The sequence below is a fragment of the Nostoc sp. genome, assembly GCF_036917975.1.
Classification (GTDB): Bacteria; Cyanobacteriota; Cyanobacteriia; order Cyanobacteriales; family Nostocaceae; genus Nostoc.
Window position 1 is genome coordinate 57,672 of sequence record NZ_JBALEJ010000059.1, and the last position, 57,671, is coordinate 115,342.

Genomic DNA, 57,671 nt, shown 5'->3' on the forward strand with positions numbered 1-57,671 from the left:
TTCTGCGCGGTGATTTCGCTAGTGCGGGGGTCTACTCGGATTAATCCTTCATAACTTCCCACCCACAAACGTCCTACTTTATCTTGGGCTAAAGCACCAATAGCAACATTTGGTAAACTAACACGAGAAATAATCTTGCCAGTTTTAGGATCAATCCGCGATAGTCCGCGCCAAGAACCTACCCAAAGATTACCTGTAAAATCTTGCAGCAAATTACCGACACGATAATCTGTTTCTGGCGAATGTTCTTGCACTCCTCGCTCATCGGGTAAGGGTTCTACTCGCGGAGGCGGTGCAGAAGGTAGATAAGCGGGGGCTACATCAGATGAATTAACGTCAGGGGTTTTTTGTGCCCATCCCATACTTGGTAAAGCTATCAACCCCAACACAATAGAAGTAATCAATAAACTAGTACGCTTGCAAAACAATACCACAATGACATTCCCTTTGGAGACAGTACCCATAGCCGTTACCGAAACTAGCTTTGGGTTAATTCCAGTGTTCCCCTAGCTGGGATTTTTTAAACATTGGGGATTGGGGCATTGGGCATTGGGGACTAGGGACTGGGGACTGGGTATTGGGGACTGGGTATTGGGTATTGGGTAATAAGAAAGTATTCCTAAGGAATAAAAATTAAATAACATACAATTTATGTCCCTGGTTTACCTCACCCTCAATCCCTCTCCTTATAAAGGCTACGGTGTACACACAAGTCGAATTACCCCCCTTAATCCTCCCGATGTATTGGGGGAAACAGGAAAATCCAGTTCCCTCCCCAATACATACGGGGAGGGTTAGGGTGGTGTAAAACTTACGCTTCAAGCTATTAGAGTGTTTCAGACTTGTGTGTACACCGTAGCCTTATAAAGGAGAGGAAAGCTAGAGACAGGATGAAGTTTTGCATCTTATTTTTTTTATCCACGTTTCTAAATATTTATTTCCTAGTCCCCAGTCCCCAGTCCCCAATCCCCAATCCCCAAATACCACTAATGACACTTTGTAAAGCATTTGTAACAAAATGTTTAAATCTTTATGTAATAACAAAATTAAATAGATAAGTTAAAAACTTTCAAAGAATAACTTATCGAATTCTTGATATATTGTGAAACAAGTTACAAATTACGTGGCGTGCAATTTTTTTATCTTTCGCTCACCACTTTGCTAAATCTCTGTCAAGTAAATTCTTTTCTGGTATCTTTTCCATCAACGGAGAAGATATGAGGAGTGTAAAGGCGGGAATGTGTGCCAGCCAGCCCAATACCCTGAATATCCCGATTTATGGGGGAATTATCTAAATAAAGCCGCAAAAAGCGGAAGTTTTGATGAAATTGAGAAGGTTTAGTTGGGTGCAATGAAGAGGTAAAAAAGAATTTTAATTTTTAGCAAGAGGGAACAGTAGAAGCGCTAGGTCGTGTATCCCGACAACGGGATAACACTGGTGAGGAGGGCTACCACCGCTACCAAAGTGTCCACCGCAAAAAAACTGCTAACCTTTGCCAAAGAAAACCCCTAAGAAAAATTTTTCCCGATCTTCCCCTCGCTCAAAAGGGGCAAGAATAGGGTGAGGGAAAGTTGCACAAAACGTGGTTTGATAATTAACAAGAGTGATTTCAGGGAAGGATAAAATTATGTCTTACGCTCAAACGAAGACTCAGAGCAAGTCTGGGTATAAAGCCGGGGTTCAAGATTACAGATTAACTTATTACACACCCGATTACACACCAAAAGATACCGATCTTCTAGCTGCGTTCCGCATGACACCTCAGCCTGGTGTTCCTCCCGAAGAAGCAGGTGCGGCTGTTGCGGCTGAATCTTCCACAGGTACCTGGACAACTGTGTGGACAGATTTGCTCACCGACCTCGATCGCTACAAAGGTCGTTGCTATGACATCGAACCAGTTGCCGGCGAAGACAACCAGTATATTGCTTACGTTGCCTATCCTTTAGATTTGTTTGAAGAAGGCTCTGTAACCAACGTATTGACCTCAATTGTTGGTAACGTATTTGGTTTCAAAGCTCTGCGCGCACTACGTCTAGAAGATATCCGCTTTCCAGTAGCTTATATCAAGACCTTCCAAGGGCCTCCTCACGGTATCCAAGTTGAGCGCGACAAGTTAAACAAATACGGTCGTCCTTTACTGGGTTGTACCATTAAGCCCAAATTGGGTCTTTCCGCGAAGAACTACGGACGCGCTGTATACGAGTGCTTACGCGGTGGTTTGGACTTCACCAAAGACGACGAAAACATCAACTCTGCACCATTCCAAAGATGGCGCGATCGCTTCTTGTTCGTTTCTGAAGCTATTGCCAAAGCTCAAGCTGAAACCGGTGAAATCAAAGGTCACTACCTCAACGTCACCGCCCCCACCTGTGAGCAAATGTTGCAACGGGCTGAGTACGCTAAAGAACTCAAGCAGCCCATCATCATGCATGACTACCTCACCGCAGGTTTCACCGCCAACACTACATTGGCTCGTTGGTGCCGCGACAACGGTATCTTGCTGCACATTCACCGTGCGATGCACGCTGTAATTGACCGTCAAAAGAACCACGGTATCCACTTCCGTGTATTGGCTAAAGCCCTACGCTTGTCTGGTGGCGATCACATCCACACTGGCACCGTAGTTGGTAAGTTGGAAGGTGAACGTGCTATCACCTTGGGCTTTGTTGACCTACTGCGTGAAAACTACATTGAGCAAGACAAGTCTCGTGGTATTTACTTTACCCAAGACTGGGCTTCTCTACCTGGAGTATTTGCAGTTGCTTCCGGTGGTATCCACGTATGGCACATGCCTGCGCTAGTAGAAATCTTTGGTGATGACTCCGTACTACAATTCGGTGGTGGTACACTGGGACATCCTTGGGGTAACGCTCCTGGTGCAACCGCCAACCGCGTCGCCTTAGAAGCCGTTATTCAAGCACGTAACGAAGGCCGCAACTTGGCTCGTGAAGGTAACGATATCATCCGCGAAGCTGCCAAGTGGTCTCCTGAACTGGCTGTTGCTTGCGAACTGTGGAAAGAAATCAAGTTCGAGTTTGAAGCAATGGATACCGTCTGATAATTTTAGATTTGCGATTTTGGATTTTAGATTAATCCAAAATCCAAAATCCACAATCTAAAATTCATTGAGGCTGGGGTCAAGCATGAATCTTAAGCAAATTGCGAAGGACACAGCCAAAACTCTCCAAAGCTATCTGACTTATCAGGCTCTAAGGACAGTATTGGCACAGCTGGGCGAAACTAATCCGCCATTAGAACTTTGGCTGCATAACTTTTCTGCTGGCAAAATTCAGGATGGTGAGTCATACATTGAGCAACTGTTGCGAGAAAAGCCAGATTTGGCATTGCGAATCATGACTGTCAGGGAACACATTGCCGAAGAAGTTATGGAATTTTTACCGGAAATGGTTCGCACTGGCATTCAGCAAGCCAACATGGAACAGCGTCGCCAGCATTTAGAACGCATCACACGAATAGACACATCTAACCCCAGTCTGCAACCAGAACAGCAACCAACTTCAGATCAGAATTTGGATAACTTATCCAATTAGTTCGGTCAAACAATTTTGGATTTTGGATTTTGGATTTTGGATTGTTACCAAAAATAAATCTAGTTAATCTATAAGTTCTAGATTTATTCCGTAGTTGAAACTGCGGTGGCTATGTAAAAAAATCTAAAATTGGCAATCTAAAATCTAAAATTGGCAAGGTCAACCCAGTAGTAAAAATCGCAACCCATTATCAAAAGCTATGCAAACTTTACCAAAAGAGCGTCGTTACGAAACCCTTTCTTATCTTCCCCCTCTGTCTGATGCTCAAATTGCCAAGCAGATCCAGTACATTTTGAATCAAGGTTACATTCCAGCGATCGAGTTTAACGAAACTTCTGAGCCAACAGAATTATATTGGACACTGTGGAAGTTGCCTTTGTTCAACGCTAGATCTACTCAAGAAGTATTGAGCGAAGTTCAAGGATGCCGTTCTCAATTCAACACCAGCTATATCCGTGTTGTAGGTTTTGACAACATCAAGCAGTGCCAAATTCTTAGCTTCCTTGTTCACAAACCCAACAAATACTAAGTCTAGTTAGTTGGAATTAATCAGGGGATAGTTCAATTAATTTCTTTATCCCTGTATAAGAGAGGTAGAATTATCTGCCTCTCTTTTTTTATAATTAGGCGTTAGGGAACATAATACCAATTCGGTATGAAGATGCGCCAAACTATATGAGGAACGTAGACGCAAAGCGGCTTGCCGCAGACTATCGCAAAGGGCGCATTCGCGCAGCGTCTCGTAAGAGTTGGACACAAAGAAGAAAGAAAATTTGGCGCAGCCTCACAAATAAATAGTATAAGCATTTATACTTCACTATTTAATACATTATCCGAAGCGTCCCGCTTGATGGGACAATAAAGACGAGAAATGATGCAAGCCTTGTGTTATCTCCAGCCCAAAGGAATCTGTATAAATGTGGAAACGAATTATATTAATTTTGTTATTGGTGTTGAGCTTCAGTCTGAGTAATTCTGATGTGGCGGCTGCGTCTGGACTCAAAAGTTTTGTAGACACTAGTGATGGCTATCAGTTTTTATATCCTAACGGCTGGCTGCCAGTTAAAGTTGCTAATGGGCCAGATGTGGTTTTCCACGATTTGATTGAGGTGTCTGAAAACGTTTCGGTTGTGATTAGCCCAGTTCCAGAAGGCAAAACCTTATCAGAATTAGGAACCCCAACAGAAGTAGGATACAAATTAGGAAAAGCGGCTCTCGCGCCTCCTGACTCTGGTCGTTCGGCTGAATTAGTCAATGCCGCGCAGCGAGAAGTAGACGGTAAAATATACTACCTTTTAGAGTATGAGGTTAAACTCCCCAATCAACAGGAACGTCACAACATTGCCAGTGTTGCTGTGAGTCGTGGTAAACTTTTTACCCTCAACGCCTCAATTCCTGAAAAACGCTGGCAGAAAGTTAAACGAATGATTGATGAGGTTGTTAATTCTTTTTCTGTTTATTAATTGGGGAGTAGGGAGTAAGAATTTTAGATTTTAAATTTTGGATTTTAGATTGAAGTTTAATCCAAAATCTAAAATTGAATTGCCCAATGCCCAATTAACAAATTTTTCTCAAATTTCATGAAAATTCCACCTTTTGTACTTGCTTCAGCTTCCCCAGCCCGACGCCGCTTGCTGCAAACTGTTGGTATTGAACCGATAGTTAGACCTAGTGACTTTGATGAGTCGCAAATTGAACTAAGTGATCCAGCAGAATTGGTCAAAACTCTTGCCGACTACAAGGCAAAAACTGTAGCCCCGCAGTTTGAATCGGCTTTGATTATGGGTTGTGATTCAGTTTTGTCCATGAATGGTGAAATTTACGGCAAACCAGCAAATACTTCTGAAGCGATCGCTCGTTGGCAGATAATGCAAGGTAACTTTGGTGATTTGTACACAGGTCATGCCTTAATTGACCATGACCAAAACCGTACTTTAGTCAAGTCTCAAGTTACAAGAGTTTACTTTGCTCAAATGAGCGATCGCGCCATTGAAGCTTATGTTGCTACAGGTGAACCCCTCAAATGTGCTGGAGCCTTTGCCATTGAGGGCTTTGGTAGTTTATTTGTGGAAAAAATTGAAGGCTGTCACAGTAATGTCATTGGACTCAGTTTACCCCTGCTGCGGCACATGCTAGGAGAATTAGGATACGATGTCACAGATTTTTGGCAATAGTCCTTTGTCCAAAGTTAATGACCAATGACCAATTCCCCATGCCCAATCCCCAATCCCCAATCCCCAATCCCCAATCCCCAATCCCCAATCCCCATTAAGTGTTTGCTTATATTGCAGACTACAACAGGTATGGCACGACTGGTTGTAGACTGGCCATAAGATCGCATTCCCAACTAGCTTATGTCATTTACTTCTATGCCCTCGCTGCGTGAGCAACAACATCCCCTAATTCGTCAGCTAGCTGATTGTATTGAGGCAGCTTGGCATCACCACCTGGATTTATCCCCCTACCATTTGCCTAATGAGTTGGGGTATGTGGAAGGTAGATTAGAAGGCGAAAAACTGACAATTGAAAACCGTTGCTATCAAACGCCCCAGTTTCGGAAAATGCACTTGGAACTGGCAAAAATCGGCAATATGCTGGATATTTTGCACTGCGTCATGTTTCCCCGTCCAGAATACAACCTGCCGATGTTTGGTTGCGATTTAGTTGGGGGTAGAGGTCAAATTAGTGCTGCGATCGCAGACCTTTCTCCTATCCAGGTAGAACGTACGTTACCAGAATCTTATACTTCTGCACTGACACAACTAACAGTACTTAACTTTTCCCAACCCCGTGAATTACCGGAATGGGGAAATATTTTTTCGGATTTTTGTATCTTTGTCCGCCCCAGTTCCCCAGAAGAAGAAGCAATGTTTCTTTCGCGGGTGCGAGAATTTTTAGATATTCATTGTACGCAAGCGATCGCCTCACGTCCTGTTTCAGTTGAACAAGTCACACAAAATCTGGCTGGACAACACAACTATTGCACCAAACAGCAGCAAAACGATAAAACCCGCCGCGTATTAGAAAAAGCCTTTGGCCCAGCTTGGGCAGAAAATTATATGACCACAGTTTTATTCGATCTCCCAACTTAATCATCCCTCCATCTCCCTTATCTGTAGGTTCTGTTACGTTTTCAGGTAACGGATAAATGTAGAATTCATTCAACGAGAGTTTAATGGAGTCCCAAAACAGCAGCAAGGAGAGTAGCAAGGTCTTTGAAGCAAATATCACAAAATGGTTTGTTGTCTTGGGAGGTACAAGCAACTAGAGACAGCTAACTCATTGACCAGAAAGTTAAGGAAACTCTAATGTTAAAAATGCTCAAGTTGACAGATATTTTTTAGTTAGTTAATCGTTGATTCACTTAAGGAAGACTAACTTTTGTAGCAAGATTGTATCCAACAAAGGCAACAGTCTATTTTGATGTTTCTTTTCAATTTTGTGACTAACTATAGCCGTAGTGAATGTAGCAGTAAAGTCAACCAATTTTGGATTTTAGATTTGCGATTTTGGATTGACCCCGACCACGAGGGTGCGGGGCTTGGGGATTTTAGATTGACGATTTTAGATTTTTCCACCCACTAGGGGTGGGGCTTGTACCCCAAAAAATCCAAAATCTAAAATCTAAAATCTAAAATTCGCAGGGTCAATAAGGTTCGGATAAGGTTTTTTAATGACACGCCGCTAATCGCAAAGACGCGATAAATCGCCGTCTTTACAATAATCAGTCCTTTGTAGAGACGGCGATTTATCGCGTCTCTTGTCTTAACCGAACCGTATTAGCAGTAAAGTACCGCATCATACCAATTTAGGATTTTGTGTAGAGACGTAATATATCGCATCTCTACATCTAGATTCATACTGCTTGTGAATTCTGCTAGTTCCCATTGCACTCATGTCTCAATCATACTCAGAGTTATTGAATAGCCAGCTATTCTAGCACTTCTGGGTTTCAATACAGACCTAAGCCCCTAACCCCCTTGCCGACACAGAAAGGGGGAAAATTCAAAGTCTTTCTCTTTTTAGGAGAGAGATTTAGAGAGAGGTCAAAGTGTACTGCATACAAATAAACACCATTTTGCAAAGCCATAGTGTTGAGCGTTCATCACACAATGGATTTTTAAACCATACCCAGCTTTAAACCACCGTTGCTTGTCCTAACGGGACTGGCTGTTGATTAAAAACCCTTTTATTTTTACTTCCATCAGCACAATTCAGGTAAATGGGTAACATACTATGTCAAGGGTGACTGAAAAGCCAAAGCCAAGTGAACAGACGCTTAATAGTGAACAACCAAAGATTTGGTGGGGTATTGCTGTAGCTGTACCAGTAGTAATCGCTGCTGGCATACTAGGCACAGCTAAAATCGAGCAGTTGAGAAAACTAACTACATCTGCACCCGTAATGCCATCTAGCAATAGCATCAGTGCTGTAGGGCGCTTGGAACCGCGAGGCGAAGTTGTTAAATTGTCCGCCCCATCATCAGGATTAGCGCCATCGTCACGAATTCAGCAGCTTTTGGTGAGAGAGGGTGAAAAGGTAAGGCAAGGTCAAATTGTGGCAATTTTGGACAACCGCGATACCCAAATAGCCGGACTACAAGAGGCAAAAGCGAAAGTGCAAGAAGCCCGGGCGAATTTAGCGCAAGTCAGGGCTGGATCTCCAAGAGATATTCAAGCTCAAAGAGCAGTTATTGCTCGTCTACAAGCGCAGTTACTTGGAGAAAGAGATGGTCAACAAGCAACGATCGCTCGGATTGCAGCCCAGTTAAGTGGAGATAAACTTGTCCAACAAGCAACAGTAAATCGCCTAGAAGCTGAACTCAGTGGGCAAAGAGAAGCCCTGAGAGCAACACTTACACGTATTAAAGCCCAACAGCGCAATGCCCAAGTTGATGCTGGACGCTATGATTTTTTATACAAAGAAGGTGCAATTTCTCAGCAAGAGCGGGATAGTAGACGCTTGAGTGCAATAACTGCTAATCAACAGGTGGCTGAAAGCCAAGCTACCCTGAAGCAAACATTGGCAACTATACGACAGCAACTTGCTGAGGCTAGAGCGAATCAAATCCAAAATTCAGCAACTTTGCAACAGCAACTCATCGAAGCCAAAGTTAACCGTGACAAAACTTTAGCAACTTTACAAAGACAAATCGATGAAGAAAAAGCCAAACTGAGCAGAATTTTAGATGTTAGTCCTACCGATGTGCAAGTAGTGCAAGCTCAAGTTAGCAATGCGATCGCAAATGTCAGAAAAGCCGAAGCAGAACTGAAATTGAGCTACGTTCAATCACCAATCGCTGGAGAGATTTTAAAGGTTTACACCAAATCGGGTGAAGCGATCGGCGCAAATGGTATTGCTGAAATTGGCCAAACCAACCAAATGTTCGTAATCGCTGAAGTCGCCGAAGACAGCATTGGTAAAGTGCGTCTTGGTCAAAACGCCGCTATCACCAGCGACAATGGGGCATTTAGCGGTGAATTAAAAGGAACTGTCACAGAAATCGGCAGAAAAATTGGTAAAAAAGATGTGCTGAATACAGATCCAGCAGCAGATGTGGATGCCAGAGTTGTAGAAGTTAAAATTGCTCTGTCTCCAGAAGATAGCCAGAAAGTTTCTGGTTTGACTTACGCTAAAGTTATTGTTGAAATTAATAACTAATTAAGTTATAGGCGAGCAGCAATACCAATTGACGATTTGATATTTTGGATTGAAATGTTCTTGATTAGGCTGTTTAATCAGTTTTAAACATTCTATGAATTCGCTACAAGCCTCACCAAAATGAATTCAAAAAAAATCTAAAATCGCTAACTGTGCTTGGATGCCTATAAAATGAATCAAAAAATCCCTCTGTCTTGGCTACAACTGACAAGAGAAAAAACTCGCCTAGCTGTGGCTTTAGCAGGAATTGCTTTTGCTGATATTTTAATGTTTATGCAACTCGGCTTCCGGGATGCTCTATATTATAGTAACGTTCGATTCCATAACAGCTTGCAAGGTGATATTGTTTTAATTAACAGTCAATCTAACGCAATATTGGCGATGAGAAGCTTCTCTCAACGACGGTTATATAAAGCTTTAGAGTTACCCGCAGTTCAATCAGTACATCCGATATATTTAGACTTTACAATTTGGAAAAATCCTGTAACAGGCCGTCCTCGTAGCATCCTGATATTTGGAATGAACCCAGAAACTAACCTAGTTAACTTACCTGGAGTTCAGGAAAATTTAGATAAACTTAAACTACCTGATGTCGTTCTATTTGACCGTTCTTCTAGGGTAGAGTATGGGCCAATTGCTGCCAATTACGATCAAGGAAAGACTGTAACAGCAGAAGTGCGGAGGCGGCGAGTTAAAGTAGAAGGACTATTTACATTAGGTGCATCATTTGGTGCAGATGGAAATTTAATTACGAGTGATATTAACTTTCTACGGATATTTAACAATCGCCAAAAAGGATTAATTGATATTGGACTAATTAGATTAAAACCGGGAGCAGATGCTAATGTTGTTGCTCAAGAATTACGAAAATATTTACCTAATGAAGTGAATGTTTTAACTAAACAAGAATTTATTGATTTTGAGCGTAATTACTGGGCAAATAGTACAGCTATTGGGTTTATTTTCACATTAGGTACTGTGATGGGTTTCATTGTCGGGACTGTGATTGTTTATCAAATTCTTTATACAGAAGTTGCAGATCATTTAGCTGAATATGCTACTTTAAAAGCAATAGGTTATACACAAAATTATTTATTGACAGTCATCCTTCAAGAAGCTTTGCTATTAGCCATTTTAGGCTATTGTCCTGGAATATTTTTTGCCTTGTTTATGTACAACAGCGCCAGAACTGCAACACTCTTACCAGTTTTTATGAGTTTTGACCGAGCGACAATGGTATTGATTTTGACTATGCTAATGTGTATTATTTCTGGTGCGATCGCAGTTAGAAAATTAAGTTCTGCCGATCCAGCAGACATATTTTAATTAATAGAAATTATTTTCTGACAGACACTAAAATTACATCTCAAAAATGCTAACTTATAGCTAACAAAATCATGATGAAACAAGAACCTGTAATTGCCATTAAAAACCTCAATCACTACTATGGCAAAGGCTCATTGAGAAAACAGATATTATTTGACATCAACCTAGAAATTTATCCAGGTGAAATTGTAATTATGACCGGGCCATCAGGTTCAGGCAAAACAACGTTACTGAGCTTAATTGGTGGTTTGCGGTCTGTACAAGAGGGAAGTTTAAAATTTTTAGGTGAAGAACTCGTTGGCGTCAGTCAAAACAAACTGGTGCAGATGCGACGCAACATTGGTTATATTTTCCAGGCTCACAATTTACTAGGGTTCTTGACAGCAAAGCAAAATGTGCAAATGGCGGTAGAATTAAACGATAATATTTCTCAAGCAGAAGCAGTGGCTAAATCAAAAGCCATGCTGGGGTCAGTTGGTCTAGAAGAACGAGTTGATTACTACCCAGACAATCTTTCTGGTGGACAAAAACAAAGAATTGCGATCGCCCGCGCCCTAGTGAATCGTCCCCCACTAGTGCTAGCAGACGAACCAACAGCTGCATTAGACAAACAATCAGGACGCGATGTCGTAGAAATAATGCAGAGTCTAGCCAAAAATCAGGGAACGACTATCTTATTAGTGACACACGACAACCGCATTTTAGACATAGCCGATCGCATCGTAGAAATGGAAGATGGTCTTTTAACCCGTAATTCCGCAAATGCAGCCATCCAGTCATGATTTTAGTCCTTAGTCCTTAGTCATTTGTCCTTTGTGAATGACCAATAACTAATGACCAATGACCAATGACCGAATTTTAGATTTTAAATTTTGGATTTTGGATTGAAGATTCAAAATCTAAAATTTAAAAAGGTTTCAAGCCCCCGAATTTAAACGCGAGAATAAATCTAAAATCTAAAATCTAAAATTAATTGACAAGCCCATGACTTTAGGCATGGGGTCAATCTAAAATCTAAAATCCAAAATCCAAAATTGTATGACCAATGACTTATTGTCTAGCCGAGCCTGATTTTTTAATTCCAGGTGACTTTGGCTGAGTTGGGGTATTTGGTTGGCGACTAGTACGGAACGTTACATTGACGCCTTCATTCGATTGTTCTAGCACCAGTAAAGGCGTAGGTTTAGCCTTTTGATCCCAATGCATAGTAGCAATTCGACCTTGAATTATTGGTTGCCAACTATCTTCATCTTCTATAGGGCTTAAGTAAGTTTCTATACAATCAATAATTTGACTAATAGTTGCAGAAGTTGCTTGCGTCGGTAACTTCATTAAGCGGACTTGAATGCGAAACAGCACTCGTTTAGCAGAATTCCCCGGACTACCAGTCTCATACTCTACATCAAAAAGTTCATCTACTTGCCGTCCCGCGCTATTAGCAATTCCGACTGAGCCTTGTTGTGCTTGATTTGGACGCAGGGCTTGAGAAATTTTCTCTTTAATCTGAATCTTCACTTGATTAAGAATTGCAAAATGAAACACCTCCTCTGACATCCGCATTCGCAGATAATCTAGGTTAAAGTCTCGTGAATTCACCAAATCGGGATTCGTTTCCATTTTGCGAATTGTTTCCAGCGCTAGCTTAAACTTTTTCTCTAGTTCTCGCGCCCGGAATTGTTCAAACTTGAGTTTTTTCTCCAGCTTATCCTTCTGGAGCTTACTATACACAATCAAAGCAATCACCGCTAAAGCCAGTCCTCCTGAAGTTACCAACAATAATGGTGGTATTTGAGGATTACTTGCTGGCACTTCCTGGGATGCCTTTTTAGTCTTTGTCCCGGAGGATTGGGCAAGAAACATCGAAGTGGGCATGGTGGGAAACTGAAAAACTTGACTCCTGATGTTTAGGATGCCCAAAAAACCAATGCCATCTTGCTGTATGATTAATATTTTTTACAGCTTTTTACAAACCGCCTATGTCCAGACATTTGAGCCTCCCTGCCCTGTCTGAGATTTCATCTACTTCCTTGAGCAAGATTCGTCTCATAGCCACAGATATGGATGGCACTCTGACTAGAGGAGGAAAATTTACTCCCGCACTGCTGCAAGCTTTAGAAGATTTAGCCGCAGCTGACATTAAAGTGCTGATTGTCACCGGACGTTCTGCTGGGTGGGTGAGTGGATTGAGTGCGATGATGCCAGTAGCAGGTGCGATCGCAGAAAATGGTGGTTTGTACTTTCCACCAGGGAACCAGAGACCAGTAATCTTAACACCCATTCCCGACTTAGCTCAACATCGCCAGCATTTGGCTACCACTTTCGAGAATTTACAAACTAAATTTCCCCAAATCCAAGAATCTACTGATAATCGCTTTCGCCTCACCGACTGGACTTTTGATGTAACTGGTTTGCGTCAAGACGAACTACAAACCCTAGATCATCTCTGTCAACAAATAGGCTGGGGATTTACCTATAGCAACGTGCAGTGTCACATTAAACCCCAAGATCAAGATAAAGCTGTGGGATTGTTACAGGTATTGCGTGAATATTTACCCCAGTACTCACCAGAACAAATTGTCACTGTTGGCGATAGCCCCAATGATGAAAGTTTATTCGATCGGCGTTATTTTCCTGTTTCTGTAGGCGTAGCTAACGTGCTGGAATATGTAAATCAGTTGAAATATCAGCCTGCTTACATTACCACTGCTGCCGAAGGAGAAGGATTTTGTGAATTATCTAGTTATATTTTGAAAAGCTTGCATATCTCAAGTTAGGAAGAACTAGTACCGCAAGGCGGAATTCAAAATGACGCTCGTTCGCTCTTAGCGTCTCCCCTTGGGAGAAGACTCGCTAACGCTGCGCTAACAAAATTCAAAATTCAAAATTAATACAGCCTAAGCGTTTCATTGATTTTGAATGGATGGTTTATTTACGCCGTGTTGTACTAGAGTTGTTCTACAATAATCTCGTAGCACTGAATCTTACAACCATAACCAAAACACATTCATGATACACAGCGACTGAATTTATTTATGGGGATTGTAATTTTGAATTTTGAATTTTGAATTTTGAATTCGGAGCGAAGCGACATGACTGCTACTTTACCTGTTAGTGTCGAATCAGAAATATTTTACCCCAGTGCTGATGGTCAACCAGTGGCAGAAACCTACGACCACCTTTATGCCTTACTAACTACCTTAGAAGTCCTGAAACAGTATTTGGCAAATCGTCAGGCAACAGTATTAGGAAATCAATTTCTTTACTATGCACAGGGCTTTCCCAAATTGCGGGTAGCCCCAGATGTGATGGTGATTTTTGATGTTGCACCCGGTGGTCGGGACAACTATAAAATCTGGGAAGAGGGTCAAGTACCCACAGTTATTTTTGAAATGACATCCTTTGGGACTAAGGGACAAGACGAAATCTTCAAAAAAACCCTCTACGAGCAGCTAGGTGTCAAGGAATACTGGCTATTTGACCCTAAAGGCGAGTGGATGGAACAACAGCTACGTGGCTATCGCCTGCGCGGAGAAATCTACGAACCTATAGAGGATGGACGCAGTGAACCTTTACAACTGCGCTTGGTGATTGAGGGAAGGCTAATTGGGTTTTATCGAGAGGATACAAGGGAAAAATTACTGATCCCTGATGAACTGGCACAGGCTTTACAACAGGAAGTTTTAGCAAGACAGCAGGCAGAAGAACTGGTAGAACAAGAACGCCAACGAGCAGAACAGGAACGCCAACGAGCAGAACAAGAACGCCAACGAGCAGAACAGGCAGAATCGCAGATAGAACAATTAAAGGCGAGGTTGCGATCGCTCAATGTAGACCCCGATACTATTGAGTAACATACAGTCCCGTGCCCACGAATTTGCCAAGGAAACAATTTGTTACCTGTGTCCTTGCCACATTTATTACCTTAAACAGAATACAATATATAAACGTCCAAAGCGTTTCAATCTTTTAAGTCTCAACAATACTGATTTGATTGAGAATATTGTTTTATACAGTCATTCCCAAGCAAAACTGTTTAAAGGATAAACAAACCGCCAGTCCTTTAAGTACTTAAATACGCTAAGAGACTAACAGATACTTCAAGTACAGATTAGCGTTTTATTTCCCACTTCCATTACAAAGTCCAAGGCTAATGTCGAGTCAATAATTTACCTTTAAATATTGAGGTATAAAATTATGCAAGAAATCGAAAGATTCTTTAGCAACTTCTTCAGTGGCATAATCAACCGCTTTAAGTATTCTGCAATGGACGCTGCCGATCGCAAAATGAGAGAAACTATCGACGACCAAGTAGAACAACGGCGACACAAACCCAAACCCAAGGAGCAAGAAGACCGCGAGTAGGTTTTAAAACAGCAAGATTTTCAAATACAAGCATAGCGTTGCTCAGTTGTTGAGTTGGCAACGCTATTTTTTGCCCTTACTCTGTCAACCAGCTACAACACTTGGGAATATGCTAACCTAGTATGGTTAACTAATCTCGCACATCTAAGAATTCGGGTGTTTCCCAGTTGGGAAATACACTTGGATGGAGGTTTAACCCGAATCGGAGTTGAAAAATATATGCCAGTAGTTTCATTGGCTCAGATGATGGAGTCAGGGGTTCACTTTGGGCATCAGACCCGGCGCTGGAACCCAAAAATGTCTCCTTACATTTATACTTCCCGCAATGGTGTGCATATTATCGACTTGGTGCAAACTGCCCAGTTGATGGATAATGCTTACAACTACATGCGATCAAACGCAGAACAAGGGAAGAAATTTCTTTTTGTCGGCACCAAGCGCCAAGCAGCTGGAATTATTGCCCAAGAAGCCAGCCGTTGTGGTTCCCACTACATTAACCAACGCTGGTTAGGTGGAATGTTGACCAACTGGGCAACCATCAAAACACGAGTAGACCGTCTGAAAGATTTAGAACGCCGTGAAGAAACTGGCGCACTAGATTTATTGCCGAAAAAAGAAGCATCGATGCTACGTCGGGAAATGACGAAGCTTCAGAAATACTTGGGCGGCATTAAAACAATGCGGAAAGTGCCCGATATCGTGGTAATTGTAGACCAACGGCGGGAATATAACGCAGTTCAAGAATGCCAAAAGCTGAATATTCCCATTGTGTCCATGTTGGATACAAACTGTGACCCAGATGTAGTAGATATCCCCATCCCCGCAAACGACGATGCCATCAGATCAATTAAGCTGATAGTCGGAAAATTGGCGGATGCCATTTATGAAGGTCGTCACGGTCAGCTGGAAGCTGAAGAGGATTACGAAGATTACGACGGTAGTGAGTATGACGATGACTACGAAGAAACCGAATATACTGATGCCGTAATCCCCGACGAGGAAACAGAAGAATAGTGTTGAGTGTTGAGTGCTGAGTGCTGAGTGCTGAGTAAGATAGAAAGACTCAGCAAATTGGATAGTGCTAAGTCTTGATTTTTGAAGTTGTAAGTTGTGATTTGTCAATGAAAAGTAAAATTGATAACTGAAACACTCAAAACTCAGCACTCAGTACTAAATTAGGTGAGCGATTACAACTCGAGGTCAAGTTAGGAATTGAGGCAACATGGCGGAAATATCTGCAAAACTCGTCCAAGAGCTACGCCAAAAAACTGGTGCCGGCATGATGGACTGCAAAAAGGCGCTGATAGAGAATGATGGCAACATAGAAGAAGCCATAGACTGGCTAAGAAAAAAGAACTTAGTTTCAGCTGGCAAAAAAAGCGATCGCATTGCGGCAGAAGGTCTGGTAGATACTTACATTCAGCCTAGTGGTCAAGTGGGAGTACTCATAGAAGTCAACTGTCAAACAGACTTTGTTGCTCGTAACGAGGCTTTTAAAGCTTTGGTTAAGAACCTAGCAAAGCAAGCAGCGACAGCTGATAGTGTTGAGTCTTTGCTAGCTCAACCCTATATTGAGAATGAAAGTGGGACTGTAGAAGAATTCATCAAGCAAAGTATTGCCACTCTTGGTGAAAATATCCAAGTGCGTCGCTTTGTTAATTATGCAATAGCAGAGGGCACACAAGGTGTAGTAGATAGCTACATTCACACTGGAGGTAGAGTTGGTGTCTTAGTAGAACTGGGTTCCCAAACTGAGTCGGTGGCTGCTAATTCAGAGTTCCAAACCTTGGCACGGAACGCTGCAATGCAAGTTGCGGCTTGCCCAAATGTCGAGTACGTAAGCGTAGACCAAATCCCTGCCGAAGTTGCCCAAAAAGAAAAAGACATTGAATTGGGCAAGGATGATTTGGCGAACAAGCCAGATAACATCAAAGAGAAAATTGTTCAGGGACGGATTGATAAACGCCTCAAAGAATTGGCTTTGCTCGATCAGCCTTACATTCGCGATCAGAGTATTTCCGTGGAAGACCTCTTGAAGCAAGCGAAGGCGCAATTAGGCGAAGAGATTCAAGTAACTCGCTTTGTCCGTTATATACTTGGCGAAGGCATTGAAAAGCAAGAAATTAGCTTTGCTGATGAAGTCGCTGCACAAATTAGCAGTGTCTAATTATTAGTCATTAGTCATTAGATTCTGGACAAATGACTAATGACAAAACAGGTCAGGCTATTTGCTTGACCTGTATTTTATTTATTACAAACGCGAAATATCGCATTTAATTTAAAATCTAAAAATTTAAAATCTAAAATTCTCTGGAAAGTTATCCTAAAATAAATTTGTACATTTGTACTATGTAATGGTTCAGATGGGCAAGAACGAAAATATATGGCAAGAGCAATCGAGCGAATTGAGCAGGATATTGCAGCACTGAAAGAAGCGATCCGAGCGATCGCAGTAGAACTAAAGACCGCTTATGCTAGTTATCTAGCCACCTTAGGGCTAGCTGTACGAAAACAGTTGATTCTCGCAAGTTACCACCTCTGTACCCAAGGGTATCCCGAAAACTTTCTGCACTTGTCATTGAATCAACGGCAACAATTGCAACAAGCCATCCGCAAGTTAGGTCAACTGGCGGCTGAACAATTGCTCATTTATATTAAAAGTGAGGAAACTGGGGGGGATGAGGGAGATGGGGGAGATGAGGAAAATGTTACTTCCTCATCTTCTGTGACTCTGGACAAGTCTATCCCTGAGCCTCTTACACCCGATACCTCTAATCCTATAGAACTGGCGACATGGCAACAGAAATTAGAAGAGGTCACGCAAGGGATACTGAAAAAACTTTCGCACGATGCTAATCTTTTATTACAAAAAGCTGGGATATTACCCAAAAAATTACCAGAACCGATTTTAGCAGCGGCGGCAGCGGCATCAGAAGCATCTTCCGAGGTAATGCCAGGGCCACCAAACTTATTAAACTTAGTAATTGAAATTGAAAATGAGCAGCAGTTAGAAGATTCTGGACTCACACAAATTATGACTATTAACCTGCGACTAGGGGAAATTGAATTTGCTGATGTGACACTCTCCTCTGAACGCAGGCAAATCCGCAATATTTTAGTTCAGCTAAACAAGCTAGGACGAGAGTATCAAAAGAAACATCGAGAAAGAGCGATCGCGGAAGCTGAAGCCGCATGGCGTTCTAGTTGGTTTGAATAAAGTTATGAGTTATGAATTATGAGTTATGAGTTATTTATTCCTAACTCTTAACTCCTCACTCCTAACTCCCTAACTTCTAACTCTGCTGACCAATGACTAATGAAAAACCAGATTGGATACGATTGCATAAAGCCTTGGCAATAGAAGCCGAACATGGCTTTACAGACTTGGTGGGCAGACAATATCGTTTCAGTGAATTTCTGAGCCTAACTTTGGGCAAATTCCCAACAGGCTTACCCCAAACTGAACGCCGCCGTTGGCAAGGACTGGCGGTACAATTTGCCAGTTATCCACATCTAGAATTGGAAGAAAGACAACACTTAGTAGCTGAAACTCGCAGGTATCTATCACAACTACAGCAAGAGGAGCGGGGGGAGCAGGGAGCAGGGAGCAGGGAGCAGGGGAGAATTAATCAATTAAAAATTCAAAATCCGAAATCTTCAATTGTTGCTGAGGTGAGTCGGAGGCTTGCACCCAACATAGACCAAAAACTCAGTGATTTGCCAGAAATCGGCTTCAAAAAGGCTGATAATTTGGCACGGCTTGGTTTACACACCGTCCGTGACTTGCTTTTTTACTATCCTCGTGACCACATTGATTATGCGCGTCAGGTGAATATCCGCGAGTTACAGGCAGGTGAGACGGTGACAATAGTGGCAACAGTGAAACGTTGCAACTGCTTTACTAGCCCAAAAAATCAGAAATTATCAATTTTAGAACTCGTAGTAAAAGATAATAGCGGTCAAATCAAAATTGGTCGTTTTTACGCAGGTACGCGCTTTAGCAGTCGCGCTTGGCAAGAAAGTTTAAAACGCCGTTATCCAGTCGGTAGTATTCTGGCGGCGTGTGGGTTGGTGAAAGAAAGTAAATATGGTTTGACACTGGATAATCCCGAACTAGAGGTTTTGGCAAATCCTGGAGATACGATTGAGTCGCTAAATATTGGGCGGGTAGTACCAATTTATGGACTAACTGAGGGCGTGGTGGCGAATACAGTGCGGCAGGCGGTAATTACTGCTTTGCCTGCTGCGGCTAACTTGAAAGACCCTTTGCCAAGTGGTTTGCGACAGAAGTATGGTTTGATGGAATTGAAAGATGCGATCGCTAATATCCATTTTCCCAGCGATAGCACCGCCCTACAAGTTGCCCGTCGTCGCTTAGTCTTTGATGAATTTTTCTATCTGCAACTTGGTTTACTGCAACGTCAACAGCAAGCAAGAGCGATTCAAACTAGCGCCATCCTTGTTCCACGCGGTCAACTTGTAGAGAAATTCTACGAAATACTACCTTTTCAACTCACTGGCGCACAGCAACGAGTCCTCAACGACATTCTTAACGACTTGCAAAAATCCGTACCAATGAATCGTTTAGTGCAAGGCGATGTCGGTTCTGGGAAAACAGTTGTCGCCGTGCTGGCTATCCTCGCGGCAATTCAATCTGGCTACCAAGCGGCGCTGATGGCTCCCACAGAAGTTTTGGCAGAACAACATTATCGCAAGTTAGTTAGTTGGTTTAATCTCTTGCATTTACCAGTGGAATTACTGACAGGCTCTACCAAAACCGCTAAAAGAAGACAAATACATTCTCAGTTAAGCACCGGTGAATTACCCCTATTAGTGGGAACCCATGCCTTGATTCAAGACCCTGTAAACTTTCAACAGCTAGGGTTAGTAGTGATAGATGAACAGCATCGCTTTGGGGTAGAACAACGGGCGCGTTTGCAGCAAAAAGGTGAGCAACCCCACGTTTTAACGATGACAGCTACCCCAATTCCCAGAACCCTAGCACTGACAATACACGGGGATTTAGATGTCAGCCAGATTGATGAGTTACCGCCAGGACGACAAAAAATTCAGACAACAGTATTGTCAGGTCAGCAACGCAACCATGCTTATGACCTCATCCGCCGAGAAATTGCCCAAGGTAGACAAGTTTATGTGGTTTTACCCTTGGTAGAAGAATCAGAGAAACTGGATTTGCGATCGGCTGTTGATGAGCATCAAAAGTTACAGGAAAGCATTTTTCCCGACTTTCAAGTGGGGCTGCTGCATGGTCGGATGAGTTCAGCGGAAAAAGACGAATCTATTACCAAATTCCGTGATAACCAAACACAGATTTTAGTTTCCACTACCGTTGTTGAAGTTGGTGTAGACGTACCGAATGCTACGGTGATGCTCATTGAAAATGCGGAACGATTTGGCTTATCACAACTGCACCAACTGCGGGGGCGTGTCGGTCGTGGCGCGGCTCAGTCTTACTGTCTGTTGATGAGCAGTTCCAGAAGTCCTGATGCTCAACAACGTTTGAAGGTATTGGAACAATCTCAGGATGGTTTTTTCATTTCTGAGATGGATATGCGTTTTCGTGGGCCAGGGCAAGTACTGGGAACTCGTCAATCAGGAGTGCCAGATTTTACCTTAGCGAGTTTGGTTGAAGATGAAGAAGTTTTACTTTTAGCGCGGCAAGCAGCAGAAAAAATTATAGAGATGGATGCAACTTTAGAGCGTTGGTATTTGATGAAAGAAGAGTTGAAGTATAGGTATGAGCGATTGATGGGTGGAGCAATTTTAACCTAAATTTATAACGAGTGGCGTAGCGCGTTCGTCTTTGGCATCTCTAGGACTAGTCCTTTCAAGGTGAGTAAAAATTTTTCTCAAAGAATTCCTCTTTAGTCTCTTAACTCTGTGTTCTCGGCGCGGCAGTCGCTCATGGGGGAAACCCCCAAGACCGCACTGCCTTGTCTCTGTGGTTAAATAAATTACTTTTAAACCGCAGAGGCACAGAGAACGCAGAGAGAAAAACAGAGATTTTACAAGTCACCTTGAAAGGGCTAGTCCTAATCTCGTAGAGATAAATAATACATTCTTATCAAATCCCCTCAATTTATTTATGGGGATTATCTTTTTACTTTTTACTTCTTAATTAAATTCATTTATTGTATAAACCATTAGTAAAGTGGCGCGTTTAAAACTAATGTTTATGGAGAGCTAATGAGCAGATCAAAGCAATTAAAGCTAGGCGCGTTCATGCGCCCAGTAAGCATACATACAGGCGCTTGGCGCTATCCTGGGGCTTTACCTGATGCCAATTTTAACTTCCCAGCACTGAAACAATTCATCCAGAAACTAGAGCAGGGCAAGTTTGATGCATTCTTTATGGCGGATCACTTAGCTGTGCTAAATATGCCAGTCAATGCGCTAAAACGCAGCCACACCGTCACTTCCTTCGAGCCTTTCACCCTGCTTTCTGCCCTCGCCAGCGTCACTGAACACATCGGACTCGTTGCTACTGCTTCCACAACTTACGATCAGCCTTTCCACATTGCCCGTCGGTTCGCATCTCTTGACCATATCAGCGGCGGCCGCGCCGGCTGGAACATTGTCACCACATCCAATCCAGATGCAGCGCTCAACTTTGGTTTGAAAGAAGAAGTAGAGCATGATGAACGCTACGTGCGCGCTAGAGAATTCTATGATGTCGTAACTGGTCTTTGGGATTCCTTCGCTGACGATGCCTTTATTCGAGATGTGGAATCAGGAATTTATTTCGATCCCGCAAAAATTCACGTTTTGGATCACCAGGGAAAACATCTCTCAGTGCGGGGGCCGTTGAACATCGCTAGACCTGTCCAAGGTTGGCCGGTGATTGTTCAGGCTGGTGCTTCTGAAGCAGGACGGCAATTAGCCGCCGAAACTGCCGAGGTTGTGTTTGCTCCTGCTAGTAATCTGGAAGCAGGTAAGGCTTTATTTGCTGATATTAAGAAACGAGCTTGGGCTATTGGACGCGACCCAGAAAGCATCAAAATTCTTCCAGGTGCTTTGGTCATCGTAGGCGAAACTGTGGAAGAGGCGATCGCCAAGCGTGCCCATTTAGATAGTCTGGTACACTATGACAGTGGTATTGCTAGTTTAAATGGCGCACTTGGCTACGACGTTTCGAGCTTCGATCCAGATGGCCCATTGCCGGAAATTCCGCAGACTAACGCCGGACAAAGTTCTCGTGAGCGAGTAGTGGCGGTGGCGCAACGTGAGAAGTTGACTATTCGACAGCTGGCTCAACGCGTCGGCAGTTATGGCGGACTGGCGTTTGTCGGCACGCCCCAAACCATAGCCGATGACATGGAGCAATGGCTGACTGAGGAAGGGTCTGACGGTTTCAACATCATGTTCCCTTATTTGCCTGAAGGATTGAATGATTTTATCGACAAGGTTATCCCAGAACTCCAACAGCGTGGAATCTTCCGTAAAGAGTATGAAGGTAACACCCTGCGCGAAAATCTGGGACTAACTCGCCCCATCAACCGTTTTTTCAAGTCTGATATTTAATCTACGATTAGACATCTCCGAAAATGAATGTAGAGACGTAGCAGTGCTACGTCTCTACAAGGACTCTGGATAACGCATATTTAATTTCTGGAGATGTCTATTTTAATAGCTTAGTTTTTCATCATAAGTGCGATCGCTACTCTTTATCTCACTCTCTGAAACTCTTATTCCTTTGTGTCCTTCTCTGACGAGACGCTGCGCGAATGCGTCCTTTGCGGTTCGTTTTTCATTATTTTCCGTAAGTCCTGTAGTCTGAATAAATAAAAACCGTTGTAATCTTGGCATAGAAATGCGATCGCTCAAAATCCCCTAACTTTTTGTAACAATTGCGTAATCAGCGATCGCAATTTTGAAGCCATTGCCTAAATGCGTTAACGCAGCTTAACGTTCGCGCAGCGTCTCGTAGAGAAGTTATCGCTCCAACACCTCTGCTGTCAACCTTGAATCTTTGTTGCAAAAAGACATTAAAACAAATTGACAACTTGTAGAAAATTTGGGATTATCAATCTACGACAATCCGATAGATTTTTAGTAGATTAAAATTTATTTGGATCTCAAGGCGAAAGCACCGATCTCGCCAAAACAGGAAAATCTTTTTTTGGAAATCATCTTTATTCCGTATCAGATTATCTTAATTCACCATAAATAAAATCCAGGTTTTTATCGTGAGTGCTTTCGATTCAAGCGGGGTTAAACCAGACGCAGAACTATTCGATCAACCTCTAGTGCTTGTGGATCTCAGCGCCAGAAGCAAGCGATCGCCCTGGCATGAGGTATGGGATCTTTGGCGTGGTCGGCTGCTGAGAGTAGCCAGCCCAGCATTGATTGTCATCCTCTGGCAGCTGGTTTCGGTATTCGGTATCGTCCCACCGCAGATTCTCCCGTCTCCGACGGATATTTTAGCGGCATTTGCAGAGTTAATCAGACTCGGCGACCTACAAGAAGCACTACCAACTTCCTTATCGCGTTCCTTAATTGGTCTAGCCATCGGCGGCACAATTGGTCTGGGGCTGGGGCTATTTGCTGGACTGTGGCGGATTGGTGAAGAAATCTTCGATGCGCCACTCCAGATGTTGCGGACGATTCCATTTATCGCCCTCGTTCCACTGTTCATCACTTGGTTTGGCATCGATGAGACAGCCAAGATTATTGTGATTACTGTTGCCACCATCTTTCCCATTTATTTAAATACCTACGCAGGTGTTCGCGGTGTTGATCCCAAACTCTTAGAGGCTGCTACCGTCTTCGGACTTTCGCGCCAGGAGACAGTGCGCCATGTAATTCTCCCGACTGCATTACCTTCCATTTTGGTTGGTCTACGCTTCTCCGCCGGAACCTCCTTACTGGCGATAGTTGTAGCCGAGCAAATCAATGCGCGATCGGGCATCGGCTATATCCTCAACAATGCCAACGCTAACCAGCGCGCCGACATCATCATTGCAGGCATCATCGTTTATGCAGCGCTTGGCATTACCAATGATGTTGTGATGCGTCTAATTGAATGGCTAGCTCTACCTTGGAGGCCTAACATTGTCCTTAGTTAATCACGTTTACACACCAACCCAAATTAGCTCGGCCCACGCGGTTGAACTCACCAACGTCCGCCGCATCTTTGGCAAACGGGCTGTTCTCGACGGTATTGATCTAACAATCCGTCCCGCAGAATTTGTGGCAGTGCTTGGCCCCTCCGGTACTGGTAAAACTACACTGCTGCGTCTGTTATCGGGACTTGACAGAAGCGATGGCGGCTCAGTTCGAGTCGCGGCAAACCGCGCAGTTGTTTTCCAAGAGCCACGGCTCATTCTTGCCAAACGAGTCTGGGAAAACGTGGTACTGGGGCACAAAGGACGTGGCGCACGCCGAGATGCACTGCAAGCTTTGGAGGAAGTCGGACTTCGCAACCATGTTGATGCTTGGCCTAAAACCCTCTCCGGTGGGGAAGCTCAACGTGTGGCCCTGGCTAGAGCCTTGGTAAGAGAGCCGAGTCTGCTGCTTCTCGACGAGCCATTCGCTAGCCTTGATGCCCTGACTCGGATCAAAATGTACGAACTAGTCGCTCAACTCTGGGAACGCCATCATCCTGCCGTCGTTCTCGTCACCCACGATGTTGACGAAGCAATCCTACTTGCCGATCGCATTCTGGTACTGGCAAACGGCTCTGTCGGCCTTGATTTAACAGTCAATGTGGACAAACCCCGCGATCGCGCCGATCCGGCCTTTGTAGCCCTCCGCGTTCGCCTCCTGGCAGAACTCGGCGTATTACCAAACCACATTATCGAAAATACAGTTGTGTCGAACTGGAGGCAATCATGAGATTTCGCCGACGTGACGTTCTCGTATCCCTTGGCGCACTGACTGCGGGAGCGATCGCCAGCTGCCGCGATCTTTCCAAAAGCGAAAGTGGCAAAGCTTCAGTCACAGCTAGACCTGTGAGTTCTAGCACTGGGCGAGTCAAGCTGATTGTAGGACAACAGGATAACGCCTTACAAGAAACTGTCGCGGCCTCTGGAGTGCTAGAAGGATTGCCCTTCGATCTGCAATGGGCAGTGATTCCGGGGCCTGCTGCCCAGCTAGCCGCACTCTATTCCAAAGCGATCGATGTCGGTTTGGTGGGTGACAGTACCCTGATTGTAGAACAAGGTAATGCAAAATTTGAATGGACACAGGAAACCGTCCCCATCCAGAACGTAGCTTATCGGAAGAACCCCGATCCAGCATACCGAGCCACCATCACTGCTGTACGCAACAGTGCCAATATCAAGACATTGGCGGATCTCCGGGGTAAGAAATGGGTCTCAAATTTTGGTGGGATCAATTATTTCATGTATGTCTTGTCACGAATCGAAGCGGGGCTGAAAGTGACAGATATCAACTATATACAACTCGTTGATGGAGCTGCTGCTGGTTCTGCATTTAAAGCAGGTCGTGCTGATGTGTTTTCGGGAAGCGTCGGCACGATTAAGGAAGCCCTAGATAGTGGTGAAGCGCGGATTTTGCTTCACGCGGAGGATTTGGGAATGTTCGCTGGTGGTGCTTTCACAGCCCGCACAGATGTCATTCGCGATCCAGATAAGAGCAAGGCCTTGGCCGAGTTCTTCAAGCGAGTCCGCAAGCACTATGACTGGTATGCCAAAAATCTCGATGTCGTCGAAAAGATTTATATCGAGAAACGCAAGCAAACCCCTAAGTTAGCAAAATATTTCGCTCCCCAAGGCTTTGCCGCATTTTTTCCCGTTAATGATGATTTGCTCAAGCGTAACCAAAATCTTGCCGATAGATTGTTTCAGGCGGGAGAGATTTCTAAAAAAATCGATGTCAGCGTTCATAACACCCGGAAGTTCAATTCTGCAACAGTACCATCTACATGAGCAAATCAAATAATTACTAATTAACTGGTTCCCAGCCTCCAGGCTGGGAACCCATTCAGGGAGGCTCCGCCTCCTCTTTCTTGACCAGAGGCAGCAGCCCCTGGGAATACATTCCCAGCCTGGAGGCTGGGAACGAGGTTACACAAGCTTTTAATTTGACCAATCATTTACAACTACACCTAATTATGTACGTACAGCCAAACTTGTGGAGCGTTGAACTGGAGATCACTGATGAGATTTAACAGACGGCGCACTCTTATATCTCTGGGAGCATTTACTGTTGGAGTACTTGCTAGCTGCCGCGATCTTCCCAAAAGCGAAAGTGACAAAGCTTCAGTCATAGCCAAACCTGTGAGTTCTCGCACAGACCGGCTCAAGCTCATTGTCGGTTTACAAGATAACGCCTTACAAGAAACCGTAATCGCATCTGGGGTGCTGGATGGATTACCATTCGATTTACAATGGGCGATTATTCCCGGCCCTGCGGCGCAACTCTCGGCACTCTACTCTAAAGCAATTGATGTCGGTTTGTTGGGTGACACTTCATTAATCATTGAGCAAGGTCGGGCAAAAACCGAATGGACGGAGGCGAATATCCCTCTCCAGATTGTGGCTTTGTGGAAGAACCCCGATCCATCATTTCGGATGTATGTCACGGCCGTGCGTACCAGTGCCAATATTAAGACACTCGCAGATTTGCGTGGCAAGAAATGGGCTTCCAATTTTGGGGGATTAAATTATTTAACATACGTCTTGTCGCGGAGCAAAGCAGGGTTGAAAGCTACTGATATCGAACCTGTGATGCTTGTTGACGGCTCCGCGGCCGCTGCGGCGTTTACATCAGGTCGTGCTGACGTGTATTCAGGAAGTTTGGGCGCGATCAAGGAAGATATTGATAGCGGTAAATCCCGTGTTTTAGTATATGGAGAAGACCTCGGAATTTTAGGGGCTACTGCTTTCGCGGCACGCAACGATGTGATTGGCGATGCTGATAAGAGCAAAGCACTGGCTGAATTTTTAACGCGATTACGCACTCACTGGTCTTGGTTTACCAAAAATCTTGATGCTGTGGAAAAGATTTACGTCGAGAAACGCAAGCAGACACCCAAACGAGCAAAATACTTTGCTTCAGTAAGTTCAGCAGCATTCGTTCCTATTGGTAAACTACCTACACCGATTTGGGGTACCAAATGCGGAGTAGGCTTTGTCCCAGATTTTGCCACCTGTCGGAAACAAGCTGAGTTGTCCTTCCAACAAGCAAGCAATCCCCGGAACTTCGGGGTTGTTTACGGAAACCCCCAAAGCTGCAATGTTTAGCGCAGCGTTTATATCAGCATCATTCTCAAAACCACAATGCCCACACTTGAAAGACTTATTGGAACGATAGGATTTACCTTTAATGGGGTGTACATGGTGACACCGCGAACAAGTCTGACTGGTATACGCAGGTGGGACAAAGACGACTGGAACACCAGCGATATTCGCTTTGTAATCAACAAACATCCGCAATTGGTAAAAAGCCCAATTATTGGTTCTACGGCGTTCTGTCTTGCTACGTGGTTTTTGATTGAGCGATTGTCTGATATTGGTCAAGTCTTCAAAAGCCAAAGCAGAATTACTTCGTTTGGCATCTTGAACAAGTTGCTTCGAGATATTGTGATTCAACCACTTTTGGAACCTTTGTTCTCTCCCAGAGAGCCTTCTCAACAGTTTTCTAGAACTGCGAGTGCGTTTGGATTGAACATTAGCTCTGACTTTACTGTATTGGTCACGAGTGTTTTGAATCTGTTTGCCACTCCAAGAGTCGCCGTTGGAAGTGGTTGCTATGTCGCGTCTGCCCAAATCAACCCCAATTACTTTAGGCGTTTTACCCGTGGGATTTGTAGGAAGGTCAACACAAATATTGATGTAGTAGTCGCCGTGTTTGGTTTTATTCAAAGTCGCTGCTGTCGGTACTTGCCCTTTCAGCAATGCCAGTTGGTAATTACCAATCAACAACTTAAACTTTTTGCGGCCACACATCAAAGTAACGCCCACAGTTTGCAATTCTTCCAAGTACTGAAAAGTCCGAGCATCCAAGTTGATAGATGTTGGTCTGAACTTGTGGACTTGTTTAACTGCCTTGACGTTACCAATCACGCGGCGAATAGCTTGACAAACGTGATTTGCCTTAATGCCCGTAGCTTCACGAATTGGTTTGTAAACCAAGTGGTGAAGTTTGGTGGTATTCCAGCATTTTTCACGCTTTGCAACTTCCAATATCTGATTGCAAGCATCGGCAAATCCCTGCAAAGTGCGGTCTATTTCAAAGCGCAACTCTATAGGGACTTGAATCTTACATTTTACCGATATTGTTTGCATTTGACTGTTTTGTTAACTCATCCCAGTATATCAGAAAACACAATGCATAATTTAGCAGATAACAAAATATTTGCTAATTGCTCAACTGTCTCCCTCATTGTTTGTGCTGTCGCACAAATTCACTCAGGAGACGTTTCGCAATTAGCCCTCCATTCCTCCCACCACCAAACCGAGTACGGTTTTGGTGGGGGTCTCCTGGAGGGTTGAGATGATGATCTGGTGAAGCGTCAACAACGTATTGCCGATATCTTGCTGGAATCGGGAGATATCACCAAAAAAATTGATGTCGGTGTTGAGTTGAGCCGGAAATTCAATTCGGTAACGACTGGCTAATTCGTAATTCGTAATTCGTAATTTAGGGGAGCAAGATAATGAGTAATCGTCGCCAATTACACCTCAATCTACTTTTTAATAATGCTGGCAACTATAGCTCGGCTTGGCGTTGGCCTGATAGTAATCCCAGTGCTTTTAATGCGGATGTTCAATATTATGTGCGTACAGCCAAGCTGTGTGAACGTGGGACTTTCGATGCAGTTTTTCTCGCCGATCATCCTGCTCTTAGCGATCATCCTGAATATCGACCATTTCAATCGCTGGAGCCAACGATCGCTCTGGCGACAGTGGCAGCAGCTACCGAACGCATTGGCTTGATTGCCACAGCATCTACTACATATAATGAACCCTATAATATTGCCCGTCGCTTTGCGTCGTTAGATCATGCCAGTGGCGGCCGCGTCGGCTGGAATGTAGTCACAACGGCTAATGTTGAAGCGGCTCATAATTTTAGCCAGACCGATGTAGTCTCACATGGCTCACGCTATGAAAGAGCCTGGGAATTTACTGAGGTGGTACAAGCCCTTTGGGATAGTTGGGAGGACGACGCATTCATTGGTGATAAAGCTTCTGCACGTTTTATTGATACCTCACGCGTACATAAAATCAATCACAAGGGTAAGTATTTTTCTGTACAAGGGCCATTGAATGTGCCGCGATCGCCACAGGGTCGGCCAGTTTTGGTACAAGCTGGCGGCTCTGATGATGGCCGAGACTTGGCAGCGAAATATGCGGAAGTGGTCTTTACATCTGCCCAATCGTTGCCACAGGCAATTGCTTATGCCAATGATTTACGTGACCGCGCTAGGAAATTTAAGCGATCGCCAAATTCAATTGTCATCCTACCAGGTCTTGTCACCGTTATTGCCAGTACGGAAGCAGAAGCAAAGCGCCGTGAACAAGAACTTTGGGAACTAGTACCAATTGAATACGGGCTTGGTAGGTTAGCTAATATACTTCAGGTCGAGCCTGAGGTTTTGCAGTTGGACAAGGGTTTGCCTGAGAATTTGCCATTGCCAGTAGATGGGAATCAAACTATGTTCAAAGTTGCAGTTGATGTTGCTAGACGTGGCAATCTAACTGTGCGCGAGTTGATTAAAGCGCTAGGCGGTGGTGGTACGATGCACCGAATTATCGTCGGAACGCCGGAACAGGTGGCAAATTCCATCGAGGAATGGTTTCTATCGGGTGCAGTCGGTGGGTTCAATGTAGTTCCAGACGTAATCGCCTCAGGGTTGGAAACATTCGTTGATTTTGTTGTGCCAGAGTTGCGCCGTCGGGGCATTTTCCGCACTGAGTATACTGGCCGCACCCTCCGAGAACACTATGGACTGGAAAGGCCAGAGAGCCAATATGCTCGCCAAAAACGTGAGGCTGTTTCAGTGTTCGGTTAAGCAAGAGACGCGATAAATCGCCGTCTCTACAAGAATAATCAGTAAATTTTGCATTGAGGTTTATATATGACTCTAGCTATAGCACGTCCAGGGTATCGTGATTTTGAAACTGAAGTCGCCAACAAATTGTTCGCTAGACTTGCTCCCCATATTCCAGCCACCCCTGTTGAGGAACCGCGACCTATAGCCTCAAAAGAAGAACTGGAAAACTTTGCTCAGTATCTCATTGCTGGAGCAGCCCATGATTCCTATATTGTTCAAGTTTCTGCCTATGCGATCGCTAACTTAATTCCAGATGACCTCCACTTGCAACTGTTTTTGAGCCGACAGTTAGGAGATGATGGGGCACACGCTCAATATAGCCGCGATCGCGTCCAAACAATCTTGGGATACGATCCAATTAATGAAATTAAACGCCAGGTACAGGAACACTGGAGTTTCATCGGAGATTTGTCTACTCGCAGCTTGTTAGGGTTTCTCGCCTACGAATTTCATTACGAACTCCATATTGTTGCAACCCTACTAATTAATCGGCGTTTAACCAAAATTAATGACCCAGGAACTAGTAAATTTGTCGCTGAGAGAATTCTTCCAGACGAGACAGAACACCGGATTGGTGTGATTGATTGGTGGCGTAACAACTACGGCAATATTTCCCCATCTCAAAAATCTGAACTGATTGAACAGATTATTGAATTAGACAATGAAGGTCAGCGACGACGCAATGCCTATCTGAAAAACTACTGGAAAGTAAATCAAGTTGCTCTTGGTATTGGAGAAGTGAAAGAACTGCCAATAATTTATGACGCATGGCGGCAAGAAATTCTCTCATACGTGCTTGATATTCCAGTTGCTCAACTACCCAAACTCGTCAGTGTGAATGATTAGTAATGTTGTGTCGGTTGGGCAATGCTCATCCTACTAAGTACAGTTTTGCATAAGTTCGTAACTTTTTTTAAACGCAGAGGAATACAGAGGTAAACGCAAAGGTACGCAGAGTTTTGCCAAAGTTAATTCGTTATGAATTGAGGAAAAAAGTTAATTCTTCTTCCCCTGCCTCCCCTGCTTGCCTCAACAGATAAATTTGTTAACCGAACCGTATTGAAACGCCATCTACAAAGGCATGATTGCGCCTGTATTCTAAATGAGGAAATGATCGAATGAGTGTAAAAGACAAAGTAAATAGTTCAAGATGGATAAAGCGCCGCTATTTTCTCATCACAACAGGGTCAGCGATCGCATCGATTTTTTTTGCCAGTTGCACACCAAACCAAAATTCACCAACTAGTCAATTAGTCAGTCAGTCAACTACTCAGCCAGCTAAAAAATCACTACTGAAAGTCGGCTCTCGAAATACTGTCACTGAAGATATTTTAAAATTCATTCAAAAAGAACTAGCTCCTAGTCAAGGCTTAGAGTTCCAAATCGTGACAATTGGTGATTCGGTAAAGATTAATGATGCCCTCAAAAATCGGGAAATTGATGCTAATCTTTTCCAGCATGAACTGTTTATGAAGCAAGCCGCTAAAAGACTGAATGCGGATTTTGTCATGCTCAATCGCAGCTATACTACTGTATTTGGACTCTACTCAAAACGGCTAAAAATAAAAACCGTTGGTGAAATTCCGGTAGGGGCGACAATCGGCATTTCTAATGATGATAGTAATCAGGATCGCGCTTTGAAATTTCTGAAACACATTGGCTTAATCAATTTGAAAGAAAAGTCAGGTGAGTATTTCACCGTGCAAGATATAATTGCCCATCCTAAAAATCTCAAAGTTAAGGAATTAGACAATTACGCCCTTGCGAGAGCGTTGGACGATCTCGATTTAGCTGTGGCATATTCATCCTTCCTTCTCCAAGCCAAGATAAATCTTACCCCCATTGCGTTAGATGATATTGGGATTGCCGACAAAAAATATGCCACAGGCTTGGCAATTTTGCCCGAAAAAGCAAATGACCCCAACATCCAAAAACTCAATAAATTGCTTATAGATCCGAAATTGAAAGATTTTATCAACACTAACTATAAAGGTACTGTCGTGCCTTCATTCTAAACTACAAGATAAAATCTGTATTTTTAGCTACAAAATTAAATGTGCTTACCCTGCCTACGGCATTAGTCAGAGGATTGTCGTCAACTCACTCGCATTCATCCCACGCTTCGGCTAGTGAAACGTGGGACTTCTGCTGAAATTAGTTAAATTTTCACAGCCTTAAGGGTAGGAGCGATCGCTTTTGCTTGTTGTCTGAGATAATACCTCTTGCATAAATCAAAAATAAAAACCTCAAAAAGACAAAGTGTTGCTTTGTCTCCCCTCCCCAAAGCATCGGCTACGGTGTACATACAAATCAAAAAAGCTTAATTTCCGATTCTTCTGTTATTTATGAAAAAAGTGAAGTTTCAAAGCCTCGCCCCATTGTGGACAAAAGAATCCTTAGAGGATGTTTGTAAAGTCTCAATTCATACTAGCCCTGGCGACTAGAAGTCGCAGCTACACGAGACTTTACCTGCCTACGCAGGTTAAAAACCCTTAATTTTTCTTAGTCTACGGAGGTGGACTTTGTTTGTGTAGTAGCGAATTCTATTCGCCCAATACTTTTCAAACATCTCTCTAGGAGTAAATTTTCATGATTAATCTTCCTAAATTAAGTAAAATTGACTTCCTGGTTTTAATTTCTGTTGTCATAATTGGTTTGATACATTTACCTTTTCCATTTTCAGGAGATCAAGCACTATTTACAACAGGTGCTTTAGAGATGCAACAAGGAAAGGTACTTTATCGAGATTTTTGGGATTTAAAGCAACCTGGAATTTATTACTTTTATTTTTTAGCAGGAAATTTATTTGGGTTTAATGAAATTGGCATCCATATCTTTGAACTTATCTATATGGTGCTTTTTTCCATCATATTGCAACTGACTTTAAAAACCTATTTTCGACATCAGATAATAGCAAGCTTAGTACCTTTGTTAACGGTTGGTGTTTACTATATTTCTTCATATCATCGCCAATTTACCCAAGTAGAAGGACTAGTTGGGTTTCCTTTATTTTTATGTCTTTGGCTGACTTACGAATCTTTTAGTCATGAAGGAAAATCAAGATTTATTAAACTTTTAATATCTGGTTTTATGGGTGGGATTGTCCTGATATTTAAATTAATATTTTTGCCAATTTTGCTTTGTTTTTGGCTAACTATCCTACTACATTCTGTATTGATAAAACATCAGAACTTTCAAAAAATATTTCTTCATATTTTCTTGCCAATTTCTATAGGAGTTATCTTACCCCTTCTAGTTGTTTTCAGCTACTTTGCCGAGGTTAATAGTTTATCAACTGTATATAAGACATTTTTTGTATATCCTGGTCAAGTGGTTGCTAATGGTAAATTTAATATATCTAAGTTACTTTTTGGAACAGCATGGTTTTTAAAGAACTTTATCACTTTAGTTTTAATAGCTACTGTTGCAGTCAATGTATCCTTGCGTAAAGATAGGAATTTATTAACTTTGCTACTTGTTGTTTGGTTTGTTTTGGGGCTGATTGTTATTGTTTTACAAACTAGGTCACTTTGGAGCTACCATTATTTACTATTATTTGTACCTACAGGTATTTTAGCAACGAAAGGGGTAGATATATTATGGCAGCCTTTAAAACAATTAAGTTCACCACTAATTAAGATTCTGGTGTCATTTTTGTTTTTATTACCTTTATTATTAAATTTTCAATTCAAGACTGTTGCTTTAGTGAAGAATAATTTTGCTTTAACTGAAGATACACGATTTAAATATCAGACTGTATTTCGAGAAGACTATACATCGCTGCGTTCAGAAGTTGCTTTTCTTTCTCAACCAGGAAATTTACCTGGTAAGATTTTTGTTGCTGGCGACCCGTCTATTTACTACTTATCTGGTCGTACTCAAGCAACATCCCTAAATGCCTGGTCACTTGACTTTTTTCTGCCTGAACAATGGCCACAACTTTTACAGCAGTTAGATTTATCCAAGCCTCCTTATATATTTATTAGTGATAACTATCAGCCTCTTATTAAACAAGAGTTTCCCAAGATTCTAGAATTGATTGAGAAAAGATATCATCTATTATCCAAAAATAATGATGGTGTTTGGTATATTTTGAACTGAGAAAACTGGAACCCTAATACCGCTATAGCGGTTATCGTTTACATGAGGTACACCCGTAGGGGCAATACCCTGTGCATTGGTGTCAACTTAACGCGAAACCGCTTGTCCGTCGGGAATTGAAATTTCCGTATAATAGCTAAAGTCATCTGAAAATGACTAAATATCGCCAAAAATCTCCAGTCTACTTCTGTAGACTTTAGCTATTAGCCAGAGAATTTATTTATTCCCTGGCGGGCATGGAAGCCAACAGATAGGCTATTTCCAGCTTAAGTTGACACTAGCGTCTTTTTCCCCTACTCCCTACTCCCGCCCCAACGGGGCTTGGTCATAACTTATTTTTCAACGCTCTGCTGAAAGCATGATTGCAGTCTCTCTTACCCTTGTTAACCAACAATTATCAAGAATACAGAAGTGCGAAAATCTTATTTGCCAATTATCTTAGTTTAGCGTTTAGAAGGTATATAAACACACTAAACAGTGATATATATATTTATAACTAAAAGTTGAATATAAACAACTATATCTTTCATATATTCTAGTTTAAATATCAATTTATACGTTGTGTTATTAACAAAAAAGCTCTATGCTCAATAGAAGCAGGTATAATCAACAAAAATTGGTGATAAACAAAAAAATGTAAACGTACATATTAGTACAATAGGGTTGCCCAGAAAATTATAACCCAATCAGTATAAGGGTATTAGACCGTATCCACATATATATGTCTTCAATAAAATCGGCAACAAGTTTTTGATATAATTGCTGATAGTTTGAAGGCAAAAATAGCATTGTTTGATTTTGAGTATGCGTTCGATTTCTTATGTGATTTAATCCGCACTAGCCTTTTGGAGTATTAATTTGAGTTAATGGAGGTAGCATTTTATCTCCTTTCTTTGGTCAAATTTAGTTTTAGGACTGGTCTAATCATCTAGATTTTTTAGCTGAGAAAAGTGTAATTGTAGCCAATTATCCAGCGAGTTCATTATGGTTCTACCGTTGTTACGACTATCTAATCAAAAGTATGACTTCAACTCAAACTCAATCTGCTTCAAAAGTTCGCTCATCACAACATAATTATCCAAAAGTTGACACCTCTGGTCTTTACTCAAGAGCAATTAAGGAGTCTTTCGTTAAACTTGACCCACGAATCATGGTCAGGAATCCAGTGATGTTTGTGGTCTGGGTCGGGACTATTATCACGGCACTAACTACCGTTGCTCCAAATTTGTTTGGTACTGTTCCGGGCAAGAATCAATGGTTTTACAACGGGATAATTACCGTTATTCTGTTTTTAACTCTTCTCTTTGCCAACTTTGCCGAAGCAGTAGCAGAAGGACGAGGTAAAGCTCAAGCAGATACACTCCGAGCCACCAGGTCTGATACCTTAGCACGCAAAATTACCCCCAGTGGCTTACAAGAAGTCAGTTCTACTAATCTGCGTAAAGGCGATTTAGTGCAAGTAATTGCAGGTGATATTCTCCCAGCTGACGGGGAAGTGATCGAAGGTGTGGCTTCCGTTGATGAATCCGCCATTACGGGTGAGTCAGCACCAGTACTCAAGGAACCAGGAACAGATATTTCTAGTTCCGTGACTGGCGGGACACTAATTTTATCAGACCAACTAACTATTCGGGTTACAGCCGATCCAGGAAAAGGCTTTATTGATCGGATGATTGCGTTAGTGGAGGGGGCAGAACGGACAAAAACACCAAATGAAATTGCTCTCACAGTCTTACTTGCAGCACTCACCTTAATTTTCTTGGTGGTGGTGGCGATAATTCCACTAATTGCTAACTATCGTCAAAGTCCGGTGAGTATCGCCAACTTAATTTCACTTCTTGTCGCCTTGATTCCTACCACCATCGGTGGTTTATTAAGTGCAATTGGGATTGCAGGGATGGATAGAGTAGCCCAATTTAATGTGATTGCGACTTCTGGTAGAGCAGTTGAAGCCTGTGGAGATGTGAACACTCTGATTTTGGATAAAACTGGTACTATCACCCTTGGTAATCGCCTAGCTGAAGAGTTTATACCAGTTAATGGTTACACTTTAGAACAGGTAGCCGAAGTTGCCTTAGCTTCTAGCTTGTTTGACCAAACACCAGAAGGGAAATCCATTGTTAGACTAGCGCGGCAATTAGGCGCAGAGATCAACTTTGACGAAAGTAAAGCAGAAGGGATTGAGTTCACTGCTAAAACTCGGATGAGTGGCACAAACTTACCAGATGGACAACAAGTTAGAAAAGGAGCAGTTGATTCCATTAAAGGATTTGTTCGTTCTCGTGCTGGTTCATTAAGTCCTGAACTAGATCAAGCTTATGAAAAAGTTTCTCGATTAGGTGGTACTCCTCTGGCCATTTGTCAAAATCAAAAAATCTACGGTGTGATTTATTTAAAAGATATTGTCAAACCGGGGATTAGTGAACGATTTGAACAACTGCGGCGCATGGGTATTCGCACCATCATGTTGACAGGAGACAATCGAATTACTGCTTCTGTGATTGCCCAAGAAGCTGGTGTAGATGACTTCATTGCTGAGGCTACACCAGAAGATAAAATGAGAGTTATCCAAGCTGAACAAGCGGAAAATAAAATAGTAGCAATGACTGGTGATGGTACTAATGATGCACCGGCACTTGCTCAGGCCAATGTAGGTGTGGCGATGAACTCTGGTACACAAGCAGCCAAAGAAGCTGCCAATATGGTGGACTTGGATTCTGACCCCACAAAGTTGATAGATATTGTGACAATTGGTAAGCAGTTACTAATTACCAGAGGCGCACTGACTACCTTTTCAGTCGCTAACGATATCTCTAAATACTTTGCAATTATTCCCGCTTTGTTTACTACTGCTGGACTTGGCAGTTTAAACATTATGGGTTTAGCAAGTTCGCAATCGGCGATTCTGTCTGCTTTGATCTTTAATGCACTGATTATTCCGGCGTTGATTCCACTAGCACTTAAGGGTGTTAAATTCCGACCCCTCACAGCCGATCAACTATTGCAACGCAATGTTTATATCTATGGGGTTGGTGGTGTAATTGCTCCATTTATTGGCATCAAAATCATTGATGTGATTATTGTGGCGATTGGTTTGTCATAGTTAGTTTTTTGAGCATTTGTTTTTCATCGGCGTTGTTAATTGAACTTCACGCAGACGCGCTCCAGCCGCAGACAGGAAGAGTGAAGAATACTTATTTTTTTCTAAATTAAATAACGCCATTTTACTAAAAGTTAATCTTTTAAATCTCCCAAATAAGCATTTTTTCTGTGCTTTGTGTCTGTCTATGAATATTAAAAACTCAGGCATAGACGTAAAAATATAAACATTCACGAGGCTTTGAATATATGACGAAAATTAAGTTAGTCAATGAGATGCTGAGTCAATTGAGCAATGAGGTAGAAGTACTGCGATCGCCAAAATTGTACCGCTCTATTTCTTTCAAAATATTTCTTGCTCTCTGTTTAAATGCAGTTCTTGCCCCTGTTGTTTTTGCAGCAAGCGGAGAAACAATTTCGCGGGGAAGTGCTTATGCGATCGGTGTGCTGGGACTTGTAACAGTAGCATTGGCAATTTATCTATTCATGGTGATGTTACAACCCCAACGCTTTTAAGCTGGTTGACGTATAAATCCCCAATCCCCAATCCCGAATGGCACTAAGAAAAGTCCAAAGACTTATTGTATCCTCGTTCCCAGCCTGGAGGCTGGGAACGAGTTCCGAGAGGCTCTGCCTCTTGTCAAGCTATGGAGGCGGAGCCTCCGAGAATGGTTTCCCAGCCTGGAGGCTGGGAACCAGTTGGGGCAAGGGCTGTATCTTAACTTAGTGCCATTCCCCCAGTCCCCAGTCCCCAATCCCCAAATATCGAAGTTATGAACGATTTAATTTACGTGGCGGTTATTTTAGTTAGCTTTTTAGGTCTTTTTGGTTTAATTAGAGCGTTTGAGACGCTGTAGGGAATCAATTTGTATGATATTGAACATCTTGCAACTGCTAATCATTATCTTAATTATTGGGTTTGCTTTTGTTATCCCAATCGGCAAATACTTAATTAAGATTTTCACTGATGAGACAGATACGGTATTAGAGCGTTACACCTATCGATTTCTAGGGATAAATCCTGAAGAAAAAATGACTTGGCAACGCTATAGTCAGGCGATTGTAATCTCTAATTTAGTTTTCGTGTTGTTGTTTTATGCAACACTACGACTTCAAGATATTTTGCCTTTCAATCCCGATAAAATTTCTCCAGCACCAACGGCAGATCTGGCGTTTAACACTGCAATTTCTTTTGTTACCAACACTGATTGGCAAAGCTATGGCGGTGAAACAACCCTTTCTTATTTTAATCAAATGGTAATGATTACCTGTTTGATGTTTACCTCATCAGCAACAGGTTTAGCGGCTGGGGTTGCAGTCATCAGGGGATTAAGTCAAAACGGTGTTAACAATCTGGGGAACTTTTGGGTAGATTTGACTAGGGCAATTTATCGATTGTTTCTACCGATTTGTTTTGTGTTGTCGCTAGTCTATGTTTGGCAAGGAGTCCCTCAGACATTAGCTCCGGCTGCGATCGCAACTACTCTGGAAGGTGCTACTCAAACCATTGCTCGTGGCCCTGTTGCTAGTTTAGAGTCGATTAAGCAAATTGGTACAAACGGCGGTGGATTCTTTAACGTGAATTCAGCCCACCCCTTTGAAAATCCAACTGCTTTGACAAATTCCCTAGAGATTATGTCAATGTTGTTAATTGTTCCAGCACTCACCTACACCTTTGGAACAATGGTAAGAGCGCGGCGACAAGGATGGATATTTTTTGGGGTATTCACCGCTTTATTCATCGGATTTTTAGCAATCATCCTGCCGGCTGAACAAATTGGGAATCCGTTGTTAACTGAAGTAGGGGCTGATCAAACTTTATCAGCTTTGCAAAGCGGTGGCAATTTTGAAGGTAAGGAGGTGAGGTTTGGCATTGCTCAAACTAGCTTATTTGTCACTGCTACCACAGCCGCTACTACAGGTAGTGTCAATGCCATGCATGATAGTCTCACACCAATGGGAGGCTTTGCGGCGCTTTCAGAAATGCTGCTAAACGTGGTTTTTGGTGGTAAAGGTGTCGGGCTGATTACCTTAATTATGTACGCTGCTGTAACCGTCTTTCTTGTAGGGTTGATGGTAGGACGTACACCAGAATTTTTGAGCAAAAAAATTGAAGCTAAAGAAGTCAAACTTGTGTCTTTAGCCTTACTAGCTCACCCCTTCACAATTCTAATCGGAATCGGACTGGCACTAGTTTGGCCGAAAGCATTAGACAGTTTAAATAACCCAGATGCTCACGGGTTTACTGAACTTTTATATGCTTTTACATCAGTAACGGCTAATAATGGGTCAGCCTTTGGTGGACTCAATGCGAATACTCCTTTCTACAACTCTGTACTCGGTATAGGGATATTGCTAGGAAGATTTTTAGCTCCTGTATTACCCATGTTAGCTGTTGCTGGCTACTTGGCTGTTAAACCGAGAGTACCAAAAACCACGGGTACGATGTCTACAAATACCGTGTTCTTTGGAGTCCTGTTATTAGCTTCGATATTAATTGTTGGTGGGTTAACATTTTTCCCAGCTTTGGCTCTTGGCCCAATATCAGAACACTTTGAGCTAGCATCTGGCAAATCTTTCTAAATTCAGGAATTATCCCCAATGGCAATTCAATCTCGTTCACCCATAATTAGCTTACTGATACCTGCAATCACTACCGCCCTTTGGTTTATCTTGCTTTGTGGTGTCATCTATCCACTTGCAACTACAGTGGTTGCAAACCTTTTGTTCCCTTACCAAGCCCAAGGTAGCTTAATCACTGTCAATAACAAAGTGATTGGTTCTGAACTCATTGGTCAAAACTTCGCTGCGCCTAAGTACTTCCATCCCCGTCCTAGCGCTACAAACAAGACTGGTGGGACTGATGCTCAACCCTATAATGCTGCTAACAGTGGTGCAACCAATTATGGCCCTACTAATAAGAAATTGATTGATGCAGTCAAAGGTGCAATCACAGCCTACCGCAAAGAAAATGGTTTAGCGGATAACACTCCTGTTCCAATTGATGCAGTAACTAACTCTGCTTCTGGTTTAGATCCTGATATATCCATTGCCAACGCCAACCTCCAAGCATCTCGCGTAGCTAAAGCCCGCAATAAACCTGTAGGAGAAGTGCAAAAACTAATTAGTGACAATACCACAGGACGGCAGTGGGGATTTTTAGGAGAACCCCATGTCAATGTTCTCAAACTGAATTTGGCTTTGGATAAATAGGGACTGGGACTGACGAAATAAAGTTAAATAAGTCGGAAGTACAGTTTTGTGATGGGGATTTAAACCCCAACACAAAACTTGCCGCTTTTTAGAGGCGGGGGACTTAAACCCACGGAATTGGTTAATTAGTTGATTTGGTATAGGACTCATATTTGATTTTTGAAAAAACTCAGTACACCTTTATTCCTTCTTCCCAGTCCCCAGTCCCCATTCCCCAGTCCCTTACCTCTACGAGTGATTCAGAAATCAAATCGGATTGCTATATTATTACCATCTTCCAGTAATAGAATTAATAATGAAGCCTTTGTTAAAGTCTTCAACCATCAAAATAGATAAGCTATAGTAGCAGATTTTACCTGTAAAAAAAAAGAAAAGTCTGTATTCAAAGTAAGCTTGTACTATATAAAACCCTTGTAAGATTTTTATGACTTCCCGGATTCGCTTTTTAATGTGCCCTCCTGACTACTACGATGTAGATTATGTGATTAATCCTTGGATGGAAGGGAATATTCACAAGTCATCGCGCGATCGCGCCGTGGAACAGTGGCAAGGACTACACCAAATCCTCAAACAACACGCCATTGTAGACTTAGTACCACCTGAAAAAGGCTGGCCTGATTTGGTTTTTACTGCCAACGCTGGCTTAGTTCTAGGTGATAATGTCGTTCTCAGCCGCTTTTTGCACAAAGAACGTCAGGGCGAGGAGCCTTTCTTCAAACAATGGTTTGAGGCAAATGGTTATACAGTCAATGAACTACCCAAAGATTTACCCTTTGAGGGAGCAGGAGACGCACTGCTAGATCGGGAAGGACGCTGGTTATGGGCGGGATACGGTTTTCGCTCGGAATTAGATTCTCACCCTTATCTAGCTAAATGGCTGGATATTGAGGTGCTATCGCTGCGATTAATAGACGAACGTTTCTATCACCTGGATACTTGCTTTTGTCCTTTAACAAATGGCTATTTGCTTTACTATCCCGGTGCTTTTGATTCTTACTCCAACCGCTTAATTGAAATACGAGTCGCACCAGAAAAGCTAATCGCAATTGAAGAAGCCGATGCAGTCAACTTCGCTTGTAATACGGTGAATGTGGATAACATCGTCATTATGAACAAGGCGAGTGATGCTTTGAAAACCCGCCTTGCAGATGTAGGTTTCCAAGTGCTGGAAACACCACTGACGGAATTTCTCAAAGCTGGTGGTGCAGCTAAATGCTTAACTCTGCGGGTGACAGAACCAGTTAGAGATGAAATTCATGCCAATGTCTCGGTAGAAAGCCGCGTCATTCGCATGGAAGGACATTTGCTAGATGCTGGCTTAATCAACCGCGCTTTGGATTTGATTATAGATGCCGGGGGAAGTTTCCAAGTCTTAAATTTCAACTTGGGAGAACAACGCCAAAGTACTTCAGCCGCAGAGGTGAAGGTATCAGCACCATCTCATGAGGTGATGGAAGAAATCATCTCAATGTTGATTGATTTGGGTGCTGTAGATTTACCCCATGATGAACGAGATGCCAAACTGGAGCCGGTAATCCAAGATGGTGTTGCGCCTGATGATTTCTACGTCAGTACAATTTATCCCACGGAAGTGCGAATTAATGGTCAGTGGGTGAAGGTAGAAAATCAGCGAATGGATGGCGCGATCGCCATTACTCAATCTCCTACAGGTTTAGTAGCTCGGTGTAAAATTTTACGCGATTTAAAAGTTGGCGAACAGGTAATTGTAGACGTGTTGGGTATCCGCACCATCCGCAAAACTGAATCGCGCGAACTCCGCAGCACCCAAGAATTCAGCTTTATGTCGGCGGGAGTTTCCAGCGAACGGCGCGTGGAATTGGTCGTTGAGCAAGTGGCTTGGGAATTACGTAAAATCCGCGATGCTGGTGGTAAAGTAGTTGTCACGGCTGGACCAGTGGTGATTCATACTGGTGGCGGCGAACACTTGGCGCAACTGGTTCGGGAAGGATATGTACAGGCGTTGCTGGGTGGGAATGCGATCGCAGTTCACGACATCGAGCAAAATATCATGGGCACTTCCTTAGGTGTGGACATGAAACGGGGTGTCGCCGTTCGTGGTGGACACCGCCATCACCTGAAGGTAATTAATAGTATCCGCCGTTATGGCAGCATTCCCAAAGCTGTGGAGGCGGGAGCAATTAAAAGTGGCGTGATGTATGAATGTGTCCACAATAATATACCTTTTGTGCTTGCGGGATCGATTCGGGATGACGGACCTTTGCCTGATACCCAAATGGATTTGATTCAAGCACAGGAGGAATATGCCAAACATTTAGAAGGTGCGGAGATGATTTTGATGTTGTCATCGATGCTGCACTCCATTGGCGTGGGGAATATGACCCCGGCGGGTGTGAAAATGGTATGTGTGGATATTAATCCAGCTGTGGTGACTAAGTTAAGCGATCGCGGTTCTGTAGAATCGGTGGGTGTGGTGACGGATGTGGGATTATTCCTCAGTCTGCTGATTCAGCAGTTGGATAAGTTGACAAGTCCTTATGTGAATAAGGTAGGTTAGGAAAACGAACCGCAGAGGCGCAGAGGGCGCAGAGAAAGGGAGATGACAAGAGTAGCTTTTAGTGAAGAGTTGCAGGTTAATTGGGTCAGTTTAATTGCTGATTTTATGTTGGCGGGGATGGTTTTTGGCCCGCCAATTGCTCCCTTTTTGGCTGCGTCTGGAGTGTCTTTGCTTCCTGGGATTGCGGACATCATTTATTTCATGGGTAATCATGTCTGTCCGCAACCAGATATGGGGTTAGATTTAGCACCACCGTTTATTATGGCTGTGTGTATGCGCTGCTACGGCACTGTCACGGGTTTGCTGATTACTCGTCTGCTGTATGGGATAACTGGTGGTAAGGAATTTTACTGGTTGAGTCAGTATGGCTGGAGTGGTGTGGCTTTAGTAAGTGTGCTGATGATGGCTTATCCTTTGGAATTGGCAGCGCAAGTTTTTGGTTTGTGGAATTTTAATAATTATCTGGTTACGCCTTTTGGGTTAATTACGGGTTTGGCGTGGGGATTGTTTACTATGCCAATCTTGCATGGGTGGCGGGGTGCTAAAACTTAATAGATCCCCATAATTAACAATTAAAAATTAAAAATTAAAAATTAAAGACATTTCAGACGAGGATTTAAACCAATACAGTTCAGTTAAGCTTCTCTTCCTTCTCTTCCTTTGCGTCCTTTGCGTCCTTTGCGGTTGGTTAAAAAAAGAATTTTAGCCTTAACTGAACCGTATTGAGATTTAAACCCCGACTGAAATGGGTGCTAATTACCTGTGCAAAATTAATTGTATATTGGCATTGTCTTAAATGCTTATCACAAGCAATACTGTTCGGTTAAGGCAAGAGACGCGATGAATCGGCGTCTCTACAATAATCAGTCTTTTGTAGAGACGCCGATTTATCGCGTCTTTGAGATTTATAATTTTCATCAAAAAACCTTAACCGAACGGTATTGTTATCACAAGGTCATTCCAGCTTAAATAAATGTTCAATTAGTTTTGCGTTAGTACCTACATATTGATAAGCCTACACTGTACCGGACTTTACAGTGTAGGCAGTTGAAGTTATGTCAGGTTAATTAAAACAAGTCCAAATCTGTTACAGCGCCAATACTGCTAGAAGATACTAATTTGGCATATTTCGCCAACACGCCTTTAGTGTAACGTGGAGCGGGAGGTTGCCAATTGGCACGACGACGGGCCAATTCTTCTTCAGATATATTCAACTGCAATAGACGAGCGGGTGCATCAATAGTAATACTATCGCCTTCTTCTATAAGGGCGATCGCACCACCCACTGCTGCTTCTGGTGCAACATGACCAACCACCATGCCATAAGTACCGCCAGAAAAACGTCCGTCGGTAATTAATCCCACAGCATCACCCAAACCAGCACCGATAATTGCAGAGGTGGGAGCTAACATTTCTCGCATCCCAGGGCCACCCTTAGGCCCTTCGTAGCGGATGACTAGAATATCACCAGGTTGAATTTTACCAGCCAAAATTGCATCTAAAGAAGCTTCTTCTGATTCAAACACTCGTGCAGGCCCGGTAATCACTGGTTTTTTCACCCCAGTAATTTTGGCAACAGCCCCTTCTGTTGCCAAATTACCTCTGAGAACGGCTAAATGTCCTTGGGCATACATTGGGTTATTCCAAGGACGAATCACATCTTGATTGGCAGATGGTTCTGCTGGGATGTCTGCTAATATCTCTGCAATTGTTTGACCAGTGATGGTAAGACTATCACCATGTAATAAATCATGCACAAGTAGCATCTTCATTACTTGGGGAATGCCACCAGCTTTGTGTAAATCTGTGGCGACATATTTACCGCTTGGTTTTAAATCACACAAAACGGGAACACGGCCGCGGATAGTTTCAAAGTCGTCTATGGTTAACTCTACATCGGCGGCGCGGGCGATCGCTAATAAATGCAACACTGCATTGGTCGAACCACCCACCGCCATGACTACAGAAATGGCATTCTCTAGAGATTTGCGGGTGATAATTTGGCGAGGCAAGATTTGTTTGCGGATAGCTTCGACTAATACAAGGGCTGATTTTTCGGTGCTATCGGCTTTTTCAGCATCTTCTGCCGCCATTGTCGAAGAATAGGGCAAACTCATCCCCAAGGCTTCAAATGCTGAAGACATGGTGTTAGCTGTGAACATTCCCCCACAGGAACCAGCGCCAGGACAAGCTCGATTTTCAACTTCTAATAATTCTTTTTCGTCAATTTTTCCAGCACTATATTGACCAACAGCTTCAAAACAACTAACAACAGTTAAATCGCGTCCATTATAGTGACCGGGTTTAATTGTGCCGCCATAAACGAATATTGCCGGGATATTGATCCGCGCGATCGCTAGCATTGCCCCTGGCATATTTTTATCACAACCGCCAATCGCTATCACACCATCCATACTTTGTCCAGTACAGACGGTTTCAATGGAATCGGCAATGACTTCCCGCGACACTAGGGAATATTTCATCCCTTCAGTTCCCATCGAAATCCCATCGCTAATGGTAATTGTGCCAAACACTTGCGGCATCGCCCCGGCAGTTCTAATCCCCACCTCTGCCCTCTGCGCCAGTTGATTGATCCCCATATTACAGGGGGTGATCGTGCTGTAACCGTTGGCAATGCCCACAATGGCTTTATTGAAATCTTCATCTTTAAAACCAACTGCACGCAGCATAGCCCGATTAGGCGATCGCTGCACCCCTTGCGTCACTATTTGGCTTCTCAAATTCTCCGACATTTTTTTTCCTTCCCTGGCATCATCGCTTGTATTGCGATTGTATTATCTGATTTTCTCATGAATAAGAACCCCACTCCTAAGAGCGATCGCTTAGGAGTGGGGTTTAGTGACTTTTACAAAAAGTCTATTAAAGGATAATGTCGCTTGCTACTAGTTGTGATGTGCCTGCAAGCTGAATTTCAAACTCAGCTAGTAGATCCCCATGAGTACTACCTTGCAGAATATCTCCTGAATAACATTCTCAATGACGGAGATATTTTAACCAGGTAGAGTTATCCCAGTCACCGCGATCGCACCGGCGATCGCACTAGCCGCAAGGGAAGTAATCGCTGTCCCAAATATCCACCACGCAGCATTAGCAACGGTTTTTTTAGTTTCTTCGGCTTGCTTTTTAGCTTGCTCTTGAATTACTTTCAAGCGTTTTTGGGTTTCTTGTTGGATGCGTTCGGCTCGGTGCAATACGCCATCCCGCGCTGCTTCTATTTGGTTAATTATGCGGTTAGCATCAGCCTCCGAAATATCTTCACGAGAACTCAATACAGCAACTAAGGTATCACGATCGAATTGACTGAGGCGATCGCGCAATGCTTCAAATCCGGCTTGGGGATCGTCGAAGACTTTCGCAAAGTCTTGTTTAATTCCTTCATAGCTGAGTTCGGAACGATCCAGGGAGTTAAGATAGTTGCGAACTTTGGCAAAAACCCCATCTAGCACTGATTGCACTCTCTGCTGAATCTGTTGGAATTGTTCAACAATAGAACTACGAACAGAATCAATTTGATCCACAATTCGGTTAGCTTCTTCTTCTGAGATATCTTCCCGTTGAGATAATAGCGCCACAATTGTCGAACGGTCAAATTTGGAGGCGCGATCGCTTAAATTCCCAAGTCCAGCGCGGGGAGAAGACAGTAGCAATTGTAAATCGCGTTTGATTCCTTCGGGGTTGAGTTCATCTTTGTTGGTATTACGCAGATATTCTTCCAGATTACCTTCAAAATCTAGAGCTTTTTGAGCAGTACGCTTGGCTAAACGTCGTGGCGCTCTCAGGATATCACCAATGGCATCTTGAGCGCGATCAATTATCTGATTAATCTGCTCTTGGCTCAAGTCTCCTCGTTGACTCACGAGTTTAACCAAGGTTTCTCGATCGACGTGAGACAAGCGATCGCGTAATGCTAATGTACCCGCCTTAGGATCATCGAGTAATTTTTCCAAATCGCCCCTGATCCCTTCTGGATCAAGTTCTTCTAGGTTGGTATTGCGGAGATATTCGGCGATCGCTTTTGTAGTTTTTTCGTACTGTTCTTTCGCTTGTTGCGGTACTTGCAAAATACTATCTCGGACTGATTCGAGCTGATCGAGAGTTTGATTTACCTGTTCTTCGCTCAAATCTTGACGCTGACTGAGCAATTGTACCAATGTATCCCGATCAAATTGTGATAGGCGCGATCGCAACAGGCTAATTCCGGCTTGCGGATCGTCTAGCAAGATTCTAAACTCACGTTTGATAGCTTCGGGATTAAGTTCGTCTTTGTTAGTATTTTGCAGATATTCTTCAACTCTTTGGCGCAGTTCATCGGCTTTCGCCTTTGCTTGTTCTTGCAATTCTCTAGCACGATTCAATAGGTTATCGCGGTTGCGTTCGAGTTGACTAACTATATTATTAGCTTCCTCTTCGCTGATATCTTGACGCTGACTGAGCAATTGTACAAAAGTATCGCGGTCAAATTGCCCAAAGCGATCGCTTAAATCTTCAAATCCAGCTTGTGGATCTTCCAGCAACTTCGCAAAATCTCGCTCAATACCTTCAGGATTGAGTTCTTCTTTCCCCGTTGAACGCAGATAATCTTCGATACGGCTGCGGAAATCTTGCCCTTTTTCGCGCGCTTCGGACTGTTTGACAGTCTCTAAAACTTCCAGGCGATCGCTTTCCATTTGTTCGGAAATTTCTTTCACCCTGGCTTCGCTGATATCACCACGCTGCTTTAGTAAATTGGTGAAATATTCTTGATTAATTTCTTCCAACTCTCGTCTCACAGTTGTCGGATCTGCATTTACGTCATAGATGACTTCTTTAAATTCATCTACTAAGGTAATTCGATTGAAGTGCCAAGGAAACGAATGCAATATGTAGTCTTCGACATCTGCCTTAATCGCATTTTCCAGTGATATTGATAATTTTGCAGATACTTGCTCAGTTGCTTGCTCTCTAAACTTTTTGAGTTGTTCTGTGATTTCATCGACATCGACATCTTGAACTTTTCCTTTCAGCTTTTGCAACTGAGTTGTAATTTTGTTCACATCGATATTAGCAAGATTTACTCGCTCCATAACTGCTGGTGCAGCAGCACTCAAGCCATATCGAATTGCTTGCTTAATTACACCATTGCCATTACCGCCTCCCACTGTAACCAGTTGTTGAAGCCGTTCACCCAATTGCTCAGAATTCAGTTCTTCAGGAGTAGCAGACTTAAGTAAATTGATTACTTGTTCTGTAGGATTTTTGCGATTCAAAGCTTGTTGCCAAGCATCTTGAAATTGGTCAGCAATGCCATTGATATCTTCTTTAGATAAATCTGTACGACTGCTGATTAAATCAACAAAGGTTTGGCGGTTAATATTTTGCAGTAAATCACTATTGGCAACAGATTGTAAATCTGTATCTTTAAGAAGCTGGTCAAATTGAGTGCGTATTTCTTTGATATCCAGCTTTGGTAATTGCAGAGAGCTTAAGGAACTTTGGAGCGTATTTTTAATACCTTCAGAATCAAAACCTGAAGTTAATTCTCGTCGGACTGCGGCTGTAATCTCTTCAGCCGTAGAAACTAACTGTTTTTTTGCAGCATTAGCACCAATACCAGCATTTGCTGTACCCATCAGTGCTTGAAAACCAGAAGTGACAGTATTAGAAATAGAACCAATTAAAGAACCAACCGCCGATGAACCCAACCAAATTACTAGTGAGAAATAGATAGACCAGATGACTACACCAATAATTGCTCCTAAAAATGCACTTTCGATTAAGCTAAGTTTTACTGCTAAAAAACAAGCAATAAATAATGCAATGCTCGCGGTTATTAATGCCCAAGCACCAGCTTTAGCTTGAACTTTACGAATAGTCTTACCCAAACCTTGTGACTCATCGTCAGAATCAGAGTCGATTTCCCAAGATGAAATGCCGACTGCGACTGAAAAGTTTGTGAATAACAATTGAAAGGCAAATGCCATTGAAACCCCAGCGAGCATTGCCACTAAGAATTTAGATCCAGAAAAAAGAACTGATGCTTTTTCGGGAGTTAGTATTTCCTGAGCTAAATTTACAGGCTCTAATCCAAAAGGCAACCAGTTCCATCCCAAAATGGTTAAAACACTTTGAAACATAAGATTTTCTCACTTGCACTCAATTACATACCCATTTAGAAAATGGCTTATTTATCAGCTTAATTATTCAGTTATCGACGCTGACACTTTCTTAGGTAGTAGGTTAGTTCGCCAAAAGTTGTATCTCAAAAGAAGATTTTTTCTTTTACTAAGTAATGCAATTCTAGGAAATTCATGGAAATACAAAATCTTAAAAAAGCAATATTTCGTAACATATTTTTTAAAACAATCTATTGATAACTAGTAGCAATCAATATTTAACTTTTTATACTTGAAAATTATTTAGTCATTTAGATAAAGTCACCTATGCCTAATGATAGAGAGAAAAATTCTTCCAAGCGATTGATGTAAATGGGATATAAAAATGTATTAATGGAGGGTATTACAAGCTATAAAATTTGTAGAATAATTAATTGTTGCTGAGGAGAGAAAATAATGGTTGTAGGTGTTGTACATAAACGTGGTGTAGGTGTATTTTCTAATCGCCGAGATGTTGAGAATGCACTACATGAATTGAAAAAAGTCGGCTTTGACATGAATAGAGTTTCTGTCATTACCCAAGATGGAGACAAAGACGATATTGCTGGGGCTGAAGTGCGCGATCGCGTCGGCGATAAATCGGACGAAGGTGCTAAAGTCGGAGCAGCCACAGGCGGTGCTTTGGGCGGATTAACTGGCTTACTAGTCGGTCTTGGTACTCTGGCAATTCCTGGCATCGGGCCAATTATGTTAGCTGGAGCCGCAGCAACTACTCTAGCTACAACTCTTGCTGGCGTTGGTATTGGTGCAGTAGCGGGTAGTTTGCTTGGTGCATTAATTGGTTTAGGAATTCCCGAAGAACGAGCCAGAGTTTACGACGAACGCGTGAGACGAGGACACTATTTAGTGATCCTTGATGGCACAGATGCAGAAATTCTCAGAGCCGAATCAATTCTAAATCGTCAGGGTGTGGAAGAGTTTGGCATTTACGATAACCCAGATGTGGCAAATGTTGGCACTGATTATGTTACTCCTACACCAGCTTATAGTGGTGTCGCTAAACGTGCGATCGGGATATTTTCACATCGCCGAGATGCAGAAGTAGCAATTACAGAATTACGAGATGCGGGTTTTTCTTTAGATAGAGTCTCGATCATCGCCAAAGATACAAACGGTCATGGGATCGCTGGCGTAGATGTAGACAGAAATGTTGGTACAGGTAATAAAGCAGACGATGGTGCAAAAGCTGGAGCCGCAACAGGTGGAGTCGTCGGCGGTTTGACTGGCTTATTAGTTGGTTTGGGGACTTTAGCAATTCCTGGAATCGGGCCAGTGATTGCAGGTGGTGCAGTAGCAACGGCTTTGGCAACAACATTGGCTGGTGGTGCCATCGGTGCGGCGGCTGGGAGTATTGTTGGTGCGCTCGTTGGCTTGGGAATCCCTGAAGATAGAGCTAGAGTATATAGCGATCGCTTCCAAAGAGGCGACTACTTAGTAATTATCGATGGTACAGAAGCTGAAATCCACCAAGCAGAAGCAATTCTCAAACATCGAGGTATTGAAGAATTTGCTATCTATGATGCCACAGAGATTAGTGAACCTCGCCCAGGTTTTGAACAAGTCACGCATAATAGCGATCGCACCAATTACTCAGCAGAGCCTCATAGAAACGATCCTGCCGTCGTCATTGTTGATCGTCGTGATGAAGTACTTTAACCCAAAGTAGTTGTCACTCAAACTCATTGCCCTAAATTGCAGGATAAAGAAATTGAAAACTTTGCTCCTGACTAAAAAACTTGCTCCTCCTTTGTCCCATAAATATCAACAAATTTCACCTTCAGATTGCGAATTAAACCTATGCAAAAGCTAACCCCCTTCTTAATTAGCACCCTCTTAATGTTTGGTGTTGCCGCTTGTGATAACGCTTCTAAAACAAGTGAATCTGCACCCAATAATCCTAATGAAGCTCCCCAAACACCGACTGCAAAAACCACAGAAGCTTCTCAAAAAGATGCACAAAGTGAAGTTCGCAGAAGACAGCTAAATGAGGATATTCGCGCCCGCGAACAGCGCAATAATACCACTGGTGGGGATACAAAAAGAGCTAAAGGTGACTTAGCAAGTGAAGTTCGCTCCAAGTTGGAGGCTAATATACCCAAAGGTGCACTAACAGTTAATGCCGCAGACGGTGGTGTTGTGACTGTTGCGGGAACTGTCACCACTCAGCAGGAATTGGCTAAAATCGAAACTTTAGCTAAACAAATTAAAGGTGTCAAAACTGTAGTTGTTAAAGCAACTGTTGCCACACCAAAAAGCTAAGAAAGCCAACAACAAATCTAATTGAGTAGGTAGGCATAAATAAAATTAAATACTCTTACTCAGTATTAGTGGTCAGTTATACTTATAACTGACCATTAAGAATTGACAACTGACGACTCGAATAATTATTATTTATTTACGATTAGTCAGTTATACAAACTCTTGTAATTGCCCCAAATAAAAACTATGGCAACTGAACAACAGCAACGAGAATCGATCAATGCTTCATTCTCACCAGGTACACTAGCACTTGAAGGTACTGATACTGCAAACTTGCCAAAGTTACCACCAGCCCGTGAACCTGAATCTCAATGGCAACAAATTAGCAGACAAATTACTCAATTTTTGGAGCAACTGCCCCAATACTTAAGTAGCTTTTTTCAAAACTATAAGCAGCCTCTAATAACTGTTGCTTTAATTTTGGCGGCGATTGTTACAGCCAAGGTAGTACTAGCAGTTTTGGATGCAATCAATGATATTCCACTATTATCACCCCTCTTTGAGTTAGTTGGAATTGGTTACGCCACTTGGTTTATTTCCCGTTATCTACTGAAGGCTTCAACTCGGCAAGAATTGTCCCATGAAATTCAATTCCTGAAGAACCAGTTTGTGGGCGAATAAATTTCCTGAACACTAAACTAGCAGTCTGTCCTAAAAGTTTTGAGAGGTTAGTGGTGTTCAGATCCCCGACTTCGCAGAAGTTGTCGGGGATCTAGCAGCCCAACAACATTAATGGGACAGACTACTAGTAGTCTGTCAAGAACTAATTGACGGGTAAATAAATTTTTCAATTTTTCTTCTTTCTTTCCTTCCTTCTTCCTTAGCGCTCTTTGCGTCCTTCTCTAACGAGACGCTGCGCGTAGCTTGCTTCTCCGTAGGAGTATGCGGTTCGTTTCTTTATCCGTCAAAATTTATTTGACAGACTACTAGTACAACACGGCGTAAATAAACCACCCATTTAAAATCGGCAGAAAGCTTACAAAATAAGTATTCTTTCTTTTTACTTTTGCCTTCTTGTACTAGTACAACACGGTGTAAAGAAACCACCCATTTAAAATAGCCAGAAAGCTTTACAAAATAAGCATTCTTTCTTTTTAGTTAAATATTGATTTTTTTGATACCTCAAAAGATAGAGAACATAACATTATATTTAATTTTAAATCACTTCTAAAGATAGTAGTTCGGAGATAAAAAACAGCCTAATCTAGTTCTTGAAGTTATTTAATAGATTCTTTAACGAGGACATAAATTATGGCTAATGAAGCAGTTAATAAAGGTATAGATTCATCTGATCGGGCTGAAGTAGATACTTACGATCGCGGTATTATTCCAGCAGAAACAGCCGCTCGTATAGAAAGAGAAGGAAATAAGTATAAAACACTCCCCACAGAAGAAGGGGAAGCAGATGCCTCCACCGATGACCAAACCGATCCAGAAAGTATACGCACCACTGATGGCTATACTGTGGACAAAGAAGGTTTGTTGAACAACTATGCAGTTGAACCGGAAATTTACTACGAACAGCCAGGCGATGCACGCCAACAAGCAGCAGAAGAGAGAGCAGAACGTATTCAAGAACTCGGAGAAATTAATCAGGACGAAGAAGGCAAGTTAACAGAAAATAATGACAATCGGGGTAGAGGGCCAGGAGTAATTTAATTAGGGAACTCCAAGAAATAAATTATCCAATATTGTGGGGTGAGCATATTGCCGTCATATTGACTGGGCGGGCGAGACGCCCACCCCACAATAATCAATTGGATATTTGTTTATTTGTCAGTCCTTTATGTATTAGCTCAACTTACTACTTTATGGGCAATTACAAATAAATAATCTCCGTGATTGTTTTCATATTTATTGACAATATCAGTGATGCGTCCTGTATTAATATCTGCTGCTAGCCTTTGACACCCGGCGGCGATTTCATCCGCAGAAGCTAGCAAAGCAAACGTCGAAATTCCAGAGCGGACATTTTTATCTAAATATATTTCAGGACGATATTTACCACTATATAAAAATAGGTCTTGTAAGTTTTCTGAAATAGAATAAGGTTTGATATCTACTGAATTAAAACCTGCCTCATTGAGAGCAAATCTGATATTTTCTAAACTTGGCATCTGTTCAGCAGATTTATATATAGCCTCTGGAAAATATTCGACTAACCAATATTGGCTCATTTGCTCTGGTGTAGCAGTAAACAATACCAAATTGCCACCCATCAACACACGGTAAATCTCCTGAAAAACAGGGGTTAATGCAGCAAAATGATGTATTGCTAGAGTGCATAGCACACCTGAAAAAATCCCATTAGCATAAGGTAAAGCTTCAGCTTCGGCAACTTGCCAAGCTACAAAATTACTCTTATTCTTAGCAGCATCAATCATCTGCTTTGACTGGTCTATGCCATGCCAAATACCACCATGTTTTGCTAAAGCTAGCGTGTAATTTCCGGTGCCACATCCCACATCGAGATATGATGAATTTGATTTGATTTCGAGGTGAACAGCTAATCGGACAGCAATGTCAGGGTCAGCCCGACGAGTCAAATCATAGCCTTTGCCAATTTGCTCGTAAATAGCCATTTGTTTAAGTTTTTTACTAATTTTTCAAACAGTATAATATAACTGTGGAGTAATTTTAGCACTTGATAATCAAAGATAAATAAATTGCTTTCCTCACAAGTTCCTCAAATTCTTTTGCTATAAAGATAAATATGAGGCGAAAACATTTAATAAAACAGGAGTCAGAATACAGAATTCATACTGTTAGCGCATAGCTAAGGTTTAGCCCATTCTGACCGGAGCTTCAGAGTCTCCGGCTCCGCTCCTGAGTTCTGAATTCTTCTTATAAATCAATACGGTTCAGTTAAGGATAATCGTAGGTTGGGTGGAACGAAGTGAAACCCAACAAACCCGCGAAAATGTTGGGTTTCGTTCCTCCACCCAACCTACGCATCTGAGGGGTTTTTGGCGCTAACTGAACCGTATTGGCTTAAAACCGTACAACTCTTAGAGACGCTACCGCGAACGTCCCGCTACGCGCTTTCGCCCCTGGTGGGCGAAAAAAATTAAAATATTCTCACCTTAAAACTCTATCCCTTTATGGGTACAGTATTCACCAATTCTGTATTCTGACTCCTGGTTTATTTACGGGGTGTTGTATTATTAAATCGATAACCTCTGTGAGTCAAATTTCCACAATCTATCTTTAACTGCACGGTATTGGGATAAAATTGATTGATCGCTTTTTCAGTAAGAAAGAAAAAGTCCACTACCCAAAATTTAGAGTTGAGAGCGAAAAGTGGATCTATGAAAGAAGATGCTATGGAGATCGCTAGTTTTCACGCTCATGTTTACTTTGATACTGCGAGTCAGGATGTAGCTGCGCGTGTACGTGAAGGATTGGGCGCTAGGTTTGATGTGCAACTCGGACGCTGGTTTGACCACCCCATCGGGCCTCACCCACAAGGGATGTATCAAGTTGCTTTCTTACCGAATCAATTCGATCGAGTCGTTCCTTGGTTAATGCTCAATCGTGAGGGATTGGATATTCTAGTCCACCCAAATACAGGCGATGCTGTCTCAGATCATACGGAGCATTCTTTATGGTTAGGAAAAAAGCTAGATTTGAATACCGAGTTTCTTCGACAGGTTAGTTCAACTTCATCTAATTAAGGGAACTAACCTACTTTATTGAGTAAAAGTTCTGGACTCAGGCGTGAAACTTTTTCTATTGTGACTAACAAAGTCTAATTTCCTGATAAATATAAGTTTCAGCCTATACTTAGGAATAAGAATTAAATAACATACAATTTATGTTAACTGGTTTACCTCACCCTCAATCCCTCTCCTTTATAAAAAGAGGGAAGCTACAGACAGGATGAAGTTTTCCATCTTATTTAATCCACGTTTCTTAAGTTAAGTCTAGCGGAAAATGACTCCTCTTGTAGAGATCGCAAGAGGAGTCATTTTCTAATATATATGTAGTATTGTAGCGTTCTGCATACGCAATAAATAGTTATTCTTGCCTACTTACTTGCTTGAGTAAAGCTATCCACATATCAGATGGATCGGAATAGTAATCAATTTCTTCAACTTGATATTGATAAGATTCACAACCTTCTCGTAAGATAATGCGATCGCAGGGTTTGATGCCTGTCCCTACTCCAGTCATGTAGCCGATTATTCCTTCATTGAGGCGCTCAAATACGTAGTCGCTTCCCCAAATTTGTTGACTGTAATCGTGTATTTTATTCTTCTGTTTTAATTTTGTTGCTGAAGAGATAACCAAAGATAATTTATTTAAAAAACTAAAACTTAAGTTCATACCTATCCTAATTGAAGAGAAGGCACTTAATAAAAATTAAAAAATAGAACTGATAATTTATTAAAGCTAACTTCCTTAAAGTTACGGTAATTTTAACCGTAAATTCAACTGTAAAACCACCTAATTATTAGATAAAGTTTTGTGAGATATGAGTGTTTCTTACTTAAAAATATTATAAAATTTTTGTATCTTGAAAATGTCGTTTATGTATATTTTTTAATATAAATAATATTTAGTATCTACTTATGGGTTTTTAGGGCTACATCTACCTGCTTCAGTAATACTTCTAGGGTGGAGGAGTTATCTAAAACGACATCTGCATGAGCCACTTTTTCTTCGATAGATAATTGGCTGTTAATTCTAGCTTGTGCCTGCTCTCTATTTAAATGGTTGCGCTGTATCAATCTTTGTAGTTGTTGCTCTTGAGAACAACGCACTACCCAGATTTCTGTAACTAAATTAGTCATCCCAGCTTCAAATAATAGAGGCACTACTAACACCAATATTTGTGAGGAAGACTGAGAAATTGCTTTGAGGAAGCGATCGCGCACGTCAGGGTGAATCAAATTGTCTATCCAGTTGCGTTCATCTTGACGATTAAAGATAATTTCGCCTAGCTTTTGGCGGTTGAGGCTGCCATCGGGTAGTAAAATTTGTTCGCCGTAACGCCCGGCGATCGCACCCAGAATCGGCGAACCTAAAGATACTGCCTCTCTAGCATAAATATCTGCATCCAAAATTGGCAGATTATAAACGCTAGCTAAATAATTGGTGACAGTGGTTTTGCCTGTGGCAATACCTCCAGTTAAGCCGATTATACGTTTAGGCATTGGGCATTGGGGATTAGGGATTAGGGATTGGGGATTAGGGATTAGGGATTGGGGATTAGGGACTGGGGATTGAGGATTGGGGATTAGGGATTGGGAAGAGACTTCTTCAATAATTCTCCCTTGTCCTTGATTCCCAGTACCCATTACCCATTACCCAGTCCCCAATCCCCATTACCCAGTCCCCAGTCCCCATTCCTCAATCCCTCATCTAAGAATTTGTCGCCCATAGAATCAGTGCTTGGGTTAAACCATCTAAAGTATATTCTTCAGCTTCTACATCCACACGTCCGAATAAAGTATGGCAAGTTTTGGAGGTTTGGGGGCCGATAGAGGCAATACAAACGCCCTCTAAGAGTTGGCTAGGATCAGAGTTGTGGGAAAATATATTGTTAGTAAGTTGACAGAAAAATTGCACAGTTTTAGAACTGGCAAAGGTAATTACGTCTACCTTGCGGTTTTGCAAAGCTAATTCTGCCGCACGTGGAATACTACTAGGACAACAAGATTGATATGCAGCAACTTCTATTACCTTTGCTCCCTTGATAGTTAATTCCTTAACTAAAACTTCCCTTCCACCGCTTTCAACTCTGGGAAATAAAAGCGTTTTACCATCCAGTTGCTCTGGGAAATTTTCTACTAAAGAATCGGCAACAAAATTGGGGGGAATAAAATCTGCTTGCAGAGAGCGTTGTTTGAGACTTTGGGCTGTTTTCTCACCAACAACGGCAATTTTGATGCCTGCTAAGGCACGGGTATCTTTACCTTGAGCATTTAGCCTTTCAAAAAAGTAGTCTATGCCATTGGTAGAAGTGAGAATTAACCAATCGAAGTCAGATAAATGAGCGATCGCACGATCCAAAGCTTCCCAGCTGGAAGGCGGGCCGATTTCTAAGGTAGGCATTTCGATGACTGTTGCACCTAATGCGATGAGGCGATCGCTAAATTGACTCGACTGACTAACTGAACGTGTCACTAAGATTATTTTACCAGTAAGGGGAGATCGGGAGAAGTTGCTTGACATAGCAGAGGGGCTAAAAGTTTTGGCTGTAGTCGAATCCTGATAATCTATTTTCTCAGGTTGTAAGTACTTGCGTAGCCCAACAACTTCGCCAATCACAATTACCGCCGGAGAAAGTGATAATCCGGTAGTTTGTTCCCAAATATTGCCTAGTTGCGCTGTCCAAATTTGTTGA

At 42.5% G+C, this 57,671-nt stretch carries 48 protein-coding genes and 1 pseudogene (2 of these 49 cut by a window edge); 38 read left to right on the forward strand and 11 right to left on the reverse strand.

Annotated elements, in window-relative coordinates; all coding sequences use genetic code 11:
• A protein-coding gene (locus V7K76_RS24080) for a ligand-binding sensor domain-containing protein (RefSeq protein ID WP_334778108.1) crosses the window boundary here: on the reverse strand, positions 1-464 show its beginning. Its footprint begins 643 nt before the window's first position; only the first 464 of its 1,107 coding nucleotides appear in the window; its start codon is at positions 462-464; its stop codon lies beyond the left edge, outside the window.
• A 1,164-nt stretch (positions 465-1,628) separates the two neighbouring features.
• Between V7K76_RS24080 and V7K76_RS24085 the strand changes: the two genes are divergently transcribed.
• The 10 genes from V7K76_RS24085 to V7K76_RS24130 all read left to right on the forward strand — a co-directional run bounded on the left by V7K76_RS24085 (position 1,629) and on the right by V7K76_RS24130 (position 11,321).
• Entirely contained in the window at positions 1,629-3,059 is a 1,431-nt protein-coding gene (locus V7K76_RS24085; RefSeq protein ID WP_334778107.1) for a form I ribulose bisphosphate carboxylase large subunit, read from the forward strand.
• 85 nt (positions 3,060-3,144) lie between these two features.
• Positions 3,145-3,552, forward strand: coding sequence for a RuBisCO chaperone RbcX (gene rcbX / locus V7K76_RS24090; protein ID WP_334778106.1), 408 nt, complete (start codon positions 3,145-3,147; stop codon positions 3,550-3,552).
• A 199-nt stretch (positions 3,553-3,751) separates the two neighbouring features.
• Positions 3,752-4,081 (forward strand): ribulose bisphosphate carboxylase small subunit, encoded by a 330-nt coding sequence (locus V7K76_RS24095; protein WP_334711575.1) that lies wholly within the window; start codon positions 3,752-3,754, stop codon positions 4,079-4,081.
• A 388-nt stretch (positions 4,082-4,469) separates the two neighbouring features.
• Positions 4,470-5,015, forward strand: coding sequence for a photosystem II reaction center PsbP (gene psbP, locus V7K76_RS24100; RefSeq protein ID WP_334778105.1), 546 nt, complete (start codon positions 4,470-4,472; stop codon positions 5,013-5,015).
• 117 nt (positions 5,016-5,132) lie between these two features.
• Entirely contained in the window at positions 5,133-5,726 is a 594-nt protein-coding gene (locus tag V7K76_RS24105) for a Maf family protein (RefSeq protein ID WP_334778104.1), read from the forward strand.
• 24 nt (positions 5,727-5,750) lie between these two features.
• The gene (locus tag V7K76_RS24110; RefSeq protein WP_334778103.1) at positions 5,751-5,885 is read left to right on the forward strand and encodes a hypothetical protein; all 135 of its coding nucleotides are present in this window, start codon (positions 5,751-5,753) and stop codon (positions 5,883-5,885) included.
• A 21-nt stretch (positions 5,886-5,906) separates the two neighbouring features.
• Positions 5,907-6,644, forward strand: coding sequence for a phycocyanobilin:ferredoxin oxidoreductase (locus V7K76_RS24115; protein ID WP_334778102.1), 738 nt, complete (start codon positions 5,907-5,909; stop codon positions 6,642-6,644).
• Positions 6,645-7,788: 1,144 nt separating this feature from the next.
• Positions 7,789-9,213, forward strand: a complete 1,425-nt coding sequence (locus tag V7K76_RS24120; RefSeq protein WP_334778101.1) for an HlyD family efflux transporter periplasmic adaptor subunit — start codon at positions 7,789-7,791, stop codon at positions 9,211-9,213.
• Between the two features lie 171 nt (positions 9,214-9,384).
• The gene (devC, locus tag V7K76_RS24125; RefSeq protein ID WP_334778100.1) at positions 9,385-10,539 is read left to right on the forward strand and encodes an ABC transporter permease DevC; all 1,155 of its coding nucleotides are present in this window, start codon (positions 9,385-9,387) and stop codon (positions 10,537-10,539) included.
• A 74-nt stretch (positions 10,540-10,613) separates the two neighbouring features.
• A complete protein-coding gene (locus V7K76_RS24130; RefSeq protein ID WP_334778164.1) occupies positions 10,614-11,321 on the forward strand; it encodes a DevA family ABC transporter ATP-binding protein in 708 nt (235 codons plus the stop codon).
• 268 nt (positions 11,322-11,589) lie between these two features.
• Here the strand turns inward: V7K76_RS24130 and V7K76_RS24135 are convergent, their stop codons facing one another.
• Complete coding sequence (locus V7K76_RS24135) at positions 11,590-12,411, reverse strand: hypothetical protein (RefSeq protein WP_334778099.1); 822 nt, start codon at positions 12,409-12,411, stop codon at positions 11,590-11,592.
• Positions 12,412-12,515: 104 nt separating this feature from the next.
• On the opposite strand from V7K76_RS24135, the gene V7K76_RS24140 reads away from it, so the two are divergent.
• The 11 genes from V7K76_RS24140 to V7K76_RS24190 all read left to right on the forward strand — a co-directional run bounded on the left by V7K76_RS24140 (position 12,516) and on the right by V7K76_RS24190 (position 25,811).
• Entirely contained in the window at positions 12,516-13,313 is a 798-nt protein-coding gene (locus V7K76_RS24140; RefSeq protein ID WP_334778098.1) for an HAD family hydrolase, read from the forward strand.
• Positions 13,314-13,628: 315 nt separating this feature from the next.
• Positions 13,629-14,390 (forward strand): Uma2 family endonuclease, encoded by a 762-nt coding sequence (locus V7K76_RS24145; protein ID WP_334778097.1) that lies wholly within the window; start codon positions 13,629-13,631, stop codon positions 14,388-14,390.
• Between the two features lie 343 nt (positions 14,391-14,733).
• A complete protein-coding gene (locus V7K76_RS24150) occupies positions 14,734-14,901 on the forward strand; it encodes a hypothetical protein (protein ID WP_334778096.1) in 168 nt (55 codons plus the stop codon).
• A gap of 219 nt (positions 14,902-15,120) precedes the next feature.
• On the forward strand, positions 15,121-15,915 hold the full coding sequence (gene rpsB / locus V7K76_RS24155) for a 30S ribosomal protein S2 (protein ID WP_334710240.1): 795 nt from the start codon (positions 15,121-15,123) through the stop codon (positions 15,913-15,915).
• Positions 15,916-16,123: 208 nt separating this feature from the next.
• Positions 16,124-17,068, forward strand: coding sequence for a translation elongation factor Ts (tsf, locus tag V7K76_RS24160; RefSeq protein WP_334778095.1), 945 nt, complete (start codon positions 16,124-16,126; stop codon positions 17,066-17,068).
• Between the two features lie 216 nt (positions 17,069-17,284).
• Positions 17,285-18,118 (forward strand): hypothetical protein, encoded by an 834-nt coding sequence (locus tag V7K76_RS24165; RefSeq protein WP_334778094.1) that lies wholly within the window; start codon positions 17,285-17,287, stop codon positions 18,116-18,118.
• A 92-nt stretch (positions 18,119-18,210) separates the two neighbouring features.
• Positions 18,211-20,694, forward strand: a complete 2,484-nt coding sequence (gene recG / locus V7K76_RS24170; RefSeq protein ID WP_334778093.1) for an ATP-dependent DNA helicase RecG — start codon at positions 18,211-18,213, stop codon at positions 20,692-20,694.
• Between the two features lie 414 nt (positions 20,695-21,108).
• The gene (locus tag V7K76_RS24175; protein ID WP_334778092.1) at positions 21,109-22,443 is read left to right on the forward strand and encodes an LLM class flavin-dependent oxidoreductase; all 1,335 of its coding nucleotides are present in this window, start codon (positions 21,109-21,111) and stop codon (positions 22,441-22,443) included.
• 665 nt (positions 22,444-23,108) lie between these two features.
• A complete protein-coding gene (locus V7K76_RS24180) occupies positions 23,109-23,987 on the forward strand; it encodes an ABC transporter permease (protein WP_334778091.1) in 879 nt (292 codons plus the stop codon).
• Positions 23,974-24,756: an ABC transporter ATP-binding protein gene (locus V7K76_RS24185; RefSeq protein ID WP_334778090.1), complete on the forward strand. Its 783-nt coding sequence runs from the start codon at positions 23,974-23,976 to the stop codon at positions 24,754-24,756. Before V7K76_RS24180 ends, V7K76_RS24185 begins: the two co-directional genes overlap by 14 nt.
• On the forward strand, positions 24,753-25,811 hold the full coding sequence (locus V7K76_RS24190) for a hypothetical protein (protein WP_334778089.1): 1,059 nt from the start codon (positions 24,753-24,755) through the stop codon (positions 25,809-25,811). The genes V7K76_RS24185 and V7K76_RS24190 overlap by 4 nt, the downstream gene beginning before the upstream one ends.
• Positions 25,812-25,831: 20 nt before the next feature.
• Here the strand turns inward: V7K76_RS24190 and V7K76_RS24195 are convergent, their stop codons facing one another.
• Positions 25,832-25,978, reverse strand: a complete 147-nt coding sequence (locus tag V7K76_RS24195) for a hypothetical protein (RefSeq protein WP_334778088.1) — start codon at positions 25,976-25,978, stop codon at positions 25,832-25,834.
• Positions 25,979-26,456: 478 nt separating this feature from the next.
• On the opposite strand from V7K76_RS24195, the pseudogene V7K76_RS24200 reads away from it, so the two are divergent.
• Positions 26,457-26,831 (forward strand): annotated as a pseudogene (locus V7K76_RS24200) (ABC transporter substrate-binding protein); the annotation flags it as partial.
• Positions 26,832-26,975: 144 nt separating this feature from the next.
• Here the strand turns inward: V7K76_RS24200 and V7K76_RS24205 are convergent.
• On the reverse strand, positions 26,976-28,172 hold the full coding sequence (locus V7K76_RS24205; protein ID WP_334778087.1) for an RNA-guided endonuclease InsQ/TnpB family protein: 1,197 nt from the start codon (positions 28,170-28,172) through the stop codon (positions 26,976-26,978).
• 371 nt (positions 28,173-28,543) lie between these two features.
• On the opposite strand from V7K76_RS24205, the gene V7K76_RS24210 reads away from it, so the two are divergent.
• The 3 genes from V7K76_RS24210 (at position 28,544) to V7K76_RS24220 (ending at position 31,956) form a co-directional block, all read left to right on the forward strand.
• A complete protein-coding gene (locus tag V7K76_RS24210) occupies positions 28,544-29,899 on the forward strand; it encodes an LLM class flavin-dependent oxidoreductase (protein WP_334778086.1) in 1,356 nt (451 codons plus the stop codon).
• Positions 29,900-29,965: 66 nt separating this feature from the next.
• Positions 29,966-30,787: a hypothetical protein gene (locus tag V7K76_RS24215; protein WP_334778085.1), complete on the forward strand. Its 822-nt coding sequence runs from the start codon at positions 29,966-29,968 to the stop codon at positions 30,785-30,787.
• Positions 30,788-31,059: 272 nt separating this feature from the next.
• Positions 31,060-31,956, forward strand: coding sequence for a MetQ/NlpA family ABC transporter substrate-binding protein (locus V7K76_RS24220; protein WP_334778084.1), 897 nt, complete (start codon positions 31,060-31,062; stop codon positions 31,954-31,956).
• 143 nt (positions 31,957-32,099) lie between these two features.
• On the opposite strand, the gene V7K76_RS24225 is transcribed toward V7K76_RS24220, so the two are convergent.
• Positions 32,100-32,246, reverse strand: coding sequence for a hypothetical protein (locus V7K76_RS24225; RefSeq protein WP_334778083.1), 147 nt, complete (start codon positions 32,244-32,246; stop codon positions 32,100-32,102).
• A gap of 284 nt (positions 32,247-32,530) precedes the next feature.
• Here V7K76_RS24225 and V7K76_RS24230 point away from each other — a divergent pair, with 284 nt between their 5' ends.
• The 8 genes from V7K76_RS24230 (at position 32,531) to V7K76_RS24265 (ending at position 43,859) form a co-directional block, all read left to right on the forward strand.
• Positions 32,531-34,042: a hypothetical protein gene (locus V7K76_RS24230; RefSeq protein WP_334778082.1), complete on the forward strand. Its 1,512-nt coding sequence runs from the start codon at positions 32,531-32,533 to the stop codon at positions 34,040-34,042.
• 1,021 nt (positions 34,043-35,063) lie between these two features.
• Entirely contained in the window at positions 35,064-37,145 is a 2,082-nt protein-coding gene (gene kdpB / locus V7K76_RS24235; RefSeq protein WP_334778081.1) for a potassium-transporting ATPase subunit KdpB, read from the forward strand.
• A 245-nt stretch (positions 37,146-37,390) separates the two neighbouring features.
• The gene (kdpF, locus tag V7K76_RS24240) at positions 37,391-37,657 is read left to right on the forward strand and encodes a K(+)-transporting ATPase subunit F (RefSeq protein WP_334778080.1); all 267 of its coding nucleotides are present in this window, start codon (positions 37,391-37,393) and stop codon (positions 37,655-37,657) included.
• Between the two features lie 354 nt (positions 37,658-38,011).
• Complete coding sequence (gene kdpA, locus V7K76_RS24245; RefSeq protein ID WP_334778079.1) at positions 38,012-39,724, forward strand: potassium-transporting ATPase subunit KdpA; 1,713 nt, start codon at positions 38,012-38,014, stop codon at positions 39,722-39,724.
• An 18-nt stretch (positions 39,725-39,742) separates the two neighbouring features.
• Positions 39,743-40,354, forward strand: a complete 612-nt coding sequence (kdpC, locus tag V7K76_RS24250; protein ID WP_334778078.1) for a K(+)-transporting ATPase subunit C — start codon at positions 39,743-39,745, stop codon at positions 40,352-40,354.
• 424 nt (positions 40,355-40,778) lie between these two features.
• Entirely contained in the window at positions 40,779-42,890 is a 2,112-nt protein-coding gene (gene argZ / locus V7K76_RS24255; protein WP_334778077.1) for a bifunctional arginine dihydrolase/ornithine cyclodeaminase, read from the forward strand.
• Between the two features lie 42 nt (positions 42,891-42,932).
• Complete coding sequence (locus tag V7K76_RS24260) at positions 42,933-43,442, forward strand: DUF2085 domain-containing protein (protein WP_334778076.1); 510 nt, start codon at positions 42,933-42,935, stop codon at positions 43,440-43,442.
• A gap of 288 nt (positions 43,443-43,730) precedes the next feature.
• Positions 43,731-43,859, forward strand: a complete 129-nt coding sequence (locus V7K76_RS24265) for a hypothetical protein (protein ID WP_334951281.1) — start codon at positions 43,731-43,733, stop codon at positions 43,857-43,859.
• 98 nt (positions 43,860-43,957) lie between these two features.
• On the opposite strand, the gene ilvD is transcribed toward V7K76_RS24265, so the two are convergent.
• Positions 43,958-45,643, reverse strand: a complete 1,686-nt coding sequence (gene ilvD / locus V7K76_RS24270) for a dihydroxy-acid dehydratase (RefSeq protein WP_334778075.1) — start codon at positions 45,641-45,643, stop codon at positions 43,958-43,960.
• 258 nt (positions 45,644-45,901) lie between these two features.
• Entirely contained in the window at positions 45,902-49,024 is a 3,123-nt protein-coding gene (locus V7K76_RS24275; RefSeq protein ID WP_334778074.1) for an MFS transporter, read from the reverse strand.
• A gap of 435 nt (positions 49,025-49,459) precedes the next feature.
• Between V7K76_RS24275 and V7K76_RS24280 the strand changes: the two genes are divergently transcribed.
• The 4 genes from V7K76_RS24280 (at position 49,460) to V7K76_RS24295 (ending at position 52,981) form a co-directional block, all read left to right on the forward strand.
• Complete coding sequence (locus V7K76_RS24280; protein ID WP_334778073.1) at positions 49,460-50,719, forward strand: histidine kinase; 1,260 nt, start codon at positions 49,460-49,462, stop codon at positions 50,717-50,719.
• 141 nt (positions 50,720-50,860) lie between these two features.
• Entirely contained in the window at positions 50,861-51,322 is a 462-nt protein-coding gene (locus V7K76_RS24285) for a BON domain-containing protein (protein ID WP_334778072.1), read from the forward strand.
• Positions 51,323-51,508: 186 nt separating this feature from the next.
• Positions 51,509-51,943, forward strand: a complete 435-nt coding sequence (locus V7K76_RS24290) for a CAAD domain-containing protein (protein WP_334778071.1) — start codon at positions 51,509-51,511, stop codon at positions 51,941-51,943.
• 630 nt (positions 51,944-52,573) lie between these two features.
• Positions 52,574-52,981: a hypothetical protein gene (locus V7K76_RS24295; RefSeq protein WP_334778070.1), complete on the forward strand. Its 408-nt coding sequence runs from the start codon at positions 52,574-52,576 to the stop codon at positions 52,979-52,981.
• Between the two features lie 137 nt (positions 52,982-53,118).
• Here V7K76_RS24295 and V7K76_RS24300 read toward each other — a convergent pair whose 3' ends face one another.
• The gene (locus tag V7K76_RS24300; RefSeq protein WP_334778069.1) at positions 53,119-53,904 is read right to left on the reverse strand and encodes a class I SAM-dependent methyltransferase; all 786 of its coding nucleotides are present in this window, start codon (positions 53,902-53,904) and stop codon (positions 53,119-53,121) included.
• 726 nt (positions 53,905-54,630) lie between these two features.
• Here V7K76_RS24300 and V7K76_RS24305 point away from each other — a divergent pair.
• Entirely contained in the window at positions 54,631-54,996 is a 366-nt protein-coding gene (locus V7K76_RS24305) for a DOPA 4,5-dioxygenase family protein (protein ID WP_334778068.1), read from the forward strand.
• A 343-nt stretch (positions 54,997-55,339) separates the two neighbouring features.
• Here the strand turns inward: V7K76_RS24305 and V7K76_RS24310 are convergent, their stop codons facing one another.
• The 3 genes from V7K76_RS24310 to cobA all read right to left on the reverse strand — a co-directional run.
• Positions 55,340-55,648: a hypothetical protein gene (locus V7K76_RS24310; RefSeq protein WP_335030107.1), complete on the reverse strand. Its 309-nt coding sequence runs from the start codon at positions 55,646-55,648 to the stop codon at positions 55,340-55,342.
• A gap of 239 nt (positions 55,649-55,887) precedes the next feature.
• Positions 55,888-56,478, reverse strand: a complete 591-nt coding sequence (coaE, locus tag V7K76_RS24315; protein ID WP_334778066.1) for a dephospho-CoA kinase — start codon at positions 56,476-56,478, stop codon at positions 55,888-55,890.
• Positions 56,479-56,686: 208 nt separating this feature from the next.
• Positions 56,687-57,671 carry the 3' portion of a uroporphyrinogen-III C-methyltransferase gene (gene cobA / locus V7K76_RS24320; RefSeq protein ID WP_442936185.1) on the reverse strand. Its footprint extends 611 nt past the window's final position, so 985 of the gene's 1,596 nt are visible here — the last part of the coding sequence; its start codon lies off the right edge, out of view; it ends in the stop codon at positions 56,687-56,689.

Excerpts from the sequence above, each read along its gene's own strand:
- V7K76_RS24085 (WP_334778107.1), top strand. The coding sequence starts at position 1,629 with ATGTCTTACGCTCAAACGAAGACTCAGAGCAAGTCTGGGTATAAAGCC.
- rcbX (WP_334778106.1), top strand. The coding sequence starts at position 3,145 with ATGAATCTTAAGCAAATTGCGAAGGACACAGCCAAAACTCTCCAAAGC.
- V7K76_RS24095 (WP_334711575.1), top strand. The coding sequence starts at position 3,752 with ATGCAAACTTTACCAAAAGAGCGTCGTTACGAAACCCTTTCTTATCTT.
- psbP (WP_334778105.1), top strand. The coding sequence starts at position 4,470 with ATGTGGAAACGAATTATATTAATTTTGTTATTGGTGTTGAGCTTCAGT.
- V7K76_RS24105 (WP_334778104.1), top strand. The coding sequence starts at position 5,133 with ATGAAAATTCCACCTTTTGTACTTGCTTCAGCTTCCCCAGCCCGACGC.
- V7K76_RS24110 (WP_334778103.1), top strand. The coding sequence starts at position 5,751 with ATGACCAATTCCCCATGCCCAATCCCCAATCCCCAATCCCCAATCCCC.
- V7K76_RS24115 (WP_334778102.1), top strand. The coding sequence starts at position 5,907 with ATGTCATTTACTTCTATGCCCTCGCTGCGTGAGCAACAACATCCCCTA.
- V7K76_RS24120 (WP_334778101.1), top strand. The coding sequence starts at position 7,789 with ATGTCAAGGGTGACTGAAAAGCCAAAGCCAAGTGAACAGACGCTTAAT.
- devC (WP_334778100.1), top strand. The coding sequence starts at position 9,385 with ATGAATCAAAAAATCCCTCTGTCTTGGCTACAACTGACAAGAGAAAAA.
- V7K76_RS24130 (WP_334778164.1), top strand. The coding sequence starts at position 10,614 with ATGAAACAAGAACCTGTAATTGCCATTAAAAACCTCAATCACTACTAT.
- V7K76_RS24135 (WP_334778099.1), bottom strand. The coding sequence starts at position 12,411 with ATGCCCACTTCGATGTTTCTTGCCCAATCCTCCGGGACAAAGACTAAA.
- V7K76_RS24140 (WP_334778098.1), top strand. The coding sequence starts at position 12,516 with ATGTCCAGACATTTGAGCCTCCCTGCCCTGTCTGAGATTTCATCTACT.
- V7K76_RS24145 (WP_334778097.1), top strand. The coding sequence starts at position 13,629 with ATGACTGCTACTTTACCTGTTAGTGTCGAATCAGAAATATTTTACCCC.
- V7K76_RS24150 (WP_334778096.1), top strand. The coding sequence starts at position 14,734 with ATGCAAGAAATCGAAAGATTCTTTAGCAACTTCTTCAGTGGCATAATC.
- rpsB (WP_334710240.1), top strand. The coding sequence starts at position 15,121 with ATGCCAGTAGTTTCATTGGCTCAGATGATGGAGTCAGGGGTTCACTTT.
- tsf (WP_334778095.1), top strand. The coding sequence starts at position 16,124 with ATGGCGGAAATATCTGCAAAACTCGTCCAAGAGCTACGCCAAAAAACT.
- V7K76_RS24165 (WP_334778094.1), top strand. The coding sequence starts at position 17,285 with ATGGCAAGAGCAATCGAGCGAATTGAGCAGGATATTGCAGCACTGAAA.
- recG (WP_334778093.1), top strand. The coding sequence starts at position 18,211 with ATGACTAATGAAAAACCAGATTGGATACGATTGCATAAAGCCTTGGCA.
- V7K76_RS24175 (WP_334778092.1), top strand. The coding sequence starts at position 21,109 with ATGAGCAGATCAAAGCAATTAAAGCTAGGCGCGTTCATGCGCCCAGTA.
- V7K76_RS24190 (WP_334778089.1), top strand. The coding sequence starts at position 24,753 with ATGAGATTTCGCCGACGTGACGTTCTCGTATCCCTTGGCGCACTGACT.
- V7K76_RS24195 (WP_334778088.1), bottom strand. The coding sequence starts at position 25,978 with ATGATTGGTCAAATTAAAAGCTTGTGTAACCTCGTTCCCAGCCTCCAG.
- V7K76_RS24205 (WP_334778087.1), bottom strand. The coding sequence starts at position 28,172 with ATGCAAACAATATCGGTAAAATGTAAGATTCAAGTCCCTATAGAGTTG.
- V7K76_RS24210 (WP_334778086.1), top strand. The coding sequence starts at position 28,544 with ATGAGTAATCGTCGCCAATTACACCTCAATCTACTTTTTAATAATGCT.
- V7K76_RS24215 (WP_334778085.1), top strand. The coding sequence starts at position 29,966 with ATGACTCTAGCTATAGCACGTCCAGGGTATCGTGATTTTGAAACTGAA.
- V7K76_RS24220 (WP_334778084.1), top strand. The coding sequence starts at position 31,060 with ATGAGTGTAAAAGACAAAGTAAATAGTTCAAGATGGATAAAGCGCCGC.
- V7K76_RS24225 (WP_334778083.1), bottom strand. The coding sequence starts at position 32,246 with ATGTACACCGTAGCCGATGCTTTGGGGAGGGGAGACAAAGCAACACTT.
- V7K76_RS24230 (WP_334778082.1), top strand. The coding sequence starts at position 32,531 with ATGATTAATCTTCCTAAATTAAGTAAAATTGACTTCCTGGTTTTAATT.
- kdpB (WP_334778081.1), top strand. The coding sequence starts at position 35,064 with ATGACTTCAACTCAAACTCAATCTGCTTCAAAAGTTCGCTCATCACAA.
- kdpF (WP_334778080.1), top strand. The coding sequence starts at position 37,391 with ATGACGAAAATTAAGTTAGTCAATGAGATGCTGAGTCAATTGAGCAAT.
- kdpA (WP_334778079.1), top strand. The coding sequence starts at position 38,012 with ATGATATTGAACATCTTGCAACTGCTAATCATTATCTTAATTATTGGG.
- kdpC (WP_334778078.1), top strand. The coding sequence starts at position 39,743 with ATGGCAATTCAATCTCGTTCACCCATAATTAGCTTACTGATACCTGCA.
- argZ (WP_334778077.1), top strand. The coding sequence starts at position 40,779 with ATGACTTCCCGGATTCGCTTTTTAATGTGCCCTCCTGACTACTACGAT.
- V7K76_RS24260 (WP_334778076.1), top strand. The coding sequence starts at position 42,933 with ATGACAAGAGTAGCTTTTAGTGAAGAGTTGCAGGTTAATTGGGTCAGT.
- V7K76_RS24265 (WP_334951281.1), top strand. The coding sequence starts at position 43,731 with ATGAATCGGCGTCTCTACAATAATCAGTCTTTTGTAGAGACGCCGATT.
- ilvD (WP_334778075.1), bottom strand. The coding sequence starts at position 45,643 with ATGTCGGAGAATTTGAGAAGCCAAATAGTGACGCAAGGGGTGCAGCGA.
- V7K76_RS24275 (WP_334778074.1), bottom strand. The coding sequence starts at position 49,024 with ATGTTTCAAAGTGTTTTAACCATTTTGGGATGGAACTGGTTGCCTTTT.
- V7K76_RS24280 (WP_334778073.1), top strand. The coding sequence starts at position 49,460 with ATGGTTGTAGGTGTTGTACATAAACGTGGTGTAGGTGTATTTTCTAAT.
- V7K76_RS24285 (WP_334778072.1), top strand. The coding sequence starts at position 50,861 with ATGCAAAAGCTAACCCCCTTCTTAATTAGCACCCTCTTAATGTTTGGT.
- V7K76_RS24290 (WP_334778071.1), top strand. The coding sequence starts at position 51,509 with ATGGCAACTGAACAACAGCAACGAGAATCGATCAATGCTTCATTCTCA.
- V7K76_RS24295 (WP_334778070.1), top strand. The coding sequence starts at position 52,574 with ATGGCTAATGAAGCAGTTAATAAAGGTATAGATTCATCTGATCGGGCT.
- V7K76_RS24300 (WP_334778069.1), bottom strand. The coding sequence starts at position 53,904 with ATGGCTATTTACGAGCAAATTGGCAAAGGCTATGATTTGACTCGTCGG.
- V7K76_RS24305 (WP_334778068.1), top strand. The coding sequence starts at position 54,631 with ATGAAAGAAGATGCTATGGAGATCGCTAGTTTTCACGCTCATGTTTAC.
- V7K76_RS24310 (WP_335030107.1), bottom strand. The coding sequence starts at position 55,648 with ATGAACTTAAGTTTTAGTTTTTTAAATAAATTATCTTTGGTTATCTCT.
- coaE (WP_334778066.1), bottom strand. The coding sequence starts at position 56,478 with ATGCCTAAACGTATAATCGGCTTAACTGGAGGTATTGCCACAGGCAAA.